The organism is Streptosporangium sp. H16, assembly GCF_051918855.1.
Taxonomy (GTDB): Bacteria; Actinomycetota; Actinomycetes; order Streptosporangiales; family Streptosporangiaceae; genus Streptosporangium.
The window spans coordinates 56,159-96,538 of record NZ_JBPXMD010000030.1 but is presented as its reverse complement, the minus strand read 5'-3'; the positions used below and the strand labels follow the sequence as shown (position 1 = coordinate 96,538).

40 protein-coding genes (1 of these 40 running past the window's edge) are annotated in these 40,380 nt (G+C 70.4%); 22 read left to right on the top strand and 18 right to left on the bottom strand.

Annotated elements, in window-relative coordinates; genetic code table 11:
- Window positions 1–223: 223 nt before the first annotated feature.
- Window positions 224–751, bottom strand: coding sequence for a GNAT family N-acetyltransferase (locus ACTOQ2_RS34945; protein WP_440105102.1), 528 nt, complete (start codon window positions 749–751; stop codon window positions 224–226).
- Between the two features lie 293 nt (window positions 752–1,044).
- On the opposite strand from ACTOQ2_RS34945, the gene ACTOQ2_RS34940 reads away from it, so the two are divergent.
- Window positions 1,045–3,306 carry a DEAD/DEAH box helicase gene (locus tag ACTOQ2_RS34940; protein ID WP_440105101.1) on the top strand — a complete coding sequence of 754 codons (2,262 nt, stop codon included), beginning with the start codon at window positions 1,045–1,047 and terminating at the stop codon, window positions 3,304–3,306.
- A 279-nt stretch (window positions 3,307–3,585) separates the two neighbouring features.
- On the opposite strand, the gene ACTOQ2_RS34935 is transcribed toward ACTOQ2_RS34940, so the two are convergent.
- The 4 genes from ACTOQ2_RS34935 to ACTOQ2_RS34920 all read right to left on the bottom strand — a co-directional run bounded on the left by ACTOQ2_RS34935 (window position 3,586) and on the right by ACTOQ2_RS34920 (window position 8,273).
- A complete protein-coding gene (locus tag ACTOQ2_RS34935) occupies window positions 3,586–4,407 on the bottom strand; it encodes an alpha/beta fold hydrolase (protein WP_440105100.1) in 822 nt (273 codons plus the stop codon).
- Between the two features lie 325 nt (window positions 4,408–4,732).
- Window positions 4,733–5,872, bottom strand: a complete 1,140-nt coding sequence (locus tag ACTOQ2_RS34930; RefSeq protein WP_440105099.1) for an acyltransferase family protein — start codon at window positions 5,870–5,872, stop codon at window positions 4,733–4,735.
- A 133-nt stretch (window positions 5,873–6,005) separates the two neighbouring features.
- Entirely contained in the window at window positions 6,006–7,046 is a 1,041-nt protein-coding gene (locus ACTOQ2_RS34925; RefSeq protein WP_440105098.1) for a cupin domain-containing protein, read from the bottom strand.
- Window positions 7,047–7,229: 183 nt separating this feature from the next.
- Entirely contained in the window at window positions 7,230–8,273 is a 1,044-nt protein-coding gene (locus ACTOQ2_RS34920) for a helix-turn-helix transcriptional regulator (RefSeq protein WP_440105097.1), read from the bottom strand.
- 61 nt (window positions 8,274–8,334) lie between these two features.
- Here ACTOQ2_RS34920 and ACTOQ2_RS34915 point away from each other — a divergent pair, with 61 nt between their 5' ends.
- Both ACTOQ2_RS34915 and ACTOQ2_RS34910 read left to right on the top strand, forming a co-directional pair.
- Window positions 8,335–9,525, top strand: coding sequence for an epoxide hydrolase family protein (locus ACTOQ2_RS34915; protein WP_440105096.1), 1,191 nt, complete (start codon window positions 8,335–8,337; stop codon window positions 9,523–9,525).
- Between the two features lie 62 nt (window positions 9,526–9,587).
- Window positions 9,588–10,169 (top strand): putative glycolipid-binding domain-containing protein, encoded by a 582-nt coding sequence (locus ACTOQ2_RS34910; protein WP_440105095.1) that lies wholly within the window; start codon window positions 9,588–9,590, stop codon window positions 10,167–10,169.
- Between the two features lie 51 nt (window positions 10,170–10,220).
- On the opposite strand, the gene ACTOQ2_RS34905 is transcribed toward ACTOQ2_RS34910, so the two are convergent.
- Both ACTOQ2_RS34905 and ACTOQ2_RS34900 read right to left on the bottom strand, forming a co-directional pair.
- Complete coding sequence (locus ACTOQ2_RS34905; RefSeq protein WP_440105094.1) at window positions 10,221–10,502, bottom strand: hypothetical protein; 282 nt, start codon at window positions 10,500–10,502, stop codon at window positions 10,221–10,223.
- A 97-nt stretch (window positions 10,503–10,599) separates the two neighbouring features.
- Entirely contained in the window at window positions 10,600–10,836 is a 237-nt protein-coding gene (locus ACTOQ2_RS34900) for a hypothetical protein (RefSeq protein WP_440105093.1), read from the bottom strand.
- A gap of 831 nt (window positions 10,837–11,667) precedes the next feature.
- Here ACTOQ2_RS34900 and ACTOQ2_RS34895 point away from each other — a divergent pair.
- The 3 genes from ACTOQ2_RS34895 (at window position 11,668) to ACTOQ2_RS34885 (ending at window position 13,663) form a co-directional block, all read left to right on the top strand.
- On the top strand, window positions 11,668–12,438 hold the full coding sequence (locus ACTOQ2_RS34895) for a GntR family transcriptional regulator (RefSeq protein WP_440105092.1): 771 nt from the start codon (window positions 11,668–11,670) through the stop codon (window positions 12,436–12,438).
- A gap of 7 nt (window positions 12,439–12,445) precedes the next feature.
- Entirely contained in the window at window positions 12,446–13,096 is a 651-nt protein-coding gene (locus ACTOQ2_RS34890) for a YdcF family protein (RefSeq protein ID WP_440105091.1), read from the top strand.
- A 369-nt stretch (window positions 13,097–13,465) separates the two neighbouring features.
- On the top strand, window positions 13,466–13,663 hold the full coding sequence (locus ACTOQ2_RS34885; protein ID WP_440105090.1) for a DUF397 domain-containing protein: 198 nt from the start codon (window positions 13,466–13,468) through the stop codon (window positions 13,661–13,663).
- Window positions 13,664–13,751: 88 nt separating this feature from the next.
- On the opposite strand, the gene ACTOQ2_RS34880 is transcribed toward ACTOQ2_RS34885, so the two are convergent.
- Window positions 13,752–14,342 (bottom strand): YdeI/OmpD-associated family protein, encoded by a 591-nt coding sequence (locus tag ACTOQ2_RS34880; protein ID WP_440105089.1) that lies wholly within the window; start codon window positions 14,340–14,342, stop codon window positions 13,752–13,754.
- A complete protein-coding gene (locus tag ACTOQ2_RS34875; protein ID WP_440105088.1) occupies window positions 14,339–16,222 on the bottom strand; it encodes an NAD(P)-binding domain-containing protein in 1,884 nt (627 codons plus the stop codon). Before ACTOQ2_RS34875 ends, ACTOQ2_RS34880 begins: the two co-directional genes overlap by 4 nt.
- Window positions 16,223–16,630: 408 nt before the next feature.
- Between ACTOQ2_RS34875 and ACTOQ2_RS34870 the strand changes: the two genes are divergently transcribed.
- The gene (locus tag ACTOQ2_RS34870) at window positions 16,631–17,176 is read left to right on the top strand and encodes a pyridoxamine 5'-phosphate oxidase family protein (protein ID WP_440105087.1); all 546 of its coding nucleotides are present in this window, start codon (window positions 16,631–16,633) and stop codon (window positions 17,174–17,176) included.
- 48 nt (window positions 17,177–17,224) lie between these two features.
- On the opposite strand, the gene ACTOQ2_RS34865 is transcribed toward ACTOQ2_RS34870, so the two are convergent.
- The gene (locus ACTOQ2_RS34865; RefSeq protein WP_440105086.1) at window positions 17,225–18,127 is read right to left on the bottom strand and encodes a TIGR01777 family oxidoreductase; all 903 of its coding nucleotides are present in this window, start codon (window positions 18,125–18,127) and stop codon (window positions 17,225–17,227) included.
- A gap of 157 nt (window positions 18,128–18,284) precedes the next feature.
- Here ACTOQ2_RS34865 and ACTOQ2_RS34860 point away from each other — a divergent pair, with 157 nt between their 5' ends.
- Window positions 18,285–18,863: a YdeI/OmpD-associated family protein gene (locus ACTOQ2_RS34860; protein WP_440069396.1), complete on the top strand. Its 579-nt coding sequence runs from the start codon at window positions 18,285–18,287 to the stop codon at window positions 18,861–18,863.
- A gap of 157 nt (window positions 18,864–19,020) precedes the next feature.
- Window positions 19,021–19,512: a DUF1992 domain-containing protein gene (locus ACTOQ2_RS34855; RefSeq protein ID WP_440105085.1), complete on the top strand. Its 492-nt coding sequence runs from the start codon at window positions 19,021–19,023 to the stop codon at window positions 19,510–19,512.
- A 124-nt stretch (window positions 19,513–19,636) separates the two neighbouring features.
- Here ACTOQ2_RS34855 and ACTOQ2_RS34850 read toward each other — a convergent pair whose 3' ends face one another.
- Window positions 19,637–21,097 carry an amidohydrolase family protein gene (locus ACTOQ2_RS34850; protein ID WP_440105084.1) on the bottom strand — a complete coding sequence of 487 codons (1,461 nt, stop codon included), beginning with the start codon at window positions 21,095–21,097 and terminating at the stop codon, window positions 19,637–19,639.
- A 204-nt stretch (window positions 21,098–21,301) separates the two neighbouring features.
- Here ACTOQ2_RS34850 and ACTOQ2_RS34845 point away from each other — a divergent pair, with 204 nt between their 5' ends.
- Genes ACTOQ2_RS34845 through ACTOQ2_RS34825 form a run of 5 tightly spaced genes read left to right on the top strand, consistent with a single transcriptional unit; the run spans window position 21,302 to window position 25,634 of the window.
- Complete coding sequence (locus ACTOQ2_RS34845) at window positions 21,302–22,546, top strand: CaiB/BaiF CoA transferase family protein (protein WP_440105083.1); 1,245 nt, start codon at window positions 21,302–21,304, stop codon at window positions 22,544–22,546.
- A 53-nt stretch (window positions 22,547–22,599) separates the two neighbouring features.
- Window positions 22,600–23,424 carry a citryl-CoA lyase gene (locus tag ACTOQ2_RS34840; protein ID WP_440105082.1) on the top strand — a complete coding sequence of 275 codons (825 nt, stop codon included), beginning with the start codon at window positions 22,600–22,602 and terminating at the stop codon, window positions 23,422–23,424.
- 29 nt (window positions 23,425–23,453) lie between these two features.
- Window positions 23,454–24,317, top strand: a complete 864-nt coding sequence (locus ACTOQ2_RS34835) for an extradiol ring-cleavage dioxygenase (protein WP_440105081.1) — start codon at window positions 23,454–23,456, stop codon at window positions 24,315–24,317.
- Window positions 24,314–24,676, top strand: coding sequence for a hypothetical protein (locus tag ACTOQ2_RS34830; RefSeq protein ID WP_440105080.1), 363 nt, complete (start codon window positions 24,314–24,316; stop codon window positions 24,674–24,676). The genes ACTOQ2_RS34835 and ACTOQ2_RS34830 overlap by 4 nt, the downstream gene beginning before the upstream one ends.
- Before the next feature lie 4 nt (window positions 24,677–24,680).
- Window positions 24,681–25,634, top strand: coding sequence for a quinone oxidoreductase family protein (locus ACTOQ2_RS34825; protein WP_440105079.1), 954 nt, complete (start codon window positions 24,681–24,683; stop codon window positions 25,632–25,634).
- A 90-nt stretch (window positions 25,635–25,724) separates the two neighbouring features.
- Here the strand turns inward: ACTOQ2_RS34825 and ACTOQ2_RS34820 are convergent, their stop codons facing one another.
- Window positions 25,725–26,531: an IclR family transcriptional regulator domain-containing protein gene (locus tag ACTOQ2_RS34820; RefSeq protein ID WP_440105078.1), complete on the bottom strand. Its 807-nt coding sequence runs from the start codon at window positions 26,529–26,531 to the stop codon at window positions 25,725–25,727.
- Window positions 26,532–26,856: 325 nt separating this feature from the next.
- Between ACTOQ2_RS34820 and ACTOQ2_RS34815 the strand changes: the two genes are divergently transcribed.
- The 5 genes from ACTOQ2_RS34815 to ACTOQ2_RS34795 all read left to right on the top strand — a co-directional run bounded on the left by ACTOQ2_RS34815 (window position 26,857) and on the right by ACTOQ2_RS34795 (window position 32,246).
- Entirely contained in the window at window positions 26,857–27,255 is a 399-nt protein-coding gene (locus tag ACTOQ2_RS34815) for a hypothetical protein (RefSeq protein WP_440105077.1), read from the top strand.
- Window positions 27,256–27,654: 399 nt separating this feature from the next.
- Window positions 27,655–27,957: a hypothetical protein gene (locus ACTOQ2_RS34810; protein ID WP_440105076.1), complete on the top strand. Its 303-nt coding sequence runs from the start codon at window positions 27,655–27,657 to the stop codon at window positions 27,955–27,957.
- A 109-nt stretch (window positions 27,958–28,066) separates the two neighbouring features.
- Window positions 28,067–30,106, top strand: coding sequence for a cellulose binding domain-containing protein (locus ACTOQ2_RS34805; RefSeq protein WP_440105075.1), 2,040 nt, complete (start codon window positions 28,067–28,069; stop codon window positions 30,104–30,106).
- A gap of 149 nt (window positions 30,107–30,255) precedes the next feature.
- Entirely contained in the window at window positions 30,256–31,155 is a 900-nt protein-coding gene (locus ACTOQ2_RS34800; protein WP_440105074.1) for a helix-turn-helix domain-containing protein, read from the top strand.
- Window positions 31,156–31,265: 110 nt separating this feature from the next.
- Window positions 31,266–32,246: a hypothetical protein gene (locus tag ACTOQ2_RS34795; protein ID WP_440105073.1), complete on the top strand. Its 981-nt coding sequence runs from the start codon at window positions 31,266–31,268 to the stop codon at window positions 32,244–32,246.
- Window positions 32,247–32,372: 126 nt separating this feature from the next.
- Here the strand turns inward: ACTOQ2_RS34795 and ACTOQ2_RS34790 are convergent, their stop codons facing one another.
- A complete protein-coding gene (locus ACTOQ2_RS34790) occupies window positions 32,373–33,041 on the bottom strand; it encodes a phosphotransferase (protein ID WP_440105072.1) in 669 nt (222 codons plus the stop codon).
- Between the two features lie 223 nt (window positions 33,042–33,264).
- Complete coding sequence (locus ACTOQ2_RS34785) at window positions 33,265–34,014, bottom strand: SDR family NAD(P)-dependent oxidoreductase (RefSeq protein WP_440105071.1); 750 nt, start codon at window positions 34,012–34,014, stop codon at window positions 33,265–33,267.
- A gap of 130 nt (window positions 34,015–34,144) precedes the next feature.
- Here ACTOQ2_RS34785 and ACTOQ2_RS34780 point away from each other — a divergent pair, with 130 nt between their 5' ends.
- A complete protein-coding gene (locus ACTOQ2_RS34780) occupies window positions 34,145–34,579 on the top strand; it encodes an Rrf2 family transcriptional regulator (protein WP_440105070.1) in 435 nt (144 codons plus the stop codon).
- 181 nt (window positions 34,580–34,760) lie between these two features.
- On the opposite strand, the gene ACTOQ2_RS34775 is transcribed toward ACTOQ2_RS34780, so the two are convergent.
- Genes ACTOQ2_RS34775 through ACTOQ2_RS34765 form a run of 3 tightly spaced genes read right to left on the bottom strand, consistent with a single transcriptional unit; the run spans window position 34,761 to window position 37,778 of the window.
- Window positions 34,761–36,266, bottom strand: a complete 1,506-nt coding sequence (locus tag ACTOQ2_RS34775) for a tripartite tricarboxylate transporter permease (RefSeq protein WP_440105068.1) — start codon at window positions 36,264–36,266, stop codon at window positions 34,761–34,763.
- Between the two features lie 20 nt (window positions 36,267–36,286).
- Window positions 36,287–36,748 carry a tripartite tricarboxylate transporter TctB family protein gene (locus tag ACTOQ2_RS34770; RefSeq protein WP_440105067.1) on the bottom strand — a complete coding sequence of 154 codons (462 nt, stop codon included), beginning with the start codon at window positions 36,746–36,748 and terminating at the stop codon, window positions 36,287–36,289.
- Between the two features lies 1 nt (window position 36,749).
- Complete coding sequence (locus tag ACTOQ2_RS34765; RefSeq protein ID WP_440105066.1) at window positions 36,750–37,778, bottom strand: tripartite tricarboxylate transporter substrate-binding protein; 1,029 nt, start codon at window positions 37,776–37,778, stop codon at window positions 36,750–36,752.
- Between the two features lie 174 nt (window positions 37,779–37,952).
- Here ACTOQ2_RS34765 and ACTOQ2_RS34760 point away from each other — a divergent pair, with 174 nt between their 5' ends.
- A complete protein-coding gene (locus ACTOQ2_RS34760; RefSeq protein WP_440069432.1) occupies window positions 37,953–38,636 on the top strand; it encodes a response regulator transcription factor in 684 nt (227 codons plus the stop codon).
- Between the two features lie 6 nt (window positions 38,637–38,642).
- Entirely contained in the window at window positions 38,643–40,154 is a 1,512-nt protein-coding gene (locus ACTOQ2_RS34755; RefSeq protein ID WP_440105065.1) for an ATP-binding protein, read from the top strand.
- A gap of 123 nt (window positions 40,155–40,277) precedes the next feature.
- Here ACTOQ2_RS34755 and ACTOQ2_RS34750 read toward each other — a convergent pair whose 3' ends face one another.
- Window positions 40,278–40,380 carry the 3' end of a TAXI family TRAP transporter solute-binding subunit gene (locus ACTOQ2_RS34750; RefSeq protein ID WP_440105064.1) on the bottom strand. The gene runs 932 nt beyond the window's last position, so only the last 103 of its 1,035 coding nucleotides appear in the window; its start codon lies off the right edge, out of view — the gene reads right to left on this strand; it ends in the stop codon at window positions 40,278–40,280.

Here is a 40,380-nt window from a genome sequence, read left to right as displayed (position 1 = left end):
GGTGAGGGGTCGTGCCGTTCGGACACCACGGACACTAGAAACAGTCGACGCTTCCTTCTGCGCAGGAATGCACACTCAGCCCCCAAAGTGCACTATTACGGACTCGCACCCATGGGAGGGGCGACCCACCGTACGGCCAGGAGAGACGCCCGCGCCCCCTTCCGCGCGACGTCCGGCCCCGCCCGAGTCCGCGCGACGTCCGGCCCCGCCCGAGCGGAACGTCTCACGTCTCCGCGGCGAGGTCCATGCGCCAGTCGTTGCACCGTATGGCGTTTCCCGGCGGGTACTCGAAATCGCACTCGGCGACGAATTGGAACCCGGCCTTCCGGCAGATCGCGTTCGACGCGGGATGGTCGACGGAGGGGTACGCGTGGACGTAGCGGTGCCTGCGCTCCGCCCTCGCCCTGGCGATGACGGCCAGGGCCGCCGCGACCGCTATGCCCCTGCCCTGGAACTCCGGCAAAACGCTCCAGCCGGTCTCGTACACGGTCTCGCCCCGCCAGGCGCGTTCCCAGTATCCGATGCTGCCGACCCGCTGGAGCCCGGGGAGCAGGACGACGCTGAACATCCGGCCGGTCTCCTTCCCCGCGATGTCGACATACCGTCTGTGCCGGTCGAGGAGTTTCTCCTCGGTCTCCGGGCCTCCCAGGTGATCGGTCATCTCCGGCGCGTTGATGCGCCGCAGCAGGTCGAGATCGGTCTCCGCCCACGGGTCGAGCCGTATCGGCGGTGCGTTCCCTCGATCTGACATCCGTCTCTCCACCTTCGGCCGCTCACGTTCGGAACAGGCGGATTCTGCCAGGGGGCACCGACAATCGGTCCCGGCGCGTGCCCGGCCGGCGGTGGGATCACGGTGGGATCACGTGGAATCGGGGCCCCGGCCCGGCCGGGCCGTTCATCAGGTTCTTCCTAGAACCCATGAACGGCTCATCAGCGGGCAAAGGGGTGTGACGCCGTGTCCGGCCTGGCCGATCGTTGACAACCGGCCGGGTGGTTGGCGACGGTGAACTACCGCGATCGAGCCGTGACGGGAGGGACGAGAGCTTGGGCGACGTCGAGCGAGAAGACCCGGCCTCCACCCCCAGGCAGGTCAGGGCCCTCTTCCAGAGGGCGGGTCGCCTCCGGTCCCACACGCGTACGCTGCTCGCCGATGACGCGCGGGCGCGCGCCGACGCCCAGCGGGCGCTGGCCTCCATGCGTACGCGCCTGGCACGCGAGGAGCTGGGGTCGATTCCCCTGACGCGCCTGAAGGACGTCACCGTGGGGCGGCTTCGGATCAGGGCCCTCGAACAGGCCGGCTACCAGACGATCCTCGACATCCTGGACACCACGCCGTACGCGCTCCAACTGCTCCCCGGGGTCGGGGCGTGGAACGCGAGACAGGCGCACGCCGCCGCCGAGCAGATCGCCAAGGCGGTGGAGGAGACGGTGGCGCTGCGGATCGACGTCGACCGGCAGGACGACGAGACCACGGACCTGCTGATCGCGCTGAACCGGCTGGTGAACGCCGGCCCCGACCTGCCGCGCGCGAGCGGCGCAGCGCGGAGGATCGAGCGGACGCTGGCCTCGCTCCTGCCCGCCGCGCAACCCGCTCGCGGGTGGTTGCGGATGCTGCTCGCGGGCCAGGGAGGTCGTCGCCGTGCGCAGGAGGCCGTCGCGCGGATCGAGGACGTGATCGCGGAGGCGAACGCGTCCGGCACGGCGCTGCTCTTCGGCCAGGCCTCCGTGGACCTGCTGCGCCCGCCGGTCTCCGGCATCGAGGCGTGGGTCGACTTCGAGCTCCGCGCGTCCGAGTACTACAACCTGCTCGCCGAGCTCGCGGCCACGGAACCCGACCGTGTCGCCTCGGAGGGCTTCCTGCCCGACGACATCTCCGCGCGGGTCAAGGCCCAGGACCTCGACGACACCCACCGCCGGGTCTCCCTGCGCGGCTACCAGTCGTTCGGCGCCCGCTTCGCCCTCGCCCAGCGGCGGGTGATCCTGGGTGACGAGATGGGCCTGGGCAAGACCATCGAGGCCGTCGCCGCCCTCGCGCACCTCTGGGCGCGCGGCGAGAGGCACTTCCTGGTGGCCTGCCCGGCCAGCGTCCTGATCAACTGGGTACGCGAGATCGAGGCCCGCAGCACGCTGCGGGCCTACTCCCTGCGCGGCGGCGACCGGACCGCCGCCCTGGCGGAATGGATCCGCACCGGTGGCGTCGCCGTGACCACCATCGACACCCTGCACCGGCTGGAGGTCCCCGGCGACGTCGCGCTCGGGATGCTCGTGGTCGACGAGGCGCACTACGTCAAGAACCCGGCCGCCCGGCGTTCCCAGGCCGTCGCCCGGTGGTGCGGCCGTACCGACCGGGTGCTCTTCATGACCGGGACTCCGATGGAGAACCGCGTCGAGGAGTTCCGCAACCTGATCGGCTACCTCAGGCCCGATCTGCTCCCGGGCATCCGGAACGGCGACACCGCGGCGCTGGCGACGGTGGCGGGGGCGGGGGCCGCGAGAGGGCAGGCCTTCCGCAGGGCCGTGGCACCGGTCTACCTGCGCCGCAACCAGGAGGACGTGCTCACCGAGCTGCCCGACCTCGTCCACGTGGACGAGTGGGAGGAGTTCAGCCCGGCGGACCTCACCGCCTACCGCAAGGCCGTGGCCGACGGGAACTTCATGGCGATGCGCCGTGCCGCCTACGTCGCGCCGGAGACGTCGGCCAAGCTCCAGAGGCTGCTGGAACTCGTCGACGAGGCGGCGGGCAACGATCTCAAGGTCGTGGTCTTCTCCTACTTCCGCGACGTCATGACCGCCGTCCACGAAGCTCTCGGCGGCACCGGCGCCCCGGGATCCCCCGGTGACCCCGGCGGCCGGGTCCACGGGCCGATCTCGGGCGACCTCGGCACCGCCCGCCGGCAGCAGGTCATCGACGAGTTCACGGCGGCCCCCGGCCATGCCGTGCTGCTCAGCCAGATCCAGGCAGGCGGGATCGGCGTCAACCTGCAGGCCGCCTCGGTGGTCATCATCTGCGAGCCCCAGGTCAAGCCGACCATGGAGAGCCAGGCCGTGGCCCGTGCCCACCGCATGGGGCAGGTCCGCAAGGTCCAGGTGCACCGCCTCCTGACGGCCGACAGCGTCGACCAGCGCATGCTCGACATCCTCCGCGGCAAGGTCGGGCTCTTCGACACCTACGCCCGCCGCAGCGACCTGGCCGAGTCCACCCCCGACGCGGTCGACATCTCGGAACAGACCCTGGCCCGCCAGATCGTCGAGGAGGAACAGCGGCGCCTCGCGACGTCACGTCCGTCGCGGCCCTCGCACGCCTGAGGGGATCGCGGCCCCGCCGGACACCGGACATCGGAGCGGCCGGCCCCTGTGGCGCGGAACGGGAATCGTACGGCCCAAAAAGGGAACCGTATGGCATGGAACGCGAACCGTACGGCGTGAAAAGAGAATCGTGCGCTCCCGAACGATTTCGAACCTCGAACGTTCGCGATCGGTGAGGCAGTGTCGTACCCGTCCGGGGCGGCGGTCCCGCCCGGGACGTCGACCCCCCCAGACGTCGGACCGTCCGAGGAGCCGGATCCTCCCAGGAGCCGGACCGTCTCAGGACCTGGCGAAGGCCAGCAGGTCGGCGTTGAACTCGTCCTTGTAGGCGCCGACCAGGCCGTGTGGCCTGCCCGGGTAGACCTTCAGGGTGGCACCCTTGACCAGTTCGGCCGACTTCGGGCCGGCGGCGACGATGGGCACGATCTGGTCGGCGTCGCCGTGCGCGATGAGGGTCGGGATGTCGAAGCGCCGGAGGTCCTCGGTGAAGTCGGTCTCGGAGAAGGCCTTGACGCAGTCGTACGCCCCCTTGAGGCCCACCTGCATGCTCCACATCCAGAAGGCGTCCCTCGCCCCCTCCGACACCTCCGCGCCGGGCCGGTTGAAGCCGTAGAAGGGCATGCTGAGGTCCCTGTAGAACTGCGAGCGGTCGCCCGCGACCCCCGCGCGGATGTCGTCGAACACCTCGATCGGCAGGCCCTCGGGATTGGCGTCGGTCTTCAGCATGAGCGGCGGGATTGCGCCCAGCAGAACGGCCTTGGCGACGCGGGAGGTGCCGTGCCGGCCGATGTAGCGGGTGACCTCGCCACCGCCGGTGGAGTGCCCGACCAGAATCGCCTCGCGCAGGTCGAGGGTTTCGATCAGCCGGGCCAGGTCGTCGGCGTAGGTGTCCATGTCGTTGCCGCTCCAGGGCTGGCCGGAACGGCCGTGCCCCCGGCGGTCGTGCGCGACGGCCCGGAAACCGTGGTCCGCGACCAGCTTCAGCTGGTCGTCCCAGACGTCGGCGTTGAGCGGCCAGCCGTGGCTGAAGACGACCGGCTGCCCGCTGCCCCAGTCCTTGTAGAAGATCTCGGTACCGTCAGCGGTGGTGACGAAGGCCATGTCAGTTCCTCATCGAGGTGGTGTGCGAGCTGGACATACCTCGACGTTAGGTCAGCGGGTGGCACCCGCCATCGGCCAGATGAGCGCATCGCGCGAACTTCATGCTGCATTGACGAAACCATGGCTTCATGAGGAGATTCGGTGGTTTCCGGGATCTTTGAGCGCGTCGCGCAGGGCTGAGCGCGAGGTGACGCCGTAGCGCAGATGGGTGACAGTTCCGGTGACGGGTTTCCCCACCGGGATCAGTTCGGCCCGATCCTCGGCGAACGTTCGCCGCCTACGCCGAGCAGTACGTGGCCCCCTGATCCGCGCCACCGGGCGAGTCCTAGGATCCGCCCGGCGCGGGCTCCCTTACCGATGACCTGGCCAGCCGCCTGCCGAGACGTTGAGCGGGGGCCTCGATCAGGCGGTGGGTCAGGTAGCAGAGCGGCACCAGGGCGAGGAAGAACAGCGGGAGGTTCGGACTGATCCGCAGCAGGAGCGGGTGCAGCAGGTAGAGGGAGAAGCTGATCACCCCGAGGTGGGCGAGCCACCGGGGAAACGACCTGCGCCGCAGCGCGAACCCGGCCGCGAAGAAACCCGCGGCCAGCAGAATCGCCGGCGCCCAGCCGGGATCGTCCTTGGCGAGGACCCCGCAGGCCAGGACCGTCAGCACGGTGGCGACGGCGGTACGCCACCGGATGGTCCCCCGCTCGGCGCGGTACACGGCCGTACCGGCGAACATCATGGCCAGGATGATCAGGCCCTGCCACGCGCCGATCCGGCTGCCCAGGACCACCAGCGCCAGCCCGAGGAGACCGCCCGCCACCGCGGCGGCCGTACGCGTCCCGCCCCCCGCCCGCGCCGACACCACCACGACCGCGGCCACCGCGACCCCGAGAAGCGCCGCGACCAGGTCGGCGCGGCCACCGATGACCGGCCCCGGCAGCAGGAGGCCCAGGAGTACGGCCGACAGCGCCAGGACGACCGCGGTCGCGGCCGACCGGTGCGCCCGCCCCGTGGCGAACAACCCGACCGCCAGCAGGTAGAACGCCATCTCGTACGAGAGCGTCCACATCACGTCGATGACGGCGGGCACGCCGAGCAGTTCCTGCAGCATCGTCACGTTCCCGAGGACGACCAGGGGCAGCGGACGCGTGCTCAGGCCCGGGTGGAGGACGAACGCCCCGGCGTACGCGAGAAGGAGCGCCAGGCCGAGCGCGGCGAGCAGCAGGGGGAGAAGGCGGAAGGCGCGGCCGATCCAGAAGACCCGCAGGTCACCGCGCCGCTCCAGGGAGGCGGGGATGATATAGCCGCTGACCAGGAAGAACACGAAGACGCCCCAGGTGCCGACGTCGATCCTGCGGTCCACCTCCGCCCAGAGGCCCGGGATGAAGGTCCAGCCGGAGTGGTGCAGCGCGACGGCCAGCGCGGCGGGTCCGCGCAGGGCGTCCAACCAGGCCAGCCGCGAGGGGATCGGGGCCATTCGCCCGACTTTAGACGATGGGCATGGTTGCCCGGATATCACCTGGCCTGCGACCTCACCACAGCCCCGAGCCCGCCCGCCACCCGGACCGCGACCTCACCGCAACCGGGAGAGGACCAGCCGGGCGACGTCCTCAGCGCACCGGGTCGCGAGGGTTGACGCGGGCGACGAAGAGCGGGTCGACCGGTGTGAAGGGGAACCGGGGGAGGTCACGCTCGGGCATGCCGAAGCTCGCGGCGAGAACCTCGCGGGAGAACGCCGACGCGCTGGCCCGGTAGCCGATGTCGGCGGGCATGGCCTGGTCGAAGAAGATGAGGAAGTGGATGTCGTCCTCGCCGAGGACCTCGATGTGATGCGGGAAGGCGCGCGGCACGAAGTACACGTCACCGGGGCCGAGCACGTACTCGTCGAGGGTGCCGTCGGGGTCCAGGACACGCATGCGGGCGTGCCCCTTCTCCACGTATCCCATCTCGGCGGTGACGGGATGCCAGTGCGGTTCGCGCATCCCGCTCTCCTTGACGCGCAGGGAGTACATGGAGATGTCCTCCAGGGCGGCCCAGTACTGGCTACGGGCGAGTCGGGCGCTGCCGTAGGCGTAGGACAGCGGCGGGTGCTGGCCCTCGAGGTCGAACAGGTGGGCGTTGGGCAGGCCGGCCGTGGCCGGGATGTCCGGGGCTCCGGTACGGCGGACGATCTGCTGGGCCGGGGACCGGTCGAGGGCGGCGAACGCCGAGGCGGGCAGGTCGTAGGTGTTCCCGAGCACCGCGTCGGTCATGGCGCTGAAACTGTCGTGCAGCGAGAAGTGCCGGGGGCGTTCGTCGCGCAGCGCGAGAACGAACTCGGCGCGGTCGTCCCCGACGTTCTCCAGGTGGTAAACCGCGCCCGACTCGACGTGGTACATCTGACCTGCGGCGATGACGAACGAGGAGAAGACGTCCGCGTTCCCGAGGATCGACACCAGGACCGTGCCGGAGAGGCAGTAACCGATCTGGTTGGCGTTGACGTTCCACTGCGGCTCGCGGATCGCGCCGGGTTCCAGGGTGACGTGCTTGATCGAGAGCCCGCTGAGGATGAGCATCGCGCCGGCGTCGACCAGGGTGACCGATCCGAGCTCGCTCTCGAACGCGGGTGACGCGGTCGCCAGGGATGTGACGTGGCGTGAGGTGCTGGTCATGACGTCCCCTTCGTTGTCGCGACCCTCGTGGTCACGGTCGAAGAACGGTCGAAGAACGTACGCCGCCCTCGAACTCCGGCCTGGGTCACATGGTCACGTCCACACTGATGGTGTACGCCTGTTTCTGCAGGTTAAGCAGCAGGGACCCGCTGTGTCGGGCCCTGCTGCGGCGTGTCGCCGACATCACTCACATATGACTTCCTCCATGTGGCGGCCGGCGTCGGGCGGCTCGCTGCCGGGCACGCCGCACGGCGACGTGCCGCGAGATGTCTCCGCCGGAACCGCCCGCCGGTAGCGGTCGGCCAGCACGCGGATCTGCGCGACGAGTTCGGGCGGCTCGGTGACCTCGAAGTCGGCGTCGAGCATGCCGAGGTATCCGGCCAGCATCTGCGGCGTGTCCGAGCCGACCTCGGCCACGCAGGCGTCGTCGCCCAGAGGTTCCACCGGAACGCCGGGCGGCAGCCGGTCGCGCACGTGCTCGGCCGGTGCGCGCACCGTCACCCGCGCCCGGCACCGCCAGGGCGCGGTGGCCAGGCCGGCGGCGACGTGGCCGGCGAGGTCACCGCCGGGATCCTCGCGCGGGGCGAACCGCGGGCCGTTCGGGGTCCGCAACCGCATCCGGTCCACCCGGAACGTGCGCCAGTCGGACCTCGCGACGTCCCACCCGACCAGGTACCAGCGGCCTCGGCTGTGCGCGAGCCGGTGCGGCTCGACCTCGCGGCGGCCGGCCGACCCGTCGTGGCCGGTGTAGTCGAACCGGAGCCGCTCGTGGTCGCGGGAGGCCGCCGCGATCGCGGTGAGCGTGGCGGCGTCCACGCTGGGGCCGGCGTGCGGAAGCGGGACGAGGTACGCGCGCAGGCCGTTGACACGACGGCGAAGCCGCGACGGCAGCACCTGTTCGAGCTTGGTCAGGGCACGCAGCGCCGCCTCCTCGATGCCGGTGACCGCGCCCTGCGTGGCGCCCACGCGCAGCCCGACGGCGACGGCGACCGCTTCTTCGTCGTCGAGCAGCAGCGGCGGCAACGTCGCGCCGGCCCCGAGCCGGTAACCGCCGGTGACGCCCCTGATCCCGTGGACCGGATAGCCGAGGTCGCGCAGGCGCTCCACGTCGTTGCGCACGGTCCGCGTGGTGACGTCGAGGCGCTCGGCCAGCTCCGGCCCGGTCCAGTCGCGTGGCGCCTGCAACAAGGAGAGCAGCCGCAGTAGTCGTTGTGCCGTGTCCAGCATGTTTCAAGTCTGCCCGAATACAGGAACGGAGCTTTCCTGTATCGCTCCTACGTTTCTCGCCATGGACAACAACACCGGCATCCGCCCGTTCCACGTCGACATCCCGCAGGCCGAGCTGGACGACCTGCGCGATCGCCTCACCCGCGCCCGCTGGCCCCGGCAGATCTCCGGAACCGGCTGGGAGCGCGGCGTTCCCGTCGATTACCTCAGGGAACTGGCCGGCTACTGGACGAACGGCTTCGACTGGCGCGCGCAGGAGAAGACGCTGAACGAGCACCCGCAGTTCGTGACGACGATCGACGGCCAGGACATCCACTTCCTGCACGTCCGCTCGCCCGAGCCGGACGCGCTGCCGCTGATCCTGTGCCACGGCTGGCCGGGCTCGTTCGTGGACTTCCTGGACGTGATCGGGCCGCTGACCGACCCCCGCGCGCACGGCGGTGACCCGGCGGACGCCTTCCACGTCGTGATCCCTTCGCTGCCCGGCTTCGGGTTCTCCAACCCGGTGCGGGAACCGGGCTGGGGCAACCTGTTCCGGGTGGCCGCCGCGTTCGGGGAACTGATGAGCCGGCTCGGCTACCAGCGGTTCGCCGCGCAGGGCGGGGACGTCGGCGGCGGCGTGACCACGCTGCTGCCCATGGCCGCCCCCGGCCGCGTGGTCGCCACCCACCTCAACGGTCCTTCGCCGTACCCGTTCGGCCCGCCCATCAAGCCGGACGGCCTGTCCGGCGCGGACCGGGCGCGCGCCGAGCGATTCAACGCCGCCCGCCAGGACGGCCTCGGCTATCTGCACCTGCAGTCCACCCGGCCGCAGACCCTGGCCTACTCGCTGACCGACTCGCCGATCGGGCAGCTGGCGTGGATCGCGGAGAAGTTCAAGGAGTGGACCGACCCGGCCGCCGAACTGCCCGAGCACGCGGTGGACCGCGACCGGCTGCTCACCAACGTGAGCCTGTACTGGTTCACCGGCTCCGGCGCGTCCTCGGCCGACATCCTCTACGAAGGTATGCAGGCCTACCGCGAGATCGCCGCCACGCAGTCCGGCGACGACCAGGCCGGGTGGCCGTCCGCGCCGGCGCCGCCGCAGGGGATCGCGGTGTTCGCGGCGGACATGACGATCCGCGCACTCACCGACCCGGCGAACACCGTCGACCACTGGTCGGAGTTCGACCGAGGTGGCCACTTCCCGGCGATGGAGACGCCCGACCTGCTCGTCGGCGACCTGCGTGAGTTCTTCCGCGTCGCGCGGTGATCCCGGCGGCGGGTCCACCGTTCGGCGGGAAGCGGGAAGCGGGAAGCGGGAAGAATCGCGTCATGACTTTCACAGCACCGCCGAAGACCGCCGCCTGGCGACATCTCGACGCGCGGGAAGGGTTCGAGGTGGCCTACTTCCAGCCTTCGGACGACGGCCTTCGCATCGAGGGGTGCACGACGGCGGTCGAGGAGGGCCAGACCTGGATCGTCGGCTATGCCATCGAGCTGGACGCCTCCTGGACCACGCGAAGCGCGCGGATCACGGGACGCTCGGCCTCGGGAACCCGGCAGACCGTGCTGGAGGCCGACGGCGCGGGCCACTGGCGCGTCGACGGCACACCGGCTCCCCACCTGGACGGCTGCCTGGACGTCGATCTGGAGTCCTCGGCGATGACCAACACCTTCCCCGTGCATCGGATGGGCCTCCGCGCCGGCGACCGGTCGGCCGCCCCCGCCGCCTACGTACGCGCCACCGATCTCGCCGTCGAACGGCTCGAACAGGACTACGTCCGCGTCGCCGACGAGGACTCCCGGCAGCGCTACGACTACAGCGCCCCGGTCTTCGACTTCGCGTGCCGCCTGGTCTACGACGAGTCCGGCCTCGTGCTCGACTACCCCGAGATCGCCGTACGCGTGGCGTGACCTCCCCAAGCGTGGCGGCCCGGGAGGACGCTCCCGGGCCGCCGCGCCGTTTCAGCGGCCGGGCGGGTGACCGGCGTTCAGGCTGAGCGCGATCTGCACCTGGCGAACCAGTACCGTGACCAGCCGCTCGGGTGAGGCACGGATGAGCACGCATCTGATGCCCGCCTTCACCTCCCGATCGGTGAGCGGCCGACGCCGCAGGGCGGTCCAGCGGCGCAGAAGAGAGTCGTGGACGATGTGCCACTCGGGGAAGGTCTGCTCAAGTGCGGCGCGCTGGCGCTCCTCGGGTGCACTCACGATGACGGCGACCTGGAGCGCTCTCATGGCGATCATCCCAGCACGCTCCGGCACGGGTGAGGCGAGGGGAGAGGGACGGGAGCGGGGGCCAGGCTTTCGCGGTACTGCCTGGTGGCGTGGGATCGGCGCCCGATCACGGCGTCACCCGCGTCGCCCGCCCGGCCGCCTCCCGGGCGATGGCCTCGTGCCGATCGAGCTCGGCGCGCAGATCGTCGAGAGTGTCGGCGTCGACCGTACGATCCGCGGCCGCGTCCGACTCGGCGTCGGTGAACGGAAGGACGCGGGAGGCCCACAGCCGTCCCCTGTCGCTGAGAATCACGCGCCAGCCGGGAATGGTCGGTTTGGGCGTTGTGGATCTAGCATCTGCCATGGATCGGACCTCCGCAGTCCGCTCTAGGACCCGTCCGGACGTGTGCAGCGTCGGGCGGGTCCGCCTTATGAGGTGGGGAAGAATCTGGTCTGTGTCGTACGGCTCGGGCGGCCGGGGTATCGGTGGAGCGACCTTGACCTCGTCAGGACCGCAGGCGACCGAGCGCGCACCGCCGCGAGCGGGACGTCGGCGGTCGTCGCGCCGGGGCGGCGCGAAGGCAGCGGGCCGCGATCGCCGAGGCCGGAGGGGCCGAGGCATCCGCCGGGGCAGCGGCGTCGGCGCGTCGGGAACGGGGATCGGCTCTGCACGCCGCTGGGCGGGCACCAGCGGGATCACCTCGGCGGGAGCCACGGCGACGGGCGGCTCGAAACCGGGCAGGCGAGCCGGTCCGGTACGGCGCCGAACCTCCAGGCGCGCGGTGATCAGCTCGCCCGACGGCTGCTCGTACTCGTGATCAGCGATGTGACCTGGGCAACCGTGGGCGTATGGCGCGTGCCCGCAGAAGGCACAGCCCATCGGCATCGGCGCACTGTCGGCGAAGCAGCCGCAGCCGCTCGCCCTGGTCCGGTCGAGAACCGGAGCACTAGGGTTGTTCACGGATCGGGACTCACTTCCTGATCAAGAGCCCGGTACGGCGTTGCGAGCGCCTGCCGGGCTCGTCCTATCTAGGGCGAAGTCGCCAAAATGATGCGTTATGGCTGGTCAACGAATAGTGCTAGCTCTATCGAAGGATGAGGGTGGCATTCTGTCAATAGAGGTGGCACTATTTGTTGAGATTAGATGCTGTCGAGGCGGCGCTAGCCTTGTTCGGCGACCGAGGTGAGGAGTCGTATGAGCATCGGATACCGGGAGTTGGCCAGCGTGCTGCGCTCTCGCATCGAGGACGGCACATACCCACATGACGCGACCGGCACCTTGCCCAAGCACCAGGAACTCGCGGACGAGTTCACCGTTAACGTCAAGACGATCCGCCAAGCGGTCCGCCTCCTCGAAGCCGAGGGTCTCGTCACGGTGGTACGGCGCAGGGGGACGGTGATTCGCCGTCAGCCCGCGATGAAACGACTGGGTGCGGAGCGGTACGCCAAGAGCAAGTGGAAGTTCGGCCTCGTGGCTTTCGCAGCGGACAGAGAAGCCTCAGGACGCGCCTGGGCGCCCGGCGATCAGAGCAATCGTGTTCGTCTGGTGGAGGCGGATCCCGAGGTCGCCGCTGCGCTCGGACTGCCTGTCGGAGCACCCGTTTACGAGCGAGCACGCCTGGTGAGAGAAGAGGGCGTACCCACACACGCTCTCACCAGCTTCTATCGCCCTGACCACGTGGAAGGCACTCCCCTGGTCGATCCCGCTCCGGGACCCGCAGGCCATGGCGGAGGCTTCGCGGTGCTGACCGTTCAGGGTCTCGAACCGGACGCCATCACCGAGTCCCTTCACGCTCGCATGCCGACACCTGATGAGGCGCGAGAATTACAGCTTCCCGTAGGCGAACCTGTGGTGGTGCTCAGGCGCATGACCGCCACGCGGGACGGACAGGTCGTGGAATTCGCTCGCGGTGTCCATGCGGCCACGCGCTTCGAATGGTCTTACAATTTCAAGATCCCAGAATAGGCCGGACGTGGAAGCTCTACCTGCAAACATTCTGGAAGATCTCGAAATCCTGTGGGACTACCACAACATGCATCACGAACCACGGCATTCCGATATCGGGATCGGGCTTGGGAGCCATGACGTAGGAGTAGCGGTCTTCGCGGCCGAACTCTTCAGGAAGGGATTTTTCCCGCGCGTCGTCTTCACCGGCGCCAACGCGCCGACGACGATTGAACGATTCCCTCGTGGCGAAGCGGTGCACTATCGGGAAGAGGCCGTCAAGCTGGGCGTTCCCGCAGACAGGATCCTCGTCGAGACGAGAGCGACCAACACGGGACAGAACATCGAGTTCACCCGTACGTTGCTTGCGGGTCACGGCATAAGCGTCTTGTCTGTCACCCTTGTTTCGCGCCCCTACCAGCAGAGACGAGCGTACGCGACCTGCAAGAAGCTGTGGCCCGAGGTGGAGGTCACGTGCGCGTCCGCATCCTTGCCGCTGGCGGATTACATCGACGCGATCGGGGATGCGAACCGGGTCGCAAACATGATCGTCGGCGACACTCAGCGCATCACCAAGTATGCCGAACTAGGGTTTGCCATACCGCAAGAAATGTCTGCCGAAGTACGGCACGCATACGATCGTCTTGTCGCAGCAGGCTACACAAGCAGGCTGATATAACCAGTCCGACTGCTATCCGTCCTGTGCCTTCAGCGCCTCAACCCTCGCACGTGCCACTTCGGGAGTCACCACCATCGCGACCACTTCCCCGTCCTTGGTGAGTGGGACGGGACCGATTTCCCGTGCTTGTTCGGCGAGCATGTCCAGCGTCCCCACGAGTAGCGTCGCATCCGCGTACTCGTGACCTTCCTTCGGCTGCCTCGTGCGCTCACCATAGAGGCTTACCGCCCACCGGCCGGTGGGCGGGCACCACGGATCGCACGGTAGGTGGAAGGTGTCACGATTTCCTGCGAGGCCCATGGGATGGTTCCCTGGAGAAAGCCCTGACGCGTCGCAAGCGATGATCGCCACGGCCATGAAGGAGTAGCCATGTCCTCTGACCTGCTCGGCGCCGAGTTCCGCAAGTCCAGTTACAGCAACAGTGGGGACGCCTGCGTCGAAGTGGCGACGAACCTGCCGGGGCTCGTCGCCGTTCGCGACAGCAAGGACCCGTCCGGCCCCGCGCTGACCTTCACCCCGAAGGCCTGGCGCGACTTCCTGGCGGGCGTCCGCGGCGGCGACTTCTGATCCGGCTCGTACGGCGGCCACGACCGGACCCGGGCCCGGCGTTCGGCCGGTTCCCGGGCACCACGGGTCGTACGGTGGGTGAAAGGTGTCAGGGCTTTCTCCGGGGGCCGTGGGGTGGTTCCCCGGCCTCCAGGCGTTCGACGTAGCCGGCGATCCTGCGCGCCCGTGTCTCGGGCTTCTTCGCCTTCTGGATGGTGAGCAGGATCTGGTAGCTGTTGCTCTTGCTGAGGGCGGCGAAGGCGGCCGCCGCGGCGGGAGAGGCGTCGAGCGCCGCTCTCAGGTCAGGGGGGACCTCGGCGGTGCTCGGCGGGGCGTAGGCCGCGGCCCAGCGGCCGTCGGACTTGGCCAGCTCGATCTGTTCGAGCCCGGCCGGCCGCATCCGGCCGGCGGCGATGAGCTTCTCGACCTTGGTGCAGTTGATCTTCGACCATGAGCTGCGGGCCCGGCGCGGCGAGAAGCGCTGGGCCCACCAGCCGTCCGGCGCGTTTCCCGAGAAGGCCTTGCCGTCGATCCAGCCGTAGCACAGGGCGACGTCCAGGGCCTGGGACCTGGTGACCGAGGGCACCTCCGTGCCCTTCTTCGGCAGGGCGACCCAGACCTCGTCGGCGGTCCGGTGGTTCGCCTCCAGCCAGGTCGCGAACTCGTCGACCGAGGTGAAGTGCAGGTTGTCGCCCGTCACCGGACACCTCCGGCGTGGATGCCCCCGGCCTCGGCCGCGGTGGGCCGGGCCCGCTGTTCGGCGGCGGCCTTGATGCGCTCCAGGGTCTTGTGGATGCCGTCGCGCAGCTCCTCGGTGTGCCCCTCGTAGCCGCCGAGCGCCAGGTTGGCGAAGGACGCGGTGCGCTTGCGCTGCCCGGCGCTCTGCCCGGAGACGTCCCACCGCTCGGTGAGAAGGGTGCCCCCGCCCTCCTGCTCCAGCCGGTAGCTCCAGCGCACGCCGTTGGTCCTGGTGCGGAACGCGAAGGACTTGCCCGGCTCCGCCCGCTCGACCTCGTTGGTGGTGACCCACACGACCCAGCCACGGCGGTTGACCCCGACGAAGCGCGCCCCGACCCCGCGCCTGCCGCCGATCCAGACGCATCGACGGCATTCGGGACTCCACTGCCCCATCCGCGTCACGTCGCTGACGAGCTCCCACACCACGTGGGGATCGGCGTCGATCCAGACCGACGCCTCTTCCGGCTGGTAGCCGTCGGGGCGCCGGTTCGCGGCGGCCTTGGCCTCGGCCTTGGACGTCGCCAGCGCGAGCCGGGCTCCGTCGCGCCGCGCACGGTCCAGCTCGGCCAGGTAGGGATAGTGGTCCACCTGCATGGTGTGGCGCTTGGAGGCCACGTAGCGCTTGGAAAGCTTCGCCTTGTAGCGGGCGATCTCCCGGTGCATCTGCTCCGGCGAGGGCAGCGCGGCACTGCCGTCCAGCAGGTCGGCCACCCAGTGGGACTGGGCCTCGGACAGCACCGTGGTCGCCCCCAGGGGCTGGAAGAGCCCGACGAAGTACAGGCCGGGGTGGTTGGGGTCGACCACGCGGTGGAACAGGGAGACGTCGTTGTCGGTGGGCGCGATCACGGTCTCGTCCAGGAACGGGAAGCTGACCTTGTAGCCGGTGCTGTAGATGACCGCGTCGATGGCCTCGCTGCTGCCGTCGGTGAAGTGCACCGTGTCACCCTCGAAGCGGGCGATGTTCGGCTTGACGGTGATGTCGCCGTGGCCGAGGCGGGCCAGCAGGGACTCGGAGACGGTCGGGTGGGCGTTGAACAGCTTGTGGCCCGGCTCCGGCAGCCCGTAGTCGGTGACCTTGCCGACCGTCAGGCGCAGCAGGCCCGCCATCACCCACCGCTGTGCCTCCCGCGGCAGCACCCTGGTCAGGAAGGGGCTGATGAGGTCGTCGCTGGGCTTGCCGAACATGAACTTGGGAAAGACGTATCCCCCGCGGCGCATGGCCATGAACGTGCGCTCGGAGACGGTGGAGGTCTCCACCGCGATGTCGGACGCCGAGTTGCCGAGGCCGAGCACGAGCACCCGCTTGCCGACGTACTCGTCGGGGACCTTGTAGTAGTGCGAGTGGGTCTGGGTGCCGGTGAAGGTGTCCGCGCCGGGAAAGGGCGGCTCCGGATAGCGGGGGACCGAGTGGTGTCCGTTGGCCACCACCACCGCCCGGTAGTGACGGCTGGTCTCGACTCCGGTGTCGCGGTGGCGCACGGTCACGTTCCAGCCCCCGCCGTCGGCGGGCTCCACGTGGGTGACCTCCGTACGGAAGGAGATCGCGTCACGAAATCCGAAGTGGTCGACGAAGTCGTCGAAATACCGTGCCATCTGGAAGTGGGTGGGGTAGGCCGGATAGTCGTCGGGCATGGGATAGCTGCGGTATTCCGTCAGATGCCGAGAAGTGTTGATGTGCAGCGACCGGTAGCCCGAGGACAGGCCGTTGTCGTTGAGATAACGCCAGTTTCCACCGACGTGGGAGCCGGCCTCATAACAGTCGAAGGCGATACCGCGCTCGTGCAGAACCTGGCAGGTGGCAATCCCTGACGAGCCTGCTCCGATAATGCAGACGTCCTCCATAATTACTTCCTCCTTGCGATCGGTTTCCCGACGTCGGTGGACGGAAGGTGCAGGGGCGTGCCCCGGGCCTCCCGTTTCCCCTTCGTTCCCTCCGACTACGTTTACCTGCCATCAAGTTATGCCGGTAACACCTTTAGGGACAACGAGCACGCCATAAGGATTACTTATTGAGCCGGGTAATAATTTCTTATTGAATCCGGAGAAGCCCCTGCTCGTCCTGGGCGGCGAATCCGGATCACCACCGGGCTTAATCGATACGAAAGACACCCCTTATTGCGACGTCATTGCCCGCCCGTCGTCACGGTCGTAGCCTCGTGATCGGAACATCATTTCCCGTCACCGCGGCCATGGTTTCGCGAGATCGAAATCATCCCTGTCCGCCCCCCGCACGGCAGAAAGGAAGAAACGATGTCCATCACTTACCCCGAGGCCAGGCTGGACGTGCGTTACAGCGAACCGGGAGTGGAGCCCACCTCGTGGCGGGAGACCCTGGACCTGCTGGAGACGGCCGAGCTGTTCTGGCTGACGACCGTCCGCGCCGACGGCCGACCCCACGTGACACCGGTGGTCGCGGTGTGGCACGACGACGCCATGTACTTCACCACCGCCTCGATCGAGCAGAAGATGCGCAACCTGGAGCACAGCGGGAAGGTCGCGGTGACGACGGGGAACAATCTGTGGACCAAGGGCCTCGACATCGTCGTCGAGGGCACGGCCGCCGAGATCACCGCCCCCGAGGCCCTGCCGGGGATCGTCGGCGCGTTCGACGCGAAGTACGGCGCCCACAACAGCTGGAGCCTGGAGCTCGTCGACGACGTCGCCCAGGTCGCGGGCCACCCCGCGGTCGTGTTCCGCATCGAGCCGGCCAAGGTGCTCGCGTTCGGGAAGGAGCCGCACGCGCAGACCGGCTACCGCTTCGCCGGAGCCTCGTCCCAGCGGTCGGCCTCGTCCTAGCGGTGGGCGCCGTGCGCCGGCGCGTGAGCCGCCCGGCGCCGGTCCCCGTCACCGATCCGGCATCGACGGGCGCAGGACGTCGGCGAGCGCGGTGTCGAAGTCGGTGTGCCGGAACGTGAACCCCGCGTCGCACAGCACCCGGGGAACCACGCGCAGGCTGATGAGCGCCAGCTCGTCGGCCGCCTCGCCGAGCACGGCCCTGACCACCGCCTTCGGCACGGGCAGGAGCACGGGCCGGCGGAGTGCCCGGCCGAGCGCCTTGGTGAACTCGCCGTTGGTCACGGGGTCCGGCGCGCACAGGTTGACCGGCCCCGAGATATCCGGGTTGTCCAGGAGGAACCGGATGGCGGCGATCTCGTCCGGCATGCTGATCCACGCCACGTACTGCCTGCCGTCGCCGAGCCGCCCGCCCATTCCCCATTGGACCGGTGGTCTGAGCAGGCTGAGCAGGCCACCGTCGGGCGACAGCACGAGGCCGGTGCGCAGCAGCACGACCCGGCTGCCCGCGTCACGCGCCACCGCGGTCGCGGCCTCCCAGTCGACGACCATCTCGGCGAGAAAGCCGGAGCCTTCGCCCGATGTCTCGTCGGCGGCGACGTCGCCGGTGTTCCCGTAGAAGCTCAGGCTGGACGCGTTGAGCAGGGTGGGGATGCCGTGCTTGGCGACGGCTTCGGACAGCGTCCTGGCCGGCTCGATGCGGCTGGCACGGATGCGCCGCTTACGCGCCGCGTTCCACCGGCCCTGGAACGACGAGCCGCACAGGTTTATCACGGCGTCGGCCCCGTCGAGCGCTTCCCGCGCGATCGTGCCGGAGGCGGGATCCCATTCGTGCTCGTCCTCCGCCGCCGGTTCGCGCCGGACGAGCCTGCGCACCTCGTGACCCGCCTCGCGGAGCTCGGAGACCACTGTTCTGCCGATAAGACCGGTCGATCCCGCGACGACGATCAGCATGTGATTCACGTTACTTCGCCCGCGTCGTCCCGCGTCAAGCCGACGAAAGGTTTTCCGGGCGGGAAAGATAGGGAATCGCCTGGCCGGCCCGCCACCGGTTCGAGGGCCCGGCATCCGACGATCTCCACCAGCGCGACGGGCGGATAGCCTGATCCGTATGGATGAGCGCGACGGAGTGGAGATCATCGCCTTCGCGGACGCCGAGGCGTTCGAGAGCTGGCTCGCCGAGAACCACACGCGCCACGAGGGCTTGTGGATCAAACTGGCCAAGAAGAAGTCCGGCATCCCGACAGTCACCTCCGACGAACTGGTCGACGTCGGGCTGTGCTACGGCTGGATCTCCGGCCAGCGGCTTCCCCTCGACGAGCAGTACTACCTGCAGAAATACGTGCCGCGCCGGCCCAGGAGCCTGTGGTCGCAGGTGAACGTCGACAAGGTCGCGATGCTGACCGCCGCCGGGCGGATGCGCGAACCCGGGCTGGCCGAGGTGCGCAAGGCACAGGAGGACGGGCGCTGGGCGGTGGCCTACGAGTCGCAGAAGACGGCGACGGTGCCCCCCGACCTCGCGGCGGCGCTCGACGCGAACCCGAAGGCCGAAAAGGCGTTCGAGGCGCTCGACAAGACCGGGCGTTACCTGGTGATGCTGCCGTTGCTCCAGGCGCTCACGCCGGAGAACAGGAAGGCCCGGCTCGACAAAGTCCTAGAAATGCTGTCCAAGAGCGAAAAATCGGGATAAGGGGTCGCGCGGACAGCCGCGGGCTCCCCCGGCAGAACGTCTTCCGCCACCTCCCCTGACAGAACGTCTTCCGTCGCCTCGGCCTGCTGCCGCGGACGCCGTACCCTCCTCGTTACCCTCGAAGGTGATGCCGGCCGCGGTATGAGAGGTGAGATTCGTGACGGAACGCAAGCCACCGGGAGTCAGTTTCGAGACGTGGATCGACCGGCAGATTCGTGAGGCCACCGAACGCGGGGAGTTCGACAACCTGCCGGGCGCGGGCAAGCCCCTCCCCGGCGAGGGGAAGCCGCAGGACGAGATGTGGTGGATCAAGCAGAAGATGCTTGAGGAGAACCTGGCCTTCCCGCTGCCGGGAACGCTCGCGCTGCGCAAGGAGGCCGAGGAGTCCCGGGCGGCGGCGGTGGGAGCGCGCACGGAGGCCGAGGCTCGCAAGATCATCGACGGCATGAACGACAGGATCCGCGAGAGCTACGGAAAACCCCTGTCCGGCCCGCCGCTCTTCCAGCCGCTCATCGACGTGGAGGAGGTCGTCGCCGACTGGCGGGCCCGCCATCCGGCCGAGGAGAAGCCCGCCCCCGCCCCCGAACCGCCACGTGAACGGCGCTCGTTCCTCTCGTTCCTCCGCCCGAACCGGAAAAGGCACGGCTGATCTCTATCGGCCCGGCACGCTTCGAACGCGTGGGGGCCGCCGTCCACCTGGACGCCTCCTTCTCCGCGGTTCGCCCTGTCCCGGTCCGGCATGCGGACCGCGCGATCTTCCGGGTGTCCCTGCCCTACTCGGACTCCCGGCGGGTGTGCGTCGAGTCGCTGTGGTAGTCGGTGTAGGTGTACGGGTTGTCGAGGAGAGTGGTCTGGGGGATGTCGGGGTTCATTCCCTTCCGCCACTCCTCCTCTCCCATCGCGCTCCGCAGGTGCTCGACGGTCTGCTCGACCCTCCTGCGGGCGGCGGCCAGGTCGACGCCGAGCAGGCGGTGCTCGTGCTTGACGACGCGGCCGTTGACCAGGACGGTGTGCACGTCGCCGCGCTGTGCCTGGAACGCGACGTGGCCGTAGGGGTTGAGCAGCGGGAACGACACCGGTGAGCGCTCGTTCTGGATCAGGACGATGTCGGCCTTGCGGCCTGCCTCCAGGGCACCGAGCTCGCCGTCACGGCCGAGGGCGCGGGCGCCGCCGCGGGTGGCCCAGTCGACGACCTGGTCGGCGCGCAGGCCGCAGTGCGTGACGGTGTCGCCCTTGGCGTGGGCCTCCATGTGCTCGCGGGAGCGGTCGGCGCCGAGCGTGGTGCGCATGGCGGAGAAGAGGTCGCCGCTCCACCAGACGCTGGTGTCCATCGACAGCGAGACCGGGATGCCGTGGGCCCGGATGGCCCAGGTGGGCGGGTAGCCCTGGCCCGCGCTCTGCTCGCTCTCGGTGGAGATCGAGATGGAGCCGCCGGTGGCCGCGATGCGGTGGTAGGAGTCCGCGGACAGCGAGGCGGCGTGGACGTACACCGTCTCGGGGTTCATGAAGCCGTGCTCGTGCATGAGCCGGATGCCGTCGTCGCTGGTGGCGCCCCACACTCCGGCGTGGGTGGTGACCGCGACGCCGAGGTCGCGGGCGACCTCGAAGGCGGGCCTCTCGGGAAAGGATGGGTCGCCGGTGACGTCGAAGGCGAGCTGGAAGCCGAGCATGTCGTCCCCGGTGATCCGCCGCCGGACGAAGTCGCGGAACTCCGGGGCGGCGGTCCAGTCCGCGGGCGCCCGCTGGATGTTGCCGTAGGCCAGCACGAACCGGCCGGGCACCGAACGCAGCGCGTCCACGGCGGCGTCGGCGTGGTCGACCGTCTGGAGCCCGTGTGACCAGTCGACGACGGTCGTGACGCCGGCGTCGAGGGCCTCGATGGCGGCCAGCACGTTGCCGGCGTGGATGTCCTCGGGCCGGAAGAGCCTGCCGTGTTCCAGGTAGTACCAGATGAAGTACTGCGTGAGGGTCCAGTCGGCGCCGTAGCCGCGCATGGCGGTCTGCCACATGTGCCGATGGGTGTCGATCATTCCGGGCATCACGATGCCGTCGGTTGCGTCGATCTCGGCGGTGCCGTCCGGCACGGGCAGTCCGGGCCCGACTGCCGCGATCCGGTCGCCGACGACCAGGACGTCGGTGTCGGTGAGCACCCGGCGCCCGTCGTCCATCGGCAGCACCGTGCCTCCGCGCAGCACCACCGGCCGGTCGGCCTCGAACCGAATCCGTTCGCTCATGACCAGAACTCCTCACCGGCTACCAGATCACGTGACCGGACGCATGTCCGCTTTACGGTCACCATGCTTCTCCGTACTGTCACGCCTCGTTTCCGGGCTGTCAATAGATCTTTTTTACCCGGGCTTTCCTTGACGAGTGGCGCATGTTTGCCAGAATCTACGGAGCGGACATATGTCCACTGAGCGGACCATCAAGGGAGTTGGATGTCAGTGAGCGTTGCGTCGCCGGACGGGGCCTCCGGGGGGCCGCTGTCGGGGGTGCTGGTCGCGGACTTCTCCCGGGTGCTGGCCGGGCCGTACGCCACCATGCTGCTGGCCGACCTGGGCGCCCAGGTGGTGAAGGTCGAGAGCCCGGGGGGCGACGAGACACGGTCGTGGACGCCACCGGTTCGCGGCGACGTGTCGACCTACTACCTGGGCGTCAACCGCGGCAAGCGCTCGATCGCGCTGAACCTGCGCGACGAGACCGACGCCGGGCTCGCCCGCGAGCTGGCCCGCAGGGCGGACGTGGTGGTGGAGAACTTCAAGCCCGGCGGCCTGGCCAAGTACGGCCTCGACTACGACAGCGTCCGCGCGACCAACCCCGGCGTGGTCTACGGCTCGATCAGCGGTTTCGGGTCGGGCAAGGGGCGCGACGTGCCGGGGTACGACCTGATGGTGCAGGCCATCTCCGGCCTGATGAGCCTGACCGGGGATCCGGACGGACCGCCCTACCGCGCGGGGATGTCGGCGTTCGACGTGATGGCCGGCAACCACGTCGTGATCGGCATCCTCGCGGCGCTGCGCCACCGGGACGCGACCGGCCAGGGACAGCACGTCGAGGTGAACCTGCTGTCGTCGGCGCTGACCGGGCTGGTCAACCACAGTTCCGCCTACGTGGCCGGCGGGGTGGTGCCCTACCGGATGGGCAACGCGCACCCCAGCGTGTTCCCGTACGAGCCGCTGCCGACCGCCGACAACGACCTGATCGTCACCGCCGCCAACGACGGCCAGTTCCGCAGGTTGTGCGAGGTCCTGGGCATCCCGGAGATCGCCGACGACCCCCGGTTCGCCCGCAACGCCGACCGCACCGAGCGCCGTGACGAGTTGCGTCCGATCCTCGTCGAGCGGCTGGCCGAGCGGGGCGCGGTCGAGTGGTTCGAGCTGCTGGTGGCGGCCGGTGTGCCCAGCGGCCCGATCAACACCATCGACGGCGGGTTCGCGATGGCCGAGCGCTTCGAGCTGGACCCGATCGTGGAGGTGGGGGAGGACGATCGGGCGGTGCCGACGACGCGGCATCCGATCAGGTTCTCGCGGACCCCGGCCGGCTACCGGCTGCCGCCTCCCGAACTGGACGAGCACGGCGCCGAGCTGCGCGAATGGCTCACAGAGGGGACGACCGCGGCGGAACCGGACGAGCACCACGTGGAACCGCGCGGATGGCCCGCGAAGGAGGACGGCCGTGACTGAACCGGACGAGCACCACGTGGAACCGCGCGAACGGCTCACGGAGGAGGACGACCGTGGCTGAGCGGATCGACCGTCCCGAGTACCCGACCGCGCTCGGCGCCTCCAGTCTCAAGAAGATCACTCTGCTCGGCCACGACCTGGCGGCGGACGTCATGGGCGAGGTCGGGTTCGGCGAGCTGGCGTTCTGGCTCGCGACCCAGCGGCGGCCGGAGCGCGGCGAGGTGCGGGTGTTCGAGGCCGTCCTGGCCGCGCTGGCCGACCACGGTTTCACCCCGACCGCGATCGTCACCCGCCTCACCTACCTGTCGGCGCCCGACTCGGTGCAGGGCGCGCTCGCGGCGGGCCTGCTGGGCGGCGGATCGAGGTTCCTGGGCGTCACCGAGGACACCGGCCGCTTCCTGCACGACGTGCTGGCCTCGGTGGACGGCGACCTGCCGGACAGCGACGACGGCTGGGACGCCCTCGCCCTCAAGACCGTCCAGGATCGGCGCGCGGCCGGGAGGTTCGTCCCCGGGCTGGGCCATCACGTCCACAAGGAGGGCGACCCGCGCACCCCCCGGTTGATGGAGATCGCCACCGAGGAGGGGCTGTTCGGGCCGCACCTGTCGCTGTTCGCCGCGATCGGCCGGATGCACCCGCGGGTGCTGGGCCGGACGCTGCCGCTGAACGGCGCCGGGGTGTGCGGCGCCGCGCTGGCCGACCTGGGCCTGCCGCTGGAGCTGCTGCGCGGGTTCGCCCTGCTCGCCAGGACCGCCGGGCTGATCGGGCAGCTCGCCGAGGAGATCCGCAACCCGGTCGGCAACGACATCTTCCTCTCGGTGGACCTCAACAACCGTTCCGTCGGGCCCGTTCCGTACACCCCGGAAGACCGCCCCTAACCTCGCAGACCGTCTGACAAGGAGATCCGATGGCCGAACTGGTCGCGGTGGTCGCGTCCACGCACCACCCGTTCTACTACCGGGCGAGCACCGCGACGGGTGCGGACCGCCCGGAGTTCGCCGACGAGTGGGTGCGCAAGGTCGAGGCGTTCCGCGAGACCCTGACCAGGGCGCGCCCCGACGTGCTGGTGATGGTGGGCTCGGACCACTTCCACCAGCTGTGGCTGGACAACATGCCGCAGTTCCTCATCGGCAAGGCGCCGTTCTACGACGCCAACTTCTACAACGAGGAACGCGAGTTCGGGCTGCCGCGCATGCTGCTCAGGGGGCAGGAGGACCTGTCGGCCTACCTGCTGCGCGAGGGCATGGACGCGGGTTTCGACCTGGCGTTCTCCAACGAGCTGCGGATCGACCACTCGATCACGTGCCCGATCATCACGCTGCGCCCGCAGAACGACCTGCCGATCGTGCCGGTCTACACCAACATCTTCGCCCCGCCGCTGCCGCAGCCCAAGCGCTTCGTGCAGCTCGGGAAGACGATCCGCGAGCTGGTGGAGTCCTGGCCGCAGGACGTGCGGGTCGCCGTCATCGGCACCGGGCACCTGTCACTGGAGCTGGGCGGGCCCCGGCAGTTCGGCCCGCACGGCCCCGACCCGGAGTTCGACCGGCGCGCCGTGGAGTGGATCTCCACCGGCGACCTCGAGGGCTGCCTGTCGGAGGTGACGCTGGACAGCCTGCACGCGCCGGGCAACGCCACCCACGGCTTCATGGACTTCATGCTGATGATGGGCGTCGCGGGCGAGGGCAGGAAGGCCGACTACGTCGACACCTACGACCTGTTCCACACCATGGAGGCCTACTTCACCTGGTACCCGAACGGAGCCGGCCAGTGAGCAAATACCTGCTGAACAAGTTCCTCTACACCGTCGACCGCGACCCCGAACTCGTCGAGCGCTACCGCGAGGACCCCAGGGGCACCGTGGAGTGGTGGGAGAGGGAGCAGGCCAACCGCATCCTCAACTGCGTCGACGGCGAGTCGAGCACCTGGCTGTCCTTCGACGACACCGAACGCGCCGCGCTCGCCGAGCACGACTACACCACGCTGTTCGAGCTCGGGGCGCATCCGTTCCTCACCCTCACCCTCTTCATCGCGATGTTCGAACGCGACCACGACGAGCCGCTCGGCTTCCAGCGCCAGTACGCCGAAAGGCTCGCGCACTTCGCACTGCCCTATCCCGACATCGCCACCTGAGCCCGTGCGCGCGGCGGAGATCCAGGAACTCGGCCGTCCGCCCGTGATCGTCGAGCGGGACGCGCCCGCGTCCGTCCCCGGCGAGACGCTGGTCACGGTCACGGCCGCACCCGTCACCCCGCTGGACCTGCTGTGCGCGAGCGGCACGTCCTACTTCGGCAGGCCGCGGACCCCGTACGTGCCGGGCGTGCAGGGGGTCGGGACCGTCGGGGGCGAGCCGGTGTGGTTCGCGACCTCGGCGGGGATGGCGCCGGGGGACGGGAGCATGGCCGAGGTCGCCCGCGTACCGGCGGGCGACGTGGTGCGGCTTCCCGCCGGAGTCGATCCGGTGACGATCGCCGCGCTGGGGCTGTCGGCCGTCGCCGCGCACCAGGCGCTGACCTGGCGCGGCGAGCTGGTCGCCGGGGAGCAGGTGCTGGTGCTCGGCGCCGGTGGCGTGGTCGGTCAGGCGGCCGTCCGGCTCGCCCGTATCGCCGGTGCCCGCAGGGTGATCGCGGGCGCGCGGTCCGCCGCCGCCCGGGAGCGGGCCGAGCGGGCCGGAGCCGATGCCGTCGTCGCGCTCGACACCGGGGACGTCGCCGAGCTGGCGGCGCGCTTCGCCGCCGTCGCCGACGGGCCGGTCGACCTGGTGCTGGACCCGCTGTTCGGCGTACCGGCCGCGGCCGCCGCGCGCATCCTGCGCCCCGGCGGCAGGCTGGTCAACCTCGGCGGCTCGGCGGGCGAGACCTGCCCGATCGACTCGGCCACCCTGCGCGGCGGGTCGCTGCGCCTGCTCGGCTACACCAACAACGAGCTGAGCCCGGAGCGCCGCGCCGCCTCGCTCGCGTCGATCGCCGAACAGGCCCTGCTCGGCACCCTGTCCGTCACCCACGAGAGCATGCCGCTGCGGGATGCCGGGAAGGCGTGGCGGCGCCAGCACGAGGGCACAGCGACCGGCCGGGTCGTCCTCACTCCCTGAACGGCCCGAACGGCCCGAACGGCCCGAACGGTCCAGGCAGCTCAGGTTGCCCGAACGGCCCGAACGGCTCAGGCGGCCCGGACCGTCCGGTCAGGACGCGGCCGGACGGGTCACGTGGGGCACCGTCTCCAGCCGGGCGAAGTCCGCGCTGATCTCACCGGCGGTCTGGAGCAGCGGCGGAAGATGCTCCTCCAGCAGCCGCTGCAGGGAGGTCTCCGCGGCGTGGCTGTTGACGTTGACCCCGGCGATCACTCGCCCGGACCCGTCACGCAGCGGCGCGGCGACCGAACGGATGCCGGGCGCGAGCTGCTCGTCGGTGAACGCCCAGCCGCGCGCGCGGACCTCGCGCAGCTCGGCGGCCAGCTCCTCGCGGCCGATCCGCCGCGGTTCGATGCCGGAGCGGGACGGCTCGGCCAGCACGCGGTCCACCTCCTCGGGAGACAGCGCGGCCAGGCAGACCTTGCCCAGCGAGGTCGCCTGCGCCGGGAACCGGGTGCCGATCTGCACGGCCAGGCCCACGATCTTGGGCACCGCGACCCTGGCCACGTAGACGATGTCGGAACCGTCGAGCTGGGCGATCGAACACGACTCACCGGTACGGGCGACAAGCTTTTCCAGGTGCGGGCGGGCGACGTCCCACAACCCCATCGAGCGCACGTAGGCCACACCCAGCTCCAGCACCCTGGGGGTCAGCGCGAACCCGCCCTCGCACGAGCGCACGTAGCCCAGCTCCTGGAGGGTGAGCAGGATGCGGCGGGTGGTCGGCCGGGCCAGACCGGTCGCCGTGGCCACCTGGGTCAGCGACATCACCGGCCGGCGCGGCTGGAAGGCGGTGACGACCTCCAGCCCCCGGGCCAGTGCCTCGATGAAATCCGGTCCGACGCCTTCCCTCGGCATTCACCGACTCCTCACAGCAGGGGTGTCACGGGGCGGTCCACTCCTGGGCGGACCGGCATCCGGACAAATCAATCGAGCATGGGGCATATTCACCGCACAGCCTATATGCCCATGTGACACGGCACGATGGAGATGCCGCCATGTCCTGCCGCACCCCCGCCCCGGCAGGCGGGTCGCCGCGGCGACCGCCTTCGCTCGCTGAGCGGACAAGTAGCCATTCTCCGGCGCGATCACCGGCCGCGAGACCGGTCACGGGGTGAGATCTGTCGGTTCTAGCTGATATCGATTGCCCTGCATTGTTTCCACCGATCCATGGAGCTGCGGGATGGCGACAGTCACCTTTCGCGACGAGACGGCAATGGGGAAACCGCTGCACGAGTTCGCTCTTCCCGATCTTCCGGAGAGCATCTCGGCGCGTGAGCTCGTACGGCTGCGTGTCCGCGAGGAGGTCGCCCGGTTCAATGCCGATCCCTCCGCCCGGTTCAACGGCCTGGTCCGTCCCGTGGACGCCGAGGTAGAGCTGAACGGCTACCGGACGGGCGCCGGTGCCGGGCGGCGCGTCGACTGGGAGAGGCAGGCGGACATCGCCGAACGGGCCTTCCAGCGCAACGGTTTCGTGCTGCTGGTCGGGGAGCGGCAAATCGACGACCTGTCCGAGACGATCGACCTGACCGCCGATCCGGTGGTGTCGTTCATCAAGCTCGTCCCGCTGGTCGGCGGCTGACATGATTCCCGAATGTCTCTTAGATCCGCCGTACCGTTTCTGCTGGCCGCTGGTCTCCTCGCCGGCTGCGGGGTGACACCGGAGAGCGGTGCGGAAAGAATCGCCTCGCCGGAACAGGCCACCTCTCGGCGACCGGCGGCCCCGCCGGAACAGGCCCCTTCACCGGCGGAGACGATCCAGGGACGCTGGTGGACCTGGGCGGCTTCGGAAGGCGAGAGCACGAACCCCGTGACGGACCCGACCGGTGAGTTCTGCGGCCGGAACCAGCCGGCGGACGTATGGTTCCTCGCCGGGACCTTCGGCGGTACCTTGCGGCGGACATGCGAGGTTCCCGCAGCCCGGCCGATAGTGTTCCCGCTGGTGAACCGGATCGCCTCCGAAGCGACGTGCCGGGATTTCATGACCGCGGCCAGAGGCGGCGCCACCCTGGACGGCAGGCCGGTCACCCCGGAACGGATGGAGGACGACAACGTCGCCGTGACCGGTGTGGCGGGCAACCCCCTGACAGGCGAGGCGGGAACGACCACCTCCTACGCCTGCGGCATCTGGGTGCGCCTCCAGCCGCTGCGGCCCGGTCGTCACACACTGACCATTCGCGGATCCTCCGGCGACTTCAGCACAGGTGTCGATTACACGCTCGTCGTCGGGGGCGAGAAGCCCCCCGTGATCGGCGCCCTCCGCCGCGCCGACCGGCCGGCGTGAAAGTTTCACCGCCGGTTGACGGATGGGAGGCGACCGCTGACGATCATGTTGCCTCCGGGTCAGGGAGGGGGTGTCGAGTGAACACCACTATCCGTTGCGAGGTACACCGATGCCGAGAACTCCGTTACGGGCAGCGTCCGCGCTTCTGCTGACGCTGGCCGTCCTCACCGTCCCCACGGCGCACGCCGACGAGGTCGCGCCGGTCGCGGTGACCGTCAACGCCCGTGCCGCGCTCGCCGCCGCCCCCGAGACCGGCATCGGCACCAACCACGCGATCTGGGACGCCCGCCTGGGCACCGACGAGACCGCCGACCTGCTCAAGGACGCGGGCATGAAGGTGCTGCGCTACCCCGGCGGCTCGTACTCCGACATCTACCACTGGGCCGACCACACCGCCCCCGGCGGCTACGTCGCTCCCGACACCGACTTCGACACCTTCATGCGCGGCGTGCGGCGCACCGGCGCGCAGCCGATGGTGACCGCCAACTACGGCACCGGTACGGCGGCGGAGGCCGCCGCCTGGGTGCGGCACGCCAACGTCGTCAAGGGCTACGGCGTCAAGTACTGGGAGATCGGCAACGAGAACTACGGCAACGGCCACTACGGTGCCGCCTGGGAGGCCGACGACCACGCCGACAAGAGCCCTGCCGAGTACGCGCGCCATGTCGTGGCCTACTCCGACGCGATGAAGGCCGTCGACCCGACCATCAAGATCGGCGCGGTGCTGACCACGCCCGCCAACTGGCCCGACGGGATAGTCGCCGAGGGCGACGCCGGGACCTGGAACGACGTCGTCCTGTCGACCGCCGGGTCGAAGATCGATTTCGTGATCCTGCACTGGTACCCCGGCGCCTTCGACAGGACCGCGCACGTTCCCGACATCATCCACCTCACCCGCCGGCAGATCGCGGAGCACGTGGGGGCCGGTTCCGAACGGATCGGCATCGCGATGACCGAGTTCAACACCGGGTCGAGCAGCGGCGGCACGACGACCCAGCCCGGCGCGCTGGCCGCCGCCGACGCCTACGCGACGCTGCTGGCCAACGGGGTCTTCACGGTCGACTGGTGGAACGTCCACAACGGCATCGGCAGCGTCACGCAGGTCGAGGGACACACCGACTACGGCGACTTCGGACTGCTGTCGAGCGGGACGTGCACCTCCGACGGCAGCGTCTGCGAACCGTCGGCGAACACGCCCTTCGCGCCGTACTACGCCCTCCAGATGGTGAGCAGGTTCGCCCGCCCGGGCGACCGGTTCATCCGGGCCGCGACCGACCAGGAGAAGGTCGTCGCGCACGCCGCGCGCCGCCCCAACGGCGATCTGGCCGTCCTGCTGATCAACACCTCGTCCGACACGTCCTACCCCGTCACGATCGGCTACTCGGGCTTCAGCCCGGCGTCCGGGGCTCCCACCGTGCTGACCCACACCAACGGCGCCACGAGCATCACCACCTCGACGGCGGGCAGCGCGACCGGCCAGACGCTGCCACCGCTCTCGCTGACCACGATCGTCCTGCGTCCCTCCTCCGCCCAGACCGGCCTGCCCAGCATGCCCGGACAGCCGGCGGCCTCCGCCGTGACGGACAAGACCGCCACCATCTCCTGGCCCGCCGCCTCCGCCGGCGCGCGCCCGGTCGTGAAGTACGAGGTCCACCGCCAGAACGGGGCCGTCAGCGAGCAGCTCGGCGAGACCACCGGAACCTCGTTGACCGTGGACAACCTGAATCCGGGCACGCGCCACACGGTCAACGTGATCGCCCGGGACAGCGGCGGCGGCGTCTCGTCGCCCTCCGCGCCGCTGACGTTCACGACCGGCACGCCCGCCTCCAGCTCGTGCTCGGTACGCCTGACCAAGCAGTCCGACTGGGCCAGCGGCTACGTCGGCGCCATCGACATCACCAACAACGGCGCGCCGATCGACGGCTGGACCCTGAACTTCAGCTGGCCGAGGACGTGGCAGAGCCTGGGCAGCGGCTGGGGCGCCGTCTGGACGCAGAACGGGCGGGACGTCAAGGTCGTCAACGACTCCGGCAACGGCTCGCTGCCCACGGGCGCGTCGGCCACGATCGGCTTCGTCGGCAACTACAGCGGCCCGAACACGCTGCCCGCGGTCTTCACCCTCAACGGGACCGTCTGCACGACCAGGTGACGGTTACGGCCGACGAACCGGGCGACGGCCCACGGACCGTCGCCCGGCGCGCGGGTCCCGGAGGCCGGGGCTCGGGGGAGCCGGACCCCGCGGATCCCTACCCCGGCGGGGTGAGGCGCGGTTCGCCCGCGGTGCGCATACTTGGCTCCATGACCGAGCACGGGCACCTCGCCGACTTCCTCCAGGCACGCCGTGGCCTGCTGCGACCCGAAGACGTCGGGTTGCGGACCTACGGCGAGCGACGCCGGGTGCCCGGGCTGCGGCGGGAGGAGCTCGCGATGCTCGCGGGCATCAGCGCGCCCTATTACACCCGCCTGGAGCAGGGCCAGTCGCGCAACGCCTCGCGCGAGGTGCTCGACGCCATAGCGAACGCCCTGCGCCTGGACGAGCCCGAGCGTGCCCATCTGCACGCCCTGGCCGGCGCGCCGAGACGCGGCCGGCCCGCGAGCCGGCCGCGTCCCGAACGCGTCACCCCGGCGACCAGCGCCTTGCTGGCGGCCTTCGAGAGCACGCCCGCCATCGTGGTCGGCCGCCGCAGCGACGTCCTGGCCTGGAACCGTCAGGGTCACGGCCTGTTCGCCGGCCATCTCGACCCGGACGGCCCCGGCGTCCCGGAGCGACGGCCGAACATGGCCAGGCTGGTGTTCCTGGACGCGCACACCCGCGACCTGTACACCGACTGGCACGCCAAGGCCAGGGCCGTGGTGGGCAACCTGCGCCTCACGGCTGGGCGGCACCCGGACGATCCGCTGCTGGCCGGGCTGATCGGCGAGCTGACCATGCGCAGTCCGGAGTTCGCCTCGATGTGGGCCGATCACCGGGTCCTGGCCTGCGATGTCGCCGACTACGAGATGCGCCACCCCCTGGTCGGGACGCTGACGGTCACCCAGCAGACGCTGCAGAGCCCGCGGGGGAACGGCCCGGCCCTGGTGGTGGCCACGGCCGATCCCGGCTCCCCCTCCGCGACGGCCCTGACCCTGCTCTCCCACGTCACCGCGCCGCGGGAGACGACCCGGCCGCGCCACGGCGCCGGAACCCGCACCACCTGACCCGAGGGGATCGCGACTCCCCCCTCGACACCCCCTGACACCCCCACGACACCCCTCACCCCACGGCGCCGAACCGCGGCTGCCGCATGCCGGAAAACAGTGAAGGAATCATGCCCAAGCGAAGCATCAAGATCACTATGTCGGCCGCCCTGCTGGCCGCCGCCGTTCTGACGCCGACCGCGCCGACCGCGATGGCCGGCGCGACGGCCGCCAGGGGACCGCTGACAGATGTGCGGATCGCCACCCACTTCGACCTGTCCGCGGGCCAGATGCCGGAGAACATCTCCCTGCTGCCCGACGGCACGGCGAACGTCACCTTCGCCGCCGGCCGCCAGGTGGCCCAGGTCACTCCCCAGGGCAGGACGCGCGTCCTGGCGACGCTGCCCGCGCCCACCGACGGCGGAGTCAACACGCCGGTCCTCGGTTTCCCCCTGGCCACCGGTATCGCCCACACCTCGGACGGCACCGTGTACATGCTGTACGCGACGGGCACGGCCGATCTGACGGGGCTGTGGCGGCTGCGCCCGGGGAAGGCCCCGCGGCGCATCGCCGCGCTGCCCGCGAACGGCCTGCCCAACGGGCTGGCACTGGACGGGCACGGCAAACGGCTCTACATCACCGACTCGGTGCTCGGCACCGTGTGGACCGTCCCCGTCACCGGCGGCACACCCGTCGCGTGGTCCACGGCTCCCGAGCTCGCCCCGGCCGGCTTCCTCGGCGCCAACGGCGCGAAAGTACACCGCGGCGCGCTGTGGGTGACCAACCTCGACCGGGGCACCCTCCTGCGCATTCCGATCCGCTCGGGAAACCGCGCGGGAGCACCGCAGGTCAGGGCGTCGGGCATGGTCGGTATCGACGATTTCGCCTTCACCGGACGCGGTGACGAGATCCTCGCCGCCCTCAACGCCCCCAACAAGGTCGTACGCATCCGGTCCGACGGCACCGGCACCACCGTTCTGGACGCCACCGACGGCCTGCAGAACCCCACCTCCGTCGCGCTGCGCGGCGATGACGTGTACGTGCTCAGCGCCGCCTACACCACGGCCACCGACCCCAACCTGCTGCGCGCGCGCCTGCGCGACCACCCGTAGGTGAGGAGCGCCGAGAGCGGCCGGGACCGACGGAGGCCGATGCGCTCGTCCTCGGTGCCGGCCTTCCCGGTCTGATCCTGGATGCGGCGATGATCTGAGGGCGTCGTCGACGCGACCGTCGCGGGTTCAAGCGCCGGGCCGGGACGCGGGATGCAGGGAGCCCACCAGCGCCACGGCCTCGCCGAGGAGTCGTTTCTCTGCCTGGCTCAGCGTCGGGTTGGCGGCCCGGATGGCCAGAGCCCTTTCGAGGTCGATCGCATGGTCGACCTCGCTGAGCAGGGAGACCAGGATCGGGCGGGCCATGGACGCCTCGGCCAGCGGGCCCACCGTTACCTCCGCCAGGATGAGGGCGGACATCCCCCAGTCCAGCGCGGGCGGGCCGTCCTTGGCGTTGGCCCAGTCGATCACGACCGGCCCCTCGGGCGTGAGCATCACGTTCTCCGGATGCAGGTCGAGGTGGAGGACGCGATCCGCCGGGTCGGCCGAGACCCGCGCAGGGAAAGCGTGCAGACGACGCAGCAGCCCCGCCAGGACCGTGCCGGCCTCCTCCAGAGTGATCGCGCCCCGCGTGAGCGCCTCGACCATGGTCGGGCCGGACAACCGCTCCATGATCAGATCCCCGCCCACGGCCGGCCCGACACGCGGCGCCGGATATCCCTGGCCGGAGACGTAGGACATCACGGCCACCTCGGCGGACGCGTCACCGCCGTCCCGGTATCGGCGCAGCACCCACGCGTCGTCGATCGCGAACACATCCGCGGTACGGCCGGAGCCGAGCAGAGGACCGATGCGCATGTGCAAGAGCGTCGCGCACGACCGCCCGTACGGCAACCGCCTCATGGTGACGCGGGCAGATCGCTCCCCCGCCCGCCGCCCGGACGACGCGACGAAGCCGCCCGTCGCCGCCCGTCGCCGCCCGTCGCCGAGCCGGAACCGCCGTTCCGCGAGCCCGGTCTCACCATGACGACTGGTCGGTGACGACGACGACGCCCGTCGGAGGCACGCGGCAGGGTCCGGTTCAGGCGTTGTAGCCGCCGTGGGCGTCCAGCACCGCGCCCGTGACGTACGAGGCGGCGGGGCTCGCCAGGAAGGCGATCGCCTCGGCGATCTCCTCGGGACGGCCCATGCGCTGCAGGGACAGCGAGCTGAGCAGGGCCTTGAGGGTCTCGGGGTCCGGCGGTTCCATCCCGCTCTCCATCAGGCCGGCCTCCACGACGTTGGCCGTGATGCCCCGGTGTCCGAGGTCCCGCGCGACGCCCATGGTGTACCTCTCGATTCCCGACTTGGTCGCCGAGTAGTCGGCGAGGCCCGGCACGCCGACCCGGGAGCCCAGCCCGGAACTCACCGTGATGATGCGGCCGTCCGCGCGCAGCACCCGGGAGGCGGCCCGGATGACGGCGATCACGCCGAGGTAGTTGGTGGCGTGCATCCGGTCCAGCGCGGCGGTGTCGGCCTCCGGGTCGTCCACCCTGCGGCCCACCGAGACCGCCGCGTTGTTGACGAGGATGTCCAGGCCGCCGAAGGACGCGACCACCTCGTCGATCAGCGCCGGAGCCCCGCTCGTGTCCGCCTGGTCGGACTTGATGGCGACGGCCTTCACGCCCTTGCCTCGCACCTCCTCGACGACGGCCCGCGCCCGCTCGTCGGAGCTGACGTAGGTGAACGCGACGTCGGCGCCCTGCTCGGCCAGCAGCCGTACGGTCGCGGCTCCCAGTCCGCGGGAACCCCCGGTGACCAGGGCGACCTTGCCTGTGAGCGGCTTGTTCATTCTTCTCACCTCACTGATCGATCCGTCCGAACAGTCGTAACACTAATGGTTACGATGGAGCGGTCGCAACATTTGTTGTTACGACTGGGCGGCCGTACCATACGGTGTCGCGGCCGAGAGATGAGGGTTCATGAGCGCCAACAGCAAGTTGACCATCGCCGCCCACGCGCTGGCCTGGATCAGCCTCTACCAGCTCCAGGGCCACGAGGTCGCCACGTCCGAGCAGATCGCGAGCAGCGCGAACACCAATCCCGTGGTGATCAGGCGGCTGCTCGGCGAGCTGCGCAGGGCGGGGCTCGTGGAGTCCCGGCGGGGTGTGGGCGCGGGCTGGTCGCTGGCGCGCGACCTGGAGTCGATGACCCTGCTCGACGTGTACGAGGCGGTGGAACCCGGCCCGATGTTCGGGATGCACCGTGCCACCCCGGACCAGGGATGCGTGGTGGGGTACGGCATCCAGCCGGCGATGCGGGGCATCTACGAGGGCATCGAGGAGACCCTGAGACGCGAGCTGGCCCGCGTCACGCTGGAGGACGTCGTCCGGGACGTCCTCGCGGCACCTCGCTAGCTTCGCGCTTCGCAGGTGGTCGATTCGGGGAGTCCCGGTGTGCCGGCGCCCGATCGGGGACGGCCGCGTCGAGTGGCCGCACCGGGTTCGGCGAAGACCCCGGCCCGGCGAGGAGGGCCGGAGCCGTGGTCGATCGCGCGCCGCCGGGGACTCGGCCCCCGGAGCCGCGGATGGGGAGTTCCTACTCCTCCTCGGTGAACACGACCTCGCGGCGCCTGCGGATCGCCGGGAGGACGGCGACGACGAGCGCCGCCACGGCCAGGGTGAGGAGCACCGCGGAGATCGGCCGGGTCAGGAAGACCGACGCGTCCCCACGGGAGATGATGAGCGCCCGCCGCAGGTTCTCCTCGAGCAGGGGGCCGAGGACGAAGCCGAGCAGCAGCGGCGCCGGCTCGCAGCCGCACTTGATCAGGATGTAGCCCAGGACCCCGAAGAACACGATCGCGTAGACGTCGTACGCGTTGAACTCCAGGGAGTACGTGCCGATCGCGGCGAACAGGATGATCATCGGGAACAGCACCTGGTACGGGATGCGCAGCATGCGCACCCACAGGCCGATCAGCGGCAGATTCAGCAGCACGAGCAGCACGTTGCCGATCCACATCGACGCGATCAGCCCCCAGAACAGCGCCGGTTCGTCGACGATGACGTTCGGGCCGGGGGTTATGCCGTGGACGATGAACGCGCCGACCATCAGCGCCATCACCGGGTGGGCGGGCAGCCCCAGGGTGAGCAGCGGGATGAACGACGTCTGCGCGGCGGCGTTGTTCGCCGACTCGGGGCCGGCGACGCCCTCGATCGCGCCGCGCCCGAACTCCTGCCGCCGCTTCGAGATCCGCTTCTCGACGGCGTACGAGGTGAACGAGGCCAGCACGTGGCCACCGCCGGGCAGGACGCCGAGCGCGGCGCCGAGACCGGTACCCCGCAGGATCGGGCCGACGATCCGGCGCCGGTCCTCGCGCGTCGGCCAGAGGTTCCTCACCTTGCCGACGATCGCCGTGCGGGTCTGCTCGTTCTCCAGGTTGCGCAGGATCTCGGCCAGCCCGAACATGCCGACGGCGACCGACACGAAGTCGATGCCGCCGTACAGCTCGCGCTGGCCGAACACGAACCGGGGCGTGCCGGTGTAGAGGTCCTGGCCGACCGTGCCGAACAGGACGCCGAGCGCGATCATCGCCAGTGCCTTGAGCGCCGTGCCGCGCGCCAGCGCGATCGACACGATCAGGCCGAACAGCACCAGCGAGAAGTATTCGGCCGGGCCGAACCGCAGCGCGACGCGGGCCAGCGGCGGGGCCGCGACGGCCAGCACGACGGTGGCCACCGTACCCGCGACGAAGGACCCGATCGCGGCGGCGGCCAGGGCAGGACCGGCCCGGCCCTGGCGGGCCATCTCGTGCCCGTCCAGCGCGGTGACCGCCGCCGACGACTCCCCGGGCAGGTTGATCAGGATGGCGGTCGTCGAGCCGCCGTACTGCGCGCCGTAGTAGATGCCGGCCAGCATGATCAGCGCCGTCACCGGCTCGAAGCTGAAGGTGATCGGCAGCAGCATCGCCACCGTCGCCGTCGGCCCGATGCCGGGCAGCACGCCGACCGCCGTCCCGAGCAGCACTCCCACGAAGCAGTAGAGGACGTTCTGGAGAAGGAGGGCGGTCGAGAAGCCCAGCGCGAGGTTGTCGAGAAGTTCCATGCCTCAATCCGGATGCCGCGTCAGAACCCCAGCCACGGGCCCAGGAGCGGGATCCGCAGCTGAAGTCCGACGACGAAGATGAGCGTGGCGGCCACGGTGAGCCCGGCGGCCACGGCGACGGCCGTGAGCAGCCGTACGCGCGTGCTGGCCAGCGCGGTGAGCAGGGCGGTCACCGCCGACGTCGGCACGAACCCCAGGCCCCGGACGGTGAGCCCGAAGAACAGGACCGCGAGCACGATGAGGGCGACCGCACGCCAGGGGATCGGCCCGAACTCGATCACCTCGCCCGCGACGAGCCCCTTGACGACGATCGCCAGGCCCAGGGCGGCCACGGTCGCGCCGACCAGCAGCGGGAAGGCGCCGGGGCCCATCCGCAGCGGGGTACCCAGCTCGTAGCCGAGCGCCCCCACCACGAACGCGCCACCGATCAGGACGAAGACTCCCCCGGCGAGGATGTCCGGGAGGGACCGGCGGTGCTCCACCTCAGGAGGCCTTGACGCCGGCGTCGGCGATGACCTTCGCCCAGGTGCCGAGCTGCTCTTCGAGCTTGGCCCGGTGCGCCTGCGGGGTCGCGTCCTCGGCCGCGACCGGCGCGGTGCCGAGCTTGGCCATCTGGTCGACGACCCCCTTGTCGGCGAGTGCCACCTTCAGCGCCTCGGACAGCTTCTGGACGACGTCCTGTGGCGTGCCCTTCGGGACATAGAGACCGTGCCACACGCTGACCTGGAGCTGGGGCAGCCCGGCCTCGGTCGTGGTGGGCAGGTCGGGCAGGCTCTTCACCCGCTCCGGCGTGGTGACCGCGTACGCCTTCACCTCGCCCGCGGAGATCTGGCCGCTGGTGTTGGTCGTCTGGTCGCACATGAAGTCGACCTGGCCGCCGACGAGGTCGGTCAGCGCGGGGCCGGTGCCCTCGTACGGGACCTCCTGGAGCTTGACCCCGGCGGCGGACTGGAACAGCAGGCCGCACAGGTGGGACGCGGCGCCGATGCCGGCGTTGGCCAGCGTGACCTTGCCGGCGTTCGCCTTCACGTAGGTCACGAGGTCCTGGAGCGTCGCGGGCGCGAAGTCCTTGCGGGCGACGACCGTCATCGGCACCTCGGTGACGAGCCCGACCATCTCGAAGTTCTCCAGCGGCTTGTAGCCCAGGTCCTTGTACAGGGCGGGCGCCGTCGACATGCCGATGTGGTGCATGAGCACGGTGTAGCCGTCCGGATCGGCCCGCGCGACCTCGCCCGCGCCGACCGTGCCGCCCGCGCCCTCGGCGTTCTGGACGACGACCTTGGCGCCGAGCTTGGCGGCCATCGGCTCGGCGATCATGCGGGTGACGGTGTCCGTGGGGCCGCCCGCGCTGAACGGCACGACGAACGTGATGTTCTTGTCCGGGTAGCCCCCGGCGCCGCTCGCGCCCGCGCCGGGGGCGCCCCCGTTTCCGGAACAGGCCGCGACGAGCGAGACGACGCCGATCGTGGCGACCATCCGCGCGACGGCCCGGTATCTGCTGGTCGTTCTCATATCGCGGCCTCCTCCTCGGCGCACGCGCGTTTGTCGGTAAGTGCGCGGCCTCAGTCTCGGCTGGCGGGGACGCGGATGGTGTCAGAGAAATCCCAAGAATGTGCCGGATGCCAGAGAAATTCCAAGAAGCGGAGGGCTGACCAAGTACCGATCCGGGCCGTACAATCCGCCGGTATGCGGATCACCATCATCGAGGATGACGACCGCGTGGCGCGGGCTCTGGTGACCGTCCTGGCCCAGGCGGGCTTCGAGGTCCACCGCGTCGCCACCGCCGCGGAGGCCGTGCGCGCCGCCCCGTCCGATGTGGTCCTCGTCGACCTGGGTCTGCCCGACGGCGACGGACTCGACGTGATCCGCAAGCTGCGTGACCGCCCGGAGACCGCCGTCATCGCCGTGACGGCGCGATCGGAGGAGCACGAGCGGGTCCGTGGCCTGCGCGCCGGCGCGGACGACTACATCGTGAAGCCGTTCGGCATCCCGGAGTTGCTGGCCCGGATCGACGCCGTCCTGCGGCGCACCCGGGTGGCTCGTGCCCTGAGCCACCCGGACGAGCCGCTCGTCCTCGGCCCGATGCGGATCGGCGTCGGCACCCGCGAGGTCACCGTCGACGGCACGCTCGTGACGCTGACCCGCAAGGAGTTCGAGCTGCTCCTGCTGCTGGCCCGGCGGGCACCGAACGTGGTGAGCCGCGACGTCATCCTCGACCAGATCTGGGGAGCGACCTGGGAGTCCTCGAGCCGCACCCTGGACACCCACATCGCGGCGTTGCGGCACAAGCTCGGGCCTGTCGTGCTGATCCGCACGATCCACGGAGTCGGCTATCGGCTCCTGGCCGACCAGCCGGAGCTGATCGGCTGACGCGCCGTGCACCGTCGCCTGCTCGCCGTCCTGGTGCCTCTCGCGGTGCTGCTCGTCGCGGCGCTCGGGGTGCCGCTCAGCGTCACCGTGGCCGAGCGGGAGATGCAGGAGACCTACGTCGACCGGCTCAACGACGTCGGCCGGTTCGCGTCGCTGGCCGAGACCGCGCTGTCGACCGGGCGGACCGAGGCGCTCCACCAGGAGCTGACGCACTACCACAGGCTGTACGGCATCCCGGTCGCGGTGATCGACATGTCGGGCACGGTGCTGCTCGGACCGGCCGGCGCGTACCGGGAGGCGGCGCGGGCCGAGCCGGCGTTGCCCCGGATCGTGACCGCGGCGCTGGCCGGGGCGAGGTCCGAACCGTCCTGGGAATGGGCGCCGTGGGACGACTCCGCGCTCGTGGTCGCGGAGCCGGTGGGCCGCGACAGCGAGGTCGTCGGCACCGTCGTGACGATCTCCGACCTGTCGAGGACGCGCCATCGCATCCTCGTGCGATGGGCCCAGCTCGCCGGGCTCGGGCTGCTGCCGTTGGTCGCGCTGGTGGCCGTCGCCTGGCCGGTGTCGGCGTGGGTGCTGCGGCCGGTGCGGGAGCTGGACGCGGCGAGCTCCCGGATCTCGCGGGGCGACCTCACCATCCGGGCGGACGCCGAGGCCGGCCCGGTCGAGCTGCGGCGGCTCGCGGAGTCGTTCAACACCATGATGGACGCGGTCGAGAACGCCGTGCAGCGGCAGCGGGCGTTCGTGTCCGACGCGTCGCACCAGTTGCGCAACCCGCTGACCAGCCTCCGGCTCGCCGTGGAGAGCCTGGAACCGCACCTGCGCGCGTCCGGCGACGGGCGGCAGGTCTACGACGTCGCCGTCGACGAGCTGAAGGCGATGCAGCGGATGCTGAACTCGCTGCAGGCCAGTGCGCGGATGGAGAGCATACGGACGGCGTCGCCGGTGGATCTCGACGCGGTGCTGGCGACCCGGGTGGACCGGTGGCAGGCGTTGACGGCGACGGCGGGGCAGACACTGGCGGTCGACGTGCCGCCGGGGCTGCGGTTGCTGGAGCCGCCGGGCGGGCTGGGCAGCGTCCTGGACGAGCTGATCAGCAACGCGTTACGGCTGTCGGACGCGCGGGTGGTGGAGGTGACCGCCCGGGTCGCCCCCGGTCGCACGAGCACCGCCCCGGTCGCCCCCGGTGGCGCGGGCGCCGGACCCGGCGACGCCTCCGCGGCAGGAGAGGTGGTCACAATCGCCGTCCGCGACGACGGCCAGGGAATCGACGCGTCCGAGCGAGCCCAGGCGCTACAGCGGTTCTGGCGGTCGCCGCGGCACCAGAACGTGCCCGGCACCGGCCTGGGGCTGGCGATCTGCGCCGACCTGGTCGGGGCGGCCGGGGGCGAGCTGCGGCTGGAGGAGGGCCTGCCGCGCCCGGACGGGTCCGGGCGCGGATTCGCCGCGGTGGTCGCGTTGCCGGTCGTTCCACGGGTGGCGTCGCCGGCCGGCGACCCGGCTCCGTCACAGGTCTGAGAACCTGTGCCCGTCGCGTGTCCGAGGCCCCGGGCTCCCTCGCCGGTCCGAGGCCCCGGGCCCCGTCACCGGCCCGTCGCCGTCGCATGCCTGTCGCCGTCACCTGCCCGTCGTTGTCCGGGGTCAGCGCTTGCGGTCGCGGAACCAGGCGGCCGCGCCCGGATGGAGCGGGATCGACGCGGTGGAGATCCCGGTACGCACGTTGATCTGCCACGTTTCCGGAACG

Coding starts and splice junctions, on each gene's coding strand:
- ACTOQ2_RS34820 (WP_440105078.1), bottom strand. CDS start 26,531: ATGCCGAGGGAAGGCGTCGGACCGGATTTCATCGAGGCACTGGCCCGG.
- ACTOQ2_RS34920 (WP_440105097.1), bottom strand. CDS start 8,273: ATGCTGGACACGGCACAACGACTACTGCGGCTGCTCTCCTTGTTGCAG.
- ACTOQ2_RS34850 (WP_440105084.1), bottom strand. CDS start 21,097: ATGAGCGAACGGATTCGGTTCGAGGCCGACCGGCCGGTGGTGCTGCGC.
- ACTOQ2_RS34775 (WP_440105068.1), bottom strand. CDS start 36,266: ATGGAACTTCTCGACAACCTCGCGCTGGGCTTCTCGACCGCCCTCCTT.
- ACTOQ2_RS34935 (WP_440105100.1), bottom strand. CDS start 4,407: ATGGCCTTCGTCACCACCGCTGACGGTACCGAGATCTTCTACAAGGAC.
- ACTOQ2_RS34945 (WP_440105102.1), bottom strand. CDS start 751: ATGTCAGATCGAGGGAACGCACCGCCGATACGGCTCGACCCGTGGGCG.
- ACTOQ2_RS34815 (WP_440105077.1), top strand. CDS start 26,857: ATGGCGACAGTCACCTTTCGCGACGAGACGGCAATGGGGAAACCGCTG.
- ACTOQ2_RS34925 (WP_440105098.1), bottom strand. CDS start 7,046: ATGACCAGCACCTCACGCCACGTCACATCCCTGGCGACCGCGTCACCC.
- ACTOQ2_RS34930 (WP_440105099.1), bottom strand. CDS start 5,872: ATGGCCCCGATCCCCTCGCGGCTGGCCTGGTTGGACGCCCTGCGCGGA.
- ACTOQ2_RS34780 (WP_440105070.1), top strand. CDS start 34,145: ATGAGCGCCAACAGCAAGTTGACCATCGCCGCCCACGCGCTGGCCTGG.
- ACTOQ2_RS34900 (WP_440105093.1), bottom strand. CDS start 10,836: ATGGCAGATGCTAGATCCACAACGCCCAAACCGACCATTCCCGGCTGG.
- ACTOQ2_RS34910 (WP_440105095.1), top strand. CDS start 9,588: ATGACTTTCACAGCACCGCCGAAGACCGCCGCCTGGCGACATCTCGAC.
- ACTOQ2_RS34845 (WP_440105083.1), top strand. CDS start 21,302: ATGTCAGTGAGCGTTGCGTCGCCGGACGGGGCCTCCGGGGGGCCGCTG.
- ACTOQ2_RS34810 (WP_440105076.1), top strand. CDS start 27,655: ATGACCGCGGCCAGAGGCGGCGCCACCCTGGACGGCAGGCCGGTCACC.
- ACTOQ2_RS34805 (WP_440105075.1), top strand. CDS start 28,067: ATGCCGAGAACTCCGTTACGGGCAGCGTCCGCGCTTCTGCTGACGCTG.
- ACTOQ2_RS34765 (WP_440105066.1), bottom strand. CDS start 37,778: ATGAGAACGACCAGCAGATACCGGGCCGTCGCGCGGATGGTCGCCACG.
- ACTOQ2_RS34870 (WP_440105087.1), top strand. CDS start 16,631: ATGTCCATCACTTACCCCGAGGCCAGGCTGGACGTGCGTTACAGCGAA.
- ACTOQ2_RS34790 (WP_440105072.1), bottom strand. CDS start 33,041: ATGCGCATCGGTCCTCTGCTCGGCTCCGGCCGTACCGCGGATGTGTTC.
- ACTOQ2_RS34760 (WP_440069432.1), top strand. CDS start 37,953: ATGCGGATCACCATCATCGAGGATGACGACCGCGTGGCGCGGGCTCTG.
- ACTOQ2_RS34885 (WP_440105090.1), top strand. CDS start 13,466: ATGTCCTCTGACCTGCTCGGCGCCGAGTTCCGCAAGTCCAGTTACAGC.
- ACTOQ2_RS34895 (WP_440105092.1), top strand. CDS start 11,668: ATGAGCATCGGATACCGGGAGTTGGCCAGCGTGCTGCGCTCTCGCATC.
- ACTOQ2_RS34835 (WP_440105081.1), top strand. CDS start 23,454: ATGGCCGAACTGGTCGCGGTGGTCGCGTCCACGCACCACCCGTTCTAC.
- ACTOQ2_RS34865 (WP_440105086.1), bottom strand. CDS start 18,127: ATGCTGATCGTCGTCGCGGGATCGACCGGTCTTATCGGCAGAACAGTG.
- ACTOQ2_RS34915 (WP_440105096.1), top strand. CDS start 8,335: ATGGACAACAACACCGGCATCCGCCCGTTCCACGTCGACATCCCGCAG.
- ACTOQ2_RS34785 (WP_440105071.1), bottom strand. CDS start 34,014: ATGAACAAGCCGCTCACAGGCAAGGTCGCCCTGGTCACCGGGGGTTCC.
- ACTOQ2_RS34860 (WP_440069396.1), top strand. CDS start 18,285: ATGGATGAGCGCGACGGAGTGGAGATCATCGCCTTCGCGGACGCCGAG.
- ACTOQ2_RS34875 (WP_440105088.1), bottom strand. CDS start 16,222: ATGGAGGACGTCTGCATTATCGGAGCAGGCTCGTCAGGGATTGCCACC.
- ACTOQ2_RS34795 (WP_440105073.1), top strand. CDS start 31,266: ATGCCCAAGCGAAGCATCAAGATCACTATGTCGGCCGCCCTGCTGGCC.
- ACTOQ2_RS34800 (WP_440105074.1), top strand. CDS start 30,256: ATGACCGAGCACGGGCACCTCGCCGACTTCCTCCAGGCACGCCGTGGC.
- ACTOQ2_RS34905 (WP_440105094.1), bottom strand. CDS start 10,502: ATGATCGCCATGAGAGCGCTCCAGGTCGCCGTCATCGTGAGTGCACCC.